Source organism: Pseudomonas sp. 67(2021), assembly GCF_017491835.1.
Taxonomy (GTDB): domain Bacteria; phylum Pseudomonadota; class Gammaproteobacteria; order Pseudomonadales; family Pseudomonadaceae; genus Aquipseudomonas; species Aquipseudomonas atacamensis.
The window spans coordinates 1-56,421 of the sequence record NZ_JAFGYL010000025.1 but is presented as its reverse complement, the minus strand read 5'-3'; the positions used below and the strand labels follow the sequence as shown (position 1 = coordinate 56,421).

Below are 56,421 nucleotides of genomic sequence, written 5' to 3'. Positions count from 1 at the left end.
CTTGTTTGACGATGGTTGCCATGATCCAACTGAATGCCGATACTTCAAAACCAATAACCATCGATTAAGGCGATAGTTCATGGCTTCGCAGGAAGTGCTGCTGGCGTTTGTCCAGGCAGCGACGCAAGGCTCGTTCTCGGCGGCAGCGCGCAAGTTGGGCCGCAGTCAGTCGACCATCAGCGCCGCGGTCGCCAGTCTCGAGATTGATCTGGATTTGCAGCTATTCGACCGCAGCAGCCGCAAGCCCAAGCTCACCCCCGCCGGCCACGTCATGCTGCAGAAAGCCGAGGCGATTCTGGCCGCCACCAGTCGTCTGGAAATGAGCGCACGGCAGTTGGCCCAAGGTGTGGAACCGAAGCTGACCGTGGCGATTTCCGACACTTATCAGTCCTATCGTTTCGAAGCGGCGCTGGTGGATTTCGAGCAGCGTTATCCGGAGCTTGAGCTGGAATGCCTGATTGCCGAATGCGAAGACCTGATCGAACTGGTCCAGCGCGGCCGGGCGCATCTGGCGTTCGCGGAAATGCAGGATAACTACCCGCCGGATCTTGTGACCTCCACTGTGGCCGAGCGCACGGAGATAGCCTTGTTCGTCAGCCGCGAGCATGCGTTGGCCAAGCTTGAGCATGTCGATCAGCAGATTCTCGAGCAACATCGCGAGCTGCGACTGGCGACCATCGTCAATCCGTACGACAGTCGCGGCAAAGGCCGGGTGTGGTCGGCGCCGAGTTACCTGATGCTGCTGGAAATGGCGGAAAAAGGCTTTGGCTGGGCACCGTTGCCGAGGTGGCTGGTGCAGCGTTATGCCAATGATTTGCTGATAGAGCTCGACGTGCGCGGCTGGCCGAAACCGGTGTTTGTCGACGCCTTGTGGTCGCGCTTGTATCCGCCGGGGCCGGCGGGGAGCTGGTTGCTCAGCAAGATGCTCGAATAAGCGGTGCTGCCATTCGCGAGCAGGCTCGCTCCCACACTTGAAACGCGCTCACCTATGGGATCGAGCCTCCCAAAAGTGAAATGCAATCACCTGTGGGAGCGAGCCTGCTCGCGAAAGGGCCAGCCGCACCGACGCAGCTTCCAGATCAACCCAGGTCCCTCAGTCGCCCCTCGATAAACCGCCGCTCCGGCTCCTGCCGCGTCAGCTCCAGCGCCCGCTGATACGCCGCCCGCGCCTGCTCCACCCGGCCCAACTGCCGGCAAAACTCCGCCCGCGCCGAATGCGCCAAGTGGTAATCCTGCAACTCCCCACGCGCCAAAATCCCTTCTACCAACAACAACCCGGCCAACGCTCCATCCCGTTTGGCTACCGCCACCGCGCGGTTCAGCTCGATCACTGGCGACGGCACCGCTCGCAGCAGCACGTCATACAGACCGACAATCTGCTCCCAGTCAGTTTGCGCCGCCGACGGCGCTTCCGCATGCACCGCTGCAATCGCCGCTTGCAGGCAGTATGGCCCAAAGCGTCGCGTACTCAGCGCGCGCTCGACCAGCGTGCAACCCTCAGCCATCAACCGGGCATCCCACAACGAGCGATCCTGATCGTCGAGCAACACCAGTTCACCGCTCGGCGAGGTGCGCGCCGGTCGGCGTGATTCATGCAGCAGCATCAGCGCCAGCAGACCCATGACTTCCGGCTCAGGCAGCAACTCCATCAACAAGCGCCCCAGCCGAATCGCTTCGCGCGTCAGATCCTCGCGGGTCAGCTCGGCACCGACCGAGGCCGAATAGCCTTCGTTGAACACCAGATAAATCACACGCAATACGCTGTCGAGGCGCTCGGGCAATTCGTTCAGCGTGGGCACTTGATAAGGGATTTTCGCGTCGCGGATCTTGGCCTTGGCGCGCACGATGCGCTGGGCGATCGCCGCCGGCGCCGAGAGAAAAGCGCGGGCGATTTCTTCGGTGGTGAGGTCGCAGACTTCGCGCAAGGTCAGCGGCACCTGCGCATCCGCCGCCAGTGCCGGGTGGCAGCAGGTGAAGATCAGCCGCAAGCGATCGTCTTCCACGTCTTCGCCACTCCAGTCAGCCTGTTCCAGCTCATCGAGTTGCGCCATCAGCAACGGTTGCGACGCCTTGAACCGCGCGCGCCGGCGCAGCACATCGATGGCTTTGAAACGTCCGGTGGAGACCAGCCAGGTCCGCGGGTTGTCCGGCACGCCGTCGCGTTGCCAGCGCTCGACCGCGACGAAGAACGCCTCGTGCAAGGCTTCTTCGGCGAGGTCGAAATCACCGAGCAGGCGGATCAGCGTCGCCAGAATCCGCCGCGAATCCTCGCGGTAGACCTGCTCGACCCGCGCCCGGACGTCAGACATTCAACTGCCGCACCGGACGTACCTCAACGCTGCCAACCCGCGCTGCCGGAATGTTGCCGGCCACCTGAATCGCTTCGTTGAGATCCTTGGCATCGATCAGGTAAAAACCGGCCAGTTGCTCCTTGGTTTCAGCGAAAGGCCCGTCGGTGATCGACACCTTGCCGTTGCGCATGCGTACCGTGGTGGCGGTTTCTACCGATTCCAGCGCTTCGGCGGCGATCATCCGCCCGCTGCCCTGAATCGACTCGGCGTAGGCCCAGCATTCGGCGTCTTCCGGGCTGTCCGGCGAGGTGTGCAGCAGGCGTTCATCGCTGTAGACCAGGCATAGGTATTTCATGGCGATCTCCTGATTCGAACGGATCAACTATGGCTGAAGATCAGGGGGTTACATCGAACAGCGTCGCGCCGCTCATCGGATCGAACGGTGCCGACCAGTGTTCGTGGGCAATCTTCCACGCCCCGCCGACTTGCCGATAACAGGCGGTCACACGCATCCAGCAACTCTGGGTTTCGCCCTTGTCGTTGGTGCCGCCGCAATTGGCCACCCAATGGGCGAAGGCAATGTTGTCGGCGCTTTCGATGGCGATTTCGTGGAACTCGAAGATGTGCGGACCGGGGCACATTTCCATGCACTCGACCCAATGCGCGCGGTAAGCCGCTTTGCCTTTGAATTGCAGCGCCTTGATCGCATCGAACGAGACGATGTCGTCGGCGTACAGGGCCATGACTTTCTCGACGTCCTTGGCCATTACCGCTTCGCGATAGGTATTGATCAGAGTCTGGATTTCGCTTTGTGCGCTCATGGTGTTCTCCGTGGTTTTTGTTGTGAAGACGCCCTTAGTCGTTTGCCCTTTGCGTAGATCGACAGGGCAAACAAAAAAATTTCGCCGACAACAATGTCGCTAGAATCCGAGCTTCAATCCTTGTAGGAAAAAGGAAATTCCCGTGTCAGCCCAACTCGTGCCTTACGACAGCCTCAGCCCTTTGCAGCGTGAGCAAGTCGAGGCGATTGAAATTCACCCCGAGCAGATCAAATTCTCCGGCGACATCCACGGTGCCCTGCACACCCTGCTGTCGAAACCCGGCCCCGGCGTAAAGGGTTTTGCCCTGCTGGCGGACGACGTACCGGTGGCGTTTCTGCTGCTCAAGCGCCCGCCGGTGTTGCCCGACTGGGCCGACGATCACAGCGCCACATTGCATGCTCTGCAGGTCGATCGGCGCGCGCAGGGCAAGGGTTACGGCAAGGCTTGCCTGCAAGCGCTGCCCGCTGTCGCCCGCGAGGCGTGGCCGGAGATCAAGGGGCTGGAATTGTCGGTGGACGCTGATAACGAGGCGGCGATTGCGCTGTATGCCAGGCATGGCTATGTCGACAGCGGCGAAGCGTACAAGGGCCGGATCGGTTACGAGCGGCGGATGGGCCTGTTCTTCTGAGTATCCCCTGATCGTTCCCACGCTCCGCGTGGGAACGCCTCTTTGTGACGCTCTGCGTCACGGTTTTGGGACGCGGAGTGTCCCCGGCTGCATTACCACGCGGAGCGTGGGAACGATCAGGCAGTTTCGATAGTTGTTGGCTTCAGAGGGTCAGGATCATCTCGTGCCACGCCATGCCGCCGTGGTCGGACTCGGACGGTTTGATGTAGGCAAAGCCAAAGCCGGCATACAGCGCAATGTGCTGCTCTTTGCACATCAGGTGAATTGTCGCTTTGTCCATGGCGCGCATGCGCTCGATGAATTCGCCGAGCAGGCGCTTGGCCAGGCCCTGCCCTTGGTAATCCGGGTGCACCACCACCGACATGATCACCACGTTCGGGCCTTTCGGGTCGTGGCCGATCAGTTCCTTGAACGCCTCGTCGGACATCTGCACGTCGAACGCCGCGCCGGAATTGATGAAACCAGCGACCACGCCGTCCACCTCGGCGACGATGAAGCCGTCCGGCCAGGTGGCGATGCGCGTGGCGATCTTTTCGCGGGTGGCGGCTTCGTCGCCTTCGTAGGCGACGGTTTCGATGGCGTAGCAGCGGTCGAGGTCGGCGGCGCTGACGTTGCGGATCACGGTGTTCATGGCAGCTCAAAAATCTGTGGAAACAAGGCCCGCCAGCATAATGCAGAACCAACGGGGCGGACATGCTCCACCTCGATTGTTACGCCGCTCAGGCCTTGATCGGCAGCCAGATTTCCAGGGTGCCGGTATTGAGTTTCGGGTTGTAATCCTCGCTGTAGCGCTCGAATTCCGGGGCGTCCGCCGCTTCGTGGCCGGACTGCGGCAGCCAAGTGTTCCAGATGTACTGGAAGGTGTCAGGGAGCTGCGTCAGTGACCCTTTGTGCTCAAACACCGCATATTGCTGCGGATGGATTTCAACCCAGCGGTATTTTTCCGGCAGGTCGTCAAGCTTGTCGATCTGCACCCCGGCGATGTATTCGAAACCGCCCTCACCGTCCGCATTGCAGCAAACGCCGTAGGTTACTTCGTTGAGTTGCGCGGGGATTTTTCCCAAGTGCGGGATCAGTTTTTCCCATAACGCGGGAATGTCTTCGGTGGTCTCCTGAGTGAATCGCCCGCCGAAACCGGCAATCAGCAGAAATTGCCCGTGTTCGAAACGAGGCTCGGCTATCTCGACGCGTTGTTGTTCATCCATGACGCGACTCCTCAGAACGGAAAAGTGGATTCGGCTGGGAGTATAGAAAGCCCGACCCGTTTCGCACGTTTACAGCGAATGCAACTGCTCGACGGCGCCCGACCCGACAAACTCGTTGTAGCCAGAAACAATCACGTACACCGCGAAATAGCAGAAGATCGCCGCCGATGCCAGATAGGAGTAGCGCAGAAGCTTGTCGCCCAGCAGCTTGCCGCCGTGGCTTGCAGCGAAGCACAGACCGGCCGACCAGAGCAGCCCGGCGCAGAGAAAACCACCGAGAAACAGCGCCGAACTCAACGGACCACCGCCACCGGATCGGGCGATCAACGTGCCGCCGACCGCAGCAAACCAGAGAATCGCACTCGGCGACGACATGGCGAGAAAGATGCCGCGAAAGAATTCCTTGCGATGGGAGTTCTGCCCCACTTCCGCCGTTTCCGCCAGCAGCGCTTCGTGGTGAATCGCCGAGTAAACCATCTTCGCCGCGAAGTAGATCAGCAGCGCTGAACCGCCAATCCACAGCACCCAGCGCACGGTTTCGTATTGCAGCAAAACGGTCATGCCGGCCAAGGCCAGCACCGCATAGATCAGGTCACCGACGCAGGTGCCCAGGCCCAGGGCGAAGCCCTGAAAGTAGCCGCGCTGCATGGCCAGGGTGATCATTGCGATGTTGGCTACGCCGATGTCCAGGCACAGCGAAAGGCTCAGCAAGAAGCCGCTGGTGAATTCCATTGACCGATTTTCCTTGAAAAAAATGTTTACAACCGCGCTGGACAGTATGCCATCACTGCCCTTATCTTCCGCCACAGGTCACCGCAGTGACCAGCGTCGCTCGGACGGTTCCGGGCGCTTACGTTATCCGAGGCAACAATGGCCGAACAAGGTTCGCCGCGCCGCTTTGCGCGCATAGATCGACTCCCCCCTTACGTGTTCAACATCACCGCCGAGCTGAAGATGGCCGCTCGCCGCCGTGGTGAAGACATCATCGACCTGAGCATGGGCAATCCCGACGGCGCCACGCCGCCGCACATTGTCGAAAAACTGGTGCAGGTCGCCCAGCGTGAAGACACCCACGGTTACTCGACGTCCAAAGGCATTCCGCGCCTGCGCAGGGCGATTTCCAACTGGTACAAGCAGCGCTACGAAGTCGATATCGACCCGGAAAGCGAAGCCATTGTCACCATCGGTTCCAAGGAAGGCCTGGCACATTTGATGCTGGCGACCCTGGACCAGGGCGACACCGTGCTGGTGCCGAACCCAAGTTATCCGATTCACATCTACGGTGCGGTGATTGCCGGCGCCCAGGTGCGTTCGGTGCCGCTGGTGCCGGGGGTGGATTTCTTCGATGAGCTGGAGCGCGCCATTCGCGGCTCGATCCCCAAGCCGAAAATGATGATCCTTGGCTTCCCGTCGAACCCGACCGCGCAGTGCGTGGAACTGGATTTCTTCGAGCGGGTGATTGCCCTGGCCAAGCAGTACGACGTGTTGGTCATCCACGACCTGGCTTATGCCGATATCGTCTACGACGGCTGGAAAGCCCCGTCGATCATGCAAGTGCCGGGCGCCAAGGACATTGCGGTGGAGTTTTTCACCCTGTCCAAGAGCTACAACATGGCCGGCTGGCGTATCGGTTTCATGGTCGGCAACCCGGAACTGGTCAGCGCCCTGGCGCGGATCAAGAGCTACCACGACTACGGCACCTTCACCCCGCTGCAAGTGGCGGCGATTGCCGCGCTGGAAGGCGATCAGCAATGCGTGCGCGACATCGCCGAGCAGTATCGCCAGCGGCGGAACGTGCTGGTCAAGGGCCTGCATGAATTGGGCTGGATGGTCGAGAATCCAAAGGCGTCGATGTACGTCTGGGCGAAGATTCCCGAGGCGTATGCGCATCTGGGTTCGCTGGAGTTCGCCAAGAAACTGCTGGCCGAGGCCAAGGTCTGCGTCTCGCCGGGCGTGGGTTTTGGCGAGTACGGCGATGATCACGTGCGCTTCGCGTTGATCGAAAACCAGGACCGCATCCGCCAGGCAGTGCGCGGGATTCGCGGGATGTTCCGCGCGGATGGCTTGGTTACCAAATAACTGACACGCCTCTGATCGTTCCCACGCTCTGCGTGGGAATGCCTCAATGGACGCTCTGCGTCCGCTTTGGGACGCGGAGCGTCCCGGGCTACATTCCCACGCGGAGCGTGGGAACGATCAAGGTGTAAGACCCTGAAATTTCACCCGCAAAAAAACCGCATCACTGCGGTTTTTTTGTGCCTGCAAACTGCCGCTTATACGAACAGCGACAACAGCAGGATAAAGCCCAGGCCGACCACCGAGAGGATGGTTTCCATCGCGGTCCAGGTCTTGAAGGTTTCGGCCACGGTCATGTTGAAGTACTGCTTGACCAGCCAGAAACCGGCGTCGTTGACGTGGGACAGGATCAGCGAACCGGCGCCGGTTGCCAGCACCAGCAGCTCACGGTTGACGCCCGGAATCATGCCGACAACCGGCACCACAATACCGGCGCCAGTGATGGTTGCCACAGTGGCCGAACCGGTCGCGATACGGATTACCGCCGCCACCAGCCAGGCCAGCAGGATCGGCGAGATCTGCGCGCTGACCGCCATGTGGCCGATCACGTCACCCACGCCGCTGGTCACCAGCATCTGCTTGAAGCCACCGCCGGCACCGATGATCAGAATGATCGCAGCGGTAGGCGCCAGGCTTGCGTCGAGCCATTTGAGCATCTGGTTGGAACCGATGCCCTGCTTGTAGCCGAAGGTGTACAGCGACAACAGCAACGCCAGCAGCAGTGCGGAGATCGGGTGGCCGATCATGTCCATCCAGATGCGGAAGAAGTTGCCGTCCGGCAGCGCCACGTCAGCGAAGGTTTTCAGCAGCATCAGGAACACCGGCAGCAGCACGGTGACCAGAGTAATGCTGAAGCTTGGCAGGTTGGCCGAATCGTTTTCCCGGGCCAGTTGATCGACCAGTTCCTGATTCGGGTGACCCGGAATGTGCTTGGCGATGAAGGTACCGAAGATCGGACCGGCAATGATGGCGGTCGGCAGTGCAACAATCAGACCGTACAGAATGGTCTTGCCGATGTCAGCGCCGAATACGCCGATGGCCAGCAGCGGACCCGGGTGCGGCGGTACCAGACCGTGCACCGCAGAGAGGCCGGCGAGCAGCGGGATACCGATCTTGATGATCGACACACCGGTACGACGGGCAACGATGAACACCAGCGGAATCAGCAGCACGAAGCCGATTTCGAAGAACAGCGGAATGCCCACCAAGAACGCGGCGAACATCATTGCCCACTGGACTTTGTCCTTGCCGAAGGCGCGGATCAGGGTCTGGGCGATCTGATCGGCGCCGCCGGATTCGGCCATCATTTTGCCGAGCATGGTGCCCAGGGCAAGGATGATGCCGACAAAACCGAGCACGCCACCGAAGCCGTCCTGGAACGCCTTGATGATGGTGTTGATCGGCATGCCCGAGGTCAGGCCAAGGAAGGCGGCGGCGATGGTCAGGGCAATGAATGGGTGAATCTTGAATTTGGTGATCAGGATAATCAGGCCGATTACCGTGACCACCGCATCGAGCAGCAGGAACGTCTCGTGGGACATGCCAAACATGGGGGGTGTCTCCTGGATTGTTGTTGTTATTAAAGCGGGTTGAACAGAAGTCGGGAGGACAGCGCTGTCTTTTTCAACATACTCATACCGCCTGTTTCAGACCGTTGGCCTGCCACCAGACGTGAGCCTGCAGGGCCAGCTCTTCGACGCTGTGAATCGAGGCATTGAGCGGCAGAGTCAGCGGCTCGCCCTTGGGCGATTCGAGGGTGGCGAACTGGCTTTCGATCAACGTCGCCGGCATGAAGTGGCCCGGGCGGTGCGATACACGCTCGGCGGCGACTTCCGGGGTCAATTCAAGAAACACGAAACCGAGGCCCGGCAAGGCACTGCGCAGACGTTCGCGGTAACTGTGTTTAAGGGCGGAGCAGGTCAACACCGGGCGCTGGCCTTGGGCATCGACGCGACGCAGTTCATCGCACAGGCTGTCGAGCCAGCCAGCGCGGTCTTCGTCGTTCAGGGGGATCCCCGCGCTCATCTTTTCGATGTTCGCGGCCGGATGAAAAGTATCGCCTTCAATGGCAGTGGCGCCGCTCAATTGGCACAGGGCCTGGCTGACGCACGTCTTGCCGCAACCGGCAACGCCCATGATGACCAGGGCGGTGATGGGATGACTCATATAACACCTCAGCGCGCAGACAGCGCTACCTTTGCTAGCTATGACTCTAGTGCACAGGCAGAAGTTGCCGACGCCTTCTTGTCGTTTTTTTGGGTTGCAGCAGGTTTGTTCCTGACGCCAAAGAGCACTGATCAGGCAGGACCGCGCTCACGCATTTGCAGCTGCATCAGGACAGCGCTACCTTAGTGCCTTGATTTTTGTTTGGCAAGCCGCCCGATGACCTCCCCCAAGAACGATAAAAATACCCGCACCACCGGCCGTCCGACCCTCAACGAAGTAGCCCGCCTGGCCGGCGTCAGCCCGATCACTGCCTCGCGCGCCTTGCGCGGGGTGAGCACGGTAGCCACCGAACTGGTGGAAAAAGTGCAGAAAGCCGCGCTCGAACTCAACTACGTGGTCAACCCCGCCGCCCGCGCACTGGCCTCGGCGCAGAGCCATTCGGTAGTGGTACTCGTGCCGTCGCTGTCCAACCTGCTGTTCATCGACACCCTGGAAGCCATTCATCGGGTGCTGACGCCCAAGGGCTTCGAAGTGCTGATCGGCAACTTCCACTACTCGCGCGATGAAGAAGAAAATCTGCTGCGCAACTACATGGCTTATCAGCCGCGCGGCTTTTTGCTGACCGGGTTTGATCGCACGGAAAGTTCGCGGCGGATGATCGAGGCCAGCAACATTCCTTGCGTGTACATGATGGAGCTGGACAGTGCTGCCGGGGTCAATTGCGTGGGTTTTTCACAATTGAGCGCGGGTGAAACTGCCGCCGAACACCTTCTATCTCGTGGGCGTAAACGTCTGGCATACATTGGTGCGCAGCTGGATCAGCGCACATTGCTGCGCGGTGAGGGTTTCCGCAAGGCGTTGCAGAAGGCAGGCCGTTACGACCCGGATCTGGAAGTGCTGACACCGCGTGCTTCGTCGGTGGGCTTGGGTGGCGAGTTGTTCCTGCAATTGCTGGCGGCGCATCCAGACGTCGATGCGATTTTCTTCGGCAACGATGACCTGGCCCAAGGCGCGCTGCTGGAAGCGTTGCGTAACGGCATCAAGATTCCCGAGCAGGTGGCGATCCTCGGTTTCAACGATTTGCCGATGTCCGAACACATGGTGCCGCGCCTGAGCAGCATCAACACCCCGCGCGAGGCGATCGGCCGGCGCGCGGCAGAGCAGATGCTGACGTTGATGGCGGGCAACAAAGTGGCGCGGCCGGTGGAGGATATGGGGTTTGAGCTGAAGGTGCGCGAGAGTACCTGACCCTTCACAAATGCTGAGTTGCAACACAACCCTTGTGGGAGCGAGCCTGCTCGCGAAAGCGGTGGGTCAGTCAGCATTGATGCAGCTGACACGACGCCTTCGCGAGCAGGCTCGCTCCCACAGGGGATCTCTATCAAATTCAATGGCTGAGCAGGTCAACCAGGGCCTGCGCACCCTTCTGCAAGGGCTGGCTCTTGAGCCACACCGCGTGCACAGGCAGCACCAGGCCATTTTCGATGTTGCGAAAATCCAGCCGCTTCAAGCGTCCCGCCTCCAGCCACGGCTGCACCACCGACAGCGGAAAATTACCCCAGCCCAACCCCGCTTCGACCATTTCCATTGCCGTCTCAAGATTGTCCGTACGCCAGTAAGACTCAGCCACCAATGGCCGCGTTTCGCTGATCGGCAAGTCACGGCTGGCGACGATGATCTGCCGCACCTGCACCAGATCTTCAAGAAACACATCCCGCCCCTGCAACAACGGGCTGTCCGCCGCCAGCGTGGCGATCATGCGTTCGCTGCCGACAAACTGAAACCGCTCCAGCGCATTCACGCTCAAACCGGCGAACGCCAGACACACGCTGACCCGGCCACTGTGCAGCATCGCCAGCACATCATCCTGTGGCGCAGTCAGCACTTCGATGTCGAGCAACGGATGCCGCTCGGCAATCACCTTGATCGCTGCCAGCAAGCGCCGCCGATCAACGTCCGCAACCACGCCGATCGACAACCTGCTTTCCAGTCCCAACGACAGCTCCACCGCGTGCACTTGCAGTTGCTTGAGCTGCTCGGCGATCAGCCGCGCGTGCGGCACCAACGACTGCGCCATCGCCGTGGGTTGCGGCTCGCGATGAATGCGGTCGAACAGCGGGTAACCGAGTTCCGCTTCAAGATTGGCAATGCCCATGCTCACCGCGGAGGGCACCTTGCCCAACTGCCGCGCGGCAGCGGAGAACGAGCCGCGTTCGATCACCGCGAGAAATAATTCGATGCTGTCGCTGCTGAAATTCAAATGCCTAACCTATCAATAAAACTGAAAGCTACCGACTTTTTCTGTCAGGTCTATTGAAGCTATCTTTGCTCGCCTTCGCCAGCCCCGCTGGCCAATATTCGGCAAGAAAGAGGCAAATCTGCATGCAAGGCGTGAAACGCAAACTGGTCTACGTGTCGCTCTACGAAGTGATCGGCATGACCTTCTCGGCACTTGGTCTGGCACTGTTATCGGGCACATCGCCGGGCAGCACCGGGCCGCTGGCGGTGATCATCACCAGCATCGCCGTGACCTGGAATTTCATTTACACCTCGTTGTTCGAGCGCTGGGAAAGTCGCCAGGTCTCGCGCACCCGTACGGTCAAACGGCGTATCGCCCACGCCGTCGGCTTTCAACTGACGCTGATCGTGTTTCTGATCCCGTTGATCGCGTGGTGGATGAACATCAGTCTGGTGCAGGCGTTCCTGCTGGATCTGGCACTGATCATTTTCATCCCGTGCTATACCTTCGTGTTCAACTGGCTGTTCGACCGGATCTTCGGCCTGCCGAACTCGGCGCTGCCGGATTCTACCGCTGCGACATAAATCGCTAATTCGTAAGCAGGTATTGCGAGAAATCAGCGGTTCAACCTGTGAAACCGCCGACATTCACAATCCGCAAACACCGATAGCAGGCTAAGCTTTTCCATCAATAAAAAATGGATCAGCTTATGACTGCTCACGCTTCCGCCGCCGCGCTCAGTGATGGCATTGACCCGGTACGCGCCGCCGAGATTTCCGCCCGCATTGATCGGCTGCCTGCCGTTGCTACCATCTGGCGTCTGGTGGCGCTGCTGTCGATCGGCGGTTTTTTCGAACTCTACGATCTGTTCCAGACCGCCTACATCAGTCCTGGGCTGATTCGCGACGGCTTGTTCGCCACGGGCAAGCAAGGCGTGTTCGGTTTCTCCGATCAGGCGGCGTTCGCCTCGGCGACGTTCCTCGGCCTGTTCCTCGGCGCCAGCCTGCTCAGTCCGCTGGCGGATCGTTTCGGCCGCCGGGCGATCTTCACCTTCGCGCTGATCTGGTACACGGTGGCGACAGTGCTGATGGGCATTCAGACCTCGGCGCTGGGCATCATCGGCATGCGTTTTCTGGTCGGCATCGGCCTCGGTATCGAGCTGGTGACCATCGACGCTTACCTCTCGGAACTGGTGCCCAAGCGCATGCGCAGCTCGGCGTTCGCCTTTGCGTTTTTCGTGCAGTTCCTCTCGGTGCCGGCGGTGGCTTTGATGTCGTGGTGGCTGGTACCGCAAGCGCCGTTCGGCATTTCCGGCTGGCGTTGGGTGGTGCTGGCCAGCGCGGTGTTTGCGCTGTTTATCTGGTGGCTGCGCAAGCGTCTGCCGGAATCGCCGCGCTGGCTGGCGCAGCATGGTCGCTTTGATGAGGCCAACCGGATCCTCGACCATCTCGAAGCGCGCTGCGCCAAGGATTACGGCAAAGCGCTGGATGCGCCGGAACCGGTGCCCGTCGATGTCGAAGGCAAGGGCCGCTTCGCCGATATCTGGCAACCGCCCTACCGGCGTCGCGCACTGATGCTGATTGTCTTCCACATCTTTCAGGCAATCGGTTTCTTCGGTTTCGGCAACTGGTTGCCGGCGCTGCTTTCGGGGCAAGGCGTGAGCGTCACCCACAGTTTGATGTACGCCTTCATCATCACCCTCGCCTACCCGCTCGGGCCGTTGCTGTTCGTGAAGTTCGCCAACCGCTTCGAGAACAAATGGCAGATCGCCGGCTCTGCCCTCGGCGCGATGACCTTCGGCACCCTGTTCGCCCTGCAGACCAGCGCGTTCGGGCTGATTTTCTGCGGGGTAATGATCACCTTCTGCAACGCCTGGCTGAGCTTCAGTTATCACTCCTACCAGAGCGAACTGTTCCCCACCAACATCCGCGCCCGCGCGGTCGGTTTCTGCTATTCGTTCAGTCGCTTGTCGACGGTGTTCAGCAGTCTGCTGATCGGCATGTTCCTGGATAATTTCGGCACGCCGGGGGTACTGGCGTTTATCGTCAGCAGCATGCTGATCGTGATGCTGACCATCGGCTGGTTCGGCCCGCGCACGCGTAATCTGGCGTTGGAAAATATTGCCCATCGTTGACGGCCAACACAGGACTCACCTGTGGGAGCGAGCCTGCTCGCGAAGGCGCCGTGTCAGTGACTATAGGCTTGACTGACACAACGCTTTCGCGAGCAGGCTCGCTCCCACATTGGCTATTGGTGACGTTGAACAGCTCAGTTCAATTGCAGGGTTTCATTGAACTGGCTGATCGCATCCACCACATGCCGCGAGCCCTGCTGAATCTCGAGGATCACCTCGCCCGCCTCGTTCGCCAGCTCCACGCCCAACCCGGTTCGGCTCAGGCTCGACTGCATGCTCGACACCGCGCTCAGCGACAGGTCGTGGTTCTTGCGCACCACATCGACGATTTCCAGAGTGGCCTGACTGGTCCGCGCGGCGAGGCTGCGCACCTCATCGGCGACGACGGCAAAACCGCGTCCATGCTCACCGGCGCGCGCCGCTTCGATCGCTGCATTGAGTGCCAGCAGGTTGGTCTGATCGGCAATGCCGCGAATGGTCTGGACGATGGTGCCGATGATGTCCGACTGTTTGCTTACCGCATCGATGCTCACCGCCGCTTCGTTCAGATCGCGGGAAATGTCCTGAATGATCTGCACGGTCTGCTGCACGACTTGTGAGCCTTTTTGCGCGCAGGCGTCGTTTTGTACCGAGGTGCTGTGGGCCGATTCCGCAGCGTTTTGCAGGGTGGTCATCTGCCGGGTGATGTCGCTGGCGAACTTGACCACTTTGTACAAGCGGCCCTTGGCGTCGAACAGCGGGTTGTACGAGGCTTCCAGGTAAACCATCTGCCCGGACTTGTTCTTGCGCTCGAAACGGTGCGAGTGATATTCGCCGCGATTGAGCGAAGCCCAGAACGCCTTGTACTGCGCGGATTCGGCTTCGGCGCGGTGACAGAACAGGCTGTGGTGCTGGCCGACAATTTCAGGGTGCGCGTACTGCATGGTCTGCAGAAAGTTGTCGTTGGCGCGGATGACATGGCCTTCGGGGGTGAACTCGATCACCGCCATGGAACGGCCGATCGCCGCCAGCATGGCTTCTTCTTCATGTTCTTTGTTGATGCGTGCGGTGATGTCCGCCGCGACCTTGATCACACTTCTGACCTGTTTGTCGGGCCCGAACACCGGCATGTAACTGGCTTCGAGCCAGATCTCGCGGCCGCTCTTGTTCAGGCGCAGAAAAGTGCCGCTGAGCGGTTCACCACGGGCCAGGTCGCGCCACAACTTCGCGTAGTCCTCGCTGCGGTAGAAGCTTTCTTCACAGAAGATCCGATGGTGTTTGCCGCGCACTTCTTCGGCGCTGTAGCCCATGGTCTTGCAGAAGTTCTCGTTGGCGTCGAGAACGATGCCGTCCGGAGTGAACTCGATCATCGCCATCGAGCGGCTGATCGCTTCGATTTTCGCGTTGGCCTCGGTCAGCGCACAGCTGAAACGCTCGATTTCCCGCAGGTCAGCCTTGTGATGTAGGTTGAACATGGTTGTATCACCTTCCGCGCGTTCTTTTGATTTGATGAAAGTTCAGGTCTTGCAAGATCCATCACTACGTTCCACAGAACAGGCACACGCCTTCCTCCACGGGAGGAAGTTGTCAGGTGATAAATGATGATCAATCGGAGGGTCCCTGCAGCGACGCTCTGATCAAGACATCCTTTTCTTGATAGCCCGCAAGCGGGCCAGCCCTAACGCGTAGAAGAACTTCCATTTAGATGACGCTCCTTGTTGGTTCAGTGTCGGTGCCTTGGATTGCGCACTCTGGCAGCATGAATCACGGACCAACCTGGTACCGCCGCCCTGTTGGCATGACGGTCGACATGGTTAGTTACCTGCAAAGCATAGCCATCCCGACGCCGGGCGCAAGGCCACTAGTCGGCCAGTATCTGGCATTTTTTGCACAAGAAACGGTTCAGCGCGGGAAACAGTGTGGTGAAAACGGGCGTTTTCGCCAGCGAAGCGGAAGCCCGCGAAACGGGCTCCCGTAGGGATTGCTTAATGGCCGAAGATGTCGACCTTCTTGGCTTTCTTCTCTGCGCGTTTTTCGATGGCGGTCTTGGCCGGCTTCTTCTTCGCGGCTTTCTTTGAATCCATACCTTTGGACATGATCGGTACTCCACTCACAGGGGTGTGAGTTCAGGTATACACCTATCCCGAAGCGCGCGTTCTTTTATAATCGGCGCTTTTCGCAGCGACAGCCCGAACCATGTCCGATATCCACTACAGCCAGCTCGACGAATCGTTGTGGCCGCTGATGAACAAGTTCTACCGCAGCCACCAGTCGTCGATGAAAGCCGTGCGCGAGGCACAGTTGTGGGTAGCGCGGCGCGGCGAGATCGTTGCGGCGCTGTGCCTGCGTCCAGTAGCGGGCGGACACTGGCTGACGGGGTTGTTTGTTGATCCGGGGTGTCGCGAGCAGGGAATTGCTGCGCAACTGATCGCGGCGGCGGTTGCTAAGGTGGACGAGCCGGTGTGGCTGTTCTGCCATCCGGATCTGCGCGGGTTTTATGAGCGGCGTGGCTTCAGTTTCGATCCGCCGCTGCCGCAGGCGATGGCCGAGCGGTTGAGTCGGTATGCGCGGAGTAAGCCGATGATTGCGATGGGGCTAGTTTGAAGATCAAAAGATCGCAGCCTTCGGGAGCTCCTACACCGATCCCTGTAGGAGCTGCCGAAGGCTGCGATCTTTTGATTCTGGTTAATCGTCAACGTTGGGATCAAGGTCCGGAAACAGCACTTCGGTAAAGCCGAACTTGCTGAAATCGGTAATCCGCGACGGATACAGCCGGCCGATCAGGTGATCGCATTCATGCTGCACCACTCGCGCATGAAACCCCGAGGCCACGCGCACGATCGGCTCGCCCTTGGGATCAAAGCCTTCGTAGCGAATCTGCTGAAAGCGATCCACCGCACCGCGCAAGCCCGGCACTGACAAACAACCTTCAAAGCCCTCTTCCATCAACGGATTCAACGGCGTGATCAGCGGATTGATCAGGATCGTCTGCGGCACTGCTTCAGCGTCCGGGTAACGCTCGCTGTGTTCGAAGCCGAAGATCACCAGTTGCAGGTCGACGCCGATCTGCGGCGCCGCGAGGCCAACGCCGCCGACGCTTTCCATGGTCTGGAACATGTCATCGATCAATTGCCAGAGCTCGGCGCTGTTGAACATTTCCGGTGGTACCGGCGCGGCGATGCGCAGCAGGCGCTCATCACCCATTTTCAGAATTTCACGAATCATGGTCGCGCTTCGTCAGTGTCCGACTTGAGCGAATGATCGCGGCCCAGGCCCGAGACGTGTTGTTTGGGGGATTCGTCAGGCTCGCCAGGGGCTTTTTCGCCCTTTTCCTTGCCTTCGGCGGACATGTGCTCGATCACCGCGTTCATCTCCGCGCCGAGCAACAGCACCGCCGCGGAAATATAGAAATACAGCAAGAGCACGATGATCGCCCCGATGCTGCCATACATCGCGTTGTAGTTGGCGAAGGTTTTCACGTAGAAGGCAAACCCCAACGAGGCAAGGATCCACACCACCACGGCCAACACCGAGCCTGGGGTGATGAAACGGAATTCCTGTTTGACGTCGGGCATCACGTAATAGATCAGCGCCACTGCGACCATCATCAGAATCACGATCACTGGCCAGCGGGCGATCGTCCACACCGTGACGATGAAGTATTCCAGCCCCACTTGTGCGGCAATCCAGCCCATCACCTGTGGCCCGAGCACCATCAGCGCAGCGGCGATCAGCAGCATCCCGGCGATGCCGACGGTATAGACGATCGACAACGGGAAACGCTTCCAGATCGGCCGGCCTTCGACCACGTCATAGGCGGCGTTCATCGCGCTCATCATCAGGCGCACGCCGGCGGACGCGGTGTACAGGGCAATCACGATACCGATCGACAGCAGGCCACCCTTGGATTGCTGCAACTGGTCGATCACCGGGTTGACCTGCTCCAGCGCCTGCGGCGGCAGCACCAGTTCGGATTGCAGACGCAGCCAGGAGAAGAAATCCGGCAGGTGCAGGAAACCGATCAGGGCGATCAGGAAAAGAATGAACGGGAAGAGCGAGAACAGCATCTGGTAGGCCAATGCCGAGGCGTAGGTCGACATTTCGTCATCGACGAACTCAGTGACCGTGCGCACCATCACCCGGTGCAGGGGCAGACCTTTCATGTCCGGGAATATCATTCGCGTCTCCTTGCGCCGCAAAAGGTTGAAGTCGTGGCGACTCAGGGGCCGTTTTTTACCTCAAGGTAGCCTACTTGGCGATCCTTCGGCGGATAACCGCAGGGTTCTGATACAAAAACGGCCATCCTTGGATGGCCGCTCGTGTGATTCGTTCAAGGCTCGCTTACGCCTTGTCGACGCCTTTTTTCACAGCGTCCTTGGCGTTGCCGACCGCTTGCTGGGCTTCACCTTTTTTCTCTTGAACCTTGCCTTCGGCGCGCATCTTGTCGTTATCAGTAGCTTTGCCGACGCCTTGCTTGATATTGCCGACGGCTTCGTTGGCCATGCCTTTTACTTTATCGCCTGTGCTACTCATGGTGTTTCTCCGTGAAGCATAAAGGGAAGAAAAGTCATTACGTAACGATTGACCGGTGCGCTTTGCGCCGAGTTTCATTTATTTTGCTGGCATTTCGTCGTGGCATGCAGGTTGCGCTTTATGTTTGCCGGCGTTGCCCCGAGAATGCTCAGCCTACGGGCGCTGAGCCCGGCACACCGATTCGCAGGAATGTCATGAAGCTCAATAAAACCCAGGCCATCGCCCGTCGCAACCAGGAACTGGGCGGCGCCGTGCTCGGCACCAACAACTGCCACTTCGCCGAACTGAACCGTAACCGCAATATCTGGTGGTTCGACCTGCCGGTGTCGCGTCTGGCCATCGGTCAGTACGAGTGGATTCACTTGCTGCTGCACACCCCGGCCACCGATGAGTTGCTGCACCTGAAAGTGCCGACGGTGTTCCTGCGCGAAAAGCTCGAAGGCCTGGTGATTCGCAACGAAGGCAAACGCAAGGCGGCGCTGAGCCTGGAATTGAGTGCGGACAAGGATTCGTATCTGCAGGACATGCGACCGGCCGGAACCAATGTGAATTTTGCACCGTTTCGTCAGTAGGATTTGCACTTGATCGTTCCCATGCTGTGCGTGGGAATGCTTCTCGGGACGCTCTGCGTCCCTGCAGTGCTGGACGCGGAGCGTCCAGGGCGGCATTCCCACGCGGAGCGTGGGAATGATCAGTTCACCAACAAAAAGCCCCGCATCTGCGGGGCTTTTTATTTACGCGGCAGACTTGGCCTTGATCTTCTTCAGCTCTTCATCCCGCAATTCGCGGCGCAGGATCTTGCCGACGTTGGTGGTCGGCAGGGCATCGCGGAATTCCACCGAACGCGGCACTTTGTAGCCGGTAACGTTGGCGCGCATGTGGTCCATGACCTGTTCTTTGGTCAGGGTCACGCCCGGTTTGGCGACGATGAAAATCTTGATCGCCTCACCCGACTTCTCGTCCGGCACACCGATCGCCGCGCACTGCAACACGCCCGGCAAAGTCGCCAGCACGTCTTCCAGTTCGTTCGGATAGACGTTGAAGCCAGACACCAGAATCATGTCTTTCTTGCGATCGACAATGCGCATGTAGCCGTCCGGCTGGATCAGCGCGATGTCACCGGTTTTCAGCCAGCCGTCGCTGTCGAGCATTTCATCGGTGGCTTCCTGACGCTGCCAGTAACCCTTCATCACTTGCGGGCCCTTGACGCACAGTTCGCCGATCTCGCCCAGCGGCTGCTCGACACCGGCATCGTCGATGACTTTGCACAGGGTCGACGGCACCGGAATGCCGATGGTGCCGATCTGGATGTGCTGGATCGGGTTGACCGTGGCCACCGGGCTGGTTTCGGTCATGCCGTAGCCTTCGCAGATGGCGCAACCGGTCACGGCTTTCCAGCGCTCGGCCGCCGCCAGTTGCAGGGCCATGCCGCCGGACAGGGTGACTTTCAGCGCGGAGAAATCCAGCTTGCGGAAACCTTCGTTGTTGCACAGCGCCACGAACAGCGTGTTCAGACCGACAAAACCGCTGAACTTCCACTTCGACAGTTCCTTGACCATCGCCGGCAGGTCGCGCGGGTTGCTGATCAGAATGTTGTGGTTGCCGATCAGCATCATCGCCATGCAATGAAAGGTGAACGCATAGATGTGATACAGCGGCAGCGGCGTGATCAGGATCTCGCAGCCTTCGTTGAGGTTGGAGCCCATCAGCGCCTTGCATTGCAGCATGTTGGCGACCAGGTTGCGGTGCGTGAGCATTGCGCCCTTGGCCACGCCGGTGGTGCCGCCGGTGTATTGCAGAACCGCGACATCGCCGCTGTCCGGGTTCGCCTCGGCCACTGGCTGGCCGTGGCCCTTGCTCAGGACGTCGTTGAATTTGATGGCTTTGGGCAAGTGATAGGCCGGGACCATTTTCTTCACGTACTTGATGACGCTGTTGATCAGCAGGCGCTTGATCGGCGGCAGCAGGTCGGCAACTTCGGTGACGATGACGTGCTTGACGCCGGTTTTCGGCACCACGGCTTCGGCCAGATGCGCCATGTTCGCCAGGCACACCAGCGCTTTGGCGCCTGAGTCATTGAATTGGTGTTCCATTTCCCGCGCGGTGTACAGCGGGTTGGTGTTGACCACGATCAGCCCTGCGCGAATGGCACCGAAGACCGCGACCGGGTACTGGAGGACGTTGGGCAGTTGCACGGCGATTCGATCACCGGGCTGCAAGTCGGTATGCTGTTGCAGATACGCGGCAAAGGCCCCGGACAGCTCGTACAGCTCACCGTAGGTGATTGTCTTGCCGAGGTTGCTGAAAGCCGGTTTGTTGGCGAAGCGTTGGCAGGATTGCTTCAACACTGCCTGAATGTTCGGATACTCGTCTGGATTGATCTCGGCTGCGATTCCAGCCGGGTACTTATCCTTCCAAAAGTCTTCGATCATGGAAGCCCACTCCTCAGCAACGCGAATTCTTCACCGCATTTGATGCGATTATTATTGGTGTGTGTTTTGTATTGGTGAATCCGGCGTTTTACAGGCCGAGAAGTCACAAAGCGCGCCGAGAGTAGCAGCTTTGCCGAGGGTCGACCAGAGCCAAAAGAGGGCCCTACAGTCATATTGATGACTCAAGACTTGCCAGCGGTCATTTTAGAGCAATAATCCTATTAAACCGTGAAAGCCCCGTAGTCATGGGGTGTAAAAGCAAAAGATCGCAGCCTTCGGCAGCTCCTACATTTTGGAATGCGTGTCCTGTAGGAGCTGCCGAAGGCTGCGATCTTTTCGCTTGTAACCTTTATGCGATATCCCGCAACTCGCGCCGCAGAATTTTCCCTACAGGCGTCATCGGCAACGACTCACGCAACACGATGTGTTTCGGCACCTTGTAGGCCGTGAAATTCTCTTTGCAGTACGCCTTCAGCTCTTCCAGGCTGACCCCGCTCTCCCGCGCTACCACAAACAGCTTCACCGCCTCTCCCGAACGCTCGTCCGGCACGCCGATGACCGCGCAGTTGGCGACTTTCGGGTGGGCCATGACCACGTCTTCGATTTCGTTGGGGTACACGTTGAAGCCGGAGACGATGATCATGTCCTTCTTGCGATCGACGATGCGCACAAAACCGTCCGGGTCGATCACGGCGATATCGCCAGACTTGAACCAGCCCTCGGCATCGAGCACTTCGGCGGTGGCCTCGGGTTTGTTCCAGTAGCCCTTCATGATCTGCGGGCCTTTGATGCACAGCTCGCCGCGCTCGCCCAGCGGCTGCTCGACGCCGTCATCGTTGATGATTTTCACCAGCGTACCCGGCACCGGCAGGCCCACAGTGCCCAGGCGCGACTGATCGCCGTAAGGGTTGGTGCAGGCCACTGGCGAGGTTTCGGTCAGGCCGTAGCCTTCGGTGATACGGCAACCGGTCATCTGCTCCCAGCGCTCGGCGGTGGCCTTGACCAGCGCTGTACCGCCGGAGTTGGTGAGCTTGAGGCTGGAGAAATCCAGGGTCTTGAAATCAGGGTGATCCATCAGCGCAACAAACAAGGTGTTCAAACCCAGCAGCGCCGAGAAGCGCCAGTTCTTCAGTTCCTTGATGAAGCCGGCGATGTCGCGCGGATTGGAGATCAACACGTTGTGGTTGCCCGACACCATCATGCACATGCAATTCGCAGTGAAGGCATAGATGTGGTACAGCGGCAGCGGCGCAATCATCACCTCTTGGCCTTCGCGCAACAGCGGCTGACCATCCGGGCCGAGCTGAGCCAGACAGGCGCGCACCTGCTGCATGTTCGCCACCAGATTGCCGTGGGTGAGCATCGCGCCCTTGGCCAGGCCGGTGGTGCCGCCGGTGTATTGCAGCACGGCGATGTCATCGAGGCCGACGTTCAGCGGTTTGATGCCCAGGCCGCGGCCCATACGCAGCGCGCTTTTGAACGAGGTCGCTTGCGGCAGCGAATACTCGGGAACCAGTTTCTTCACTTTGCTGACCACGGTGTTGACCAGCCAGCCTTTGGCGGTGGGCATCAGGTCGCCCATCTTCGCTTCGATCAAATATTGGATGTCGGTGTCGGGCAGCACTTCCTGGACTTTCTGTCCGAACAGATTCAGGTAGACCAACGCGCGTGCACCGGAATCCTTGAACTGGTGGCGCATTTCCCGTGGCGTGTACAACGGGTTGGTGTTGACCACGATCAGCCCGGCGCGCAGGGCGCCGAACACGGCAATCGGATAATGCAGAACGTTGGGCATCTGCACCGCGATGCGATCCCCCGGCACCAGATCGGTATGGGCCTGCAGGTATCCGGCAAACGCCGCGCTCTGGCGCTCGAGTTCGGCGTAGGTCAGGGTGATGCCCATGCTGCTGAACGCCGGGCGGTCAGCGAACTTCTTGCAGGAACGCTCAAACACTTCGATGACCGACTTGAACTCGCCCATGTCGATGTCCAGCGGTACGCCGGCCGGGCGTTTGTCATTCCAGAAATCAGGTTGCATTGTTCTTGTCCTCTTTACCTGAGCCGATCCGGGAGCCGCTTTCTGTCGTTTCTGCTTCGTCCATGGAAGGCGAAAAGCACAAAGCGGAGCTTCACGGACACTAGCAGCTATGGCCATTGAGGCAAATATGACGCAAGCCCTCATTGATCCCGTGAATCTTCCTGCCGTGGCGTGAGCTGATCAGACGCGCTATACACTGTGGCGATGCTGAGCAAAGGAATCGCCATGACCCACGACACCTTCTGGCTGGACGCGAGTGACCGCAGCCGCCTGTACGTCAACCGCTGGCTGCCGGCCACGCCATTGAAAGCGGTGATTCTGCTGGCCCATGGCATGGCCGAACACAGCGCTCGCTACGCGCGGCTCGCTGACACGTTTTGCGACAAAGACTATGGCGTCTACGCCCCGGATCTGCGCGGCCATGGCCGCACCGCCGACAACGGCACCCTCGGCCATTTCGCCGATGACGACGGTTGGTGCAAGGTCGTCGGCGATCTGGCCAGCCTCAATCAGCACATCGGCCAGCAACATCCCGGCGTGCCGATCATCCTGCTCGGCCACAGCATGGGCAGCTACATCGCCCAAGGCTATTTGTTGCACCACAGCGCCAGTCTGCACGGGGCGATTCTCAGCGGCTCGAATTTCCAGCCGGTGGCCCTCTATCGCGTCGCGCGGCAGATCGCCCGGCTGGAAAAACTGCGCCAGGGCGGCAAGGGCCGCAGTGCATTGATCGAGTGGCTGTCGTTCGGCTCGTTCAACAATAAATTCAAACCGGTGCGCACGCGTTTCGACTGGCTGAGCCGCGACCCGGCGGAGGTCGACAAGTACGCCGCCGACCCGTTGTGCGGCTTTCGCTGCACCAATCAGCTGTGGATCGACCTGCTCGGTGGGTTGCAGCAAATCAGCAAAGCGTCCAATCTCGCGCAGATCGATCCGGGCCTGCCGCTGCTGGTAATTGGCGGCGAATGTGATCCGGTGAGCGAGGGCAAGCGTCTGACAGATCTGGCCAATGCCTTGCGCAGGGCCGGCAGCCAGCACCTGCAACTGAAGATCTACCCGCAGGCCCGGCACGAATTGTTCAATGAAAGCAATCGCGACGAAGTGACCACCGATGTGCTCGCCTGGATCGACCAGGCCCTGAGCCACCGGCGCCCACAGCGCAGCGAATAATTTTTGTGGATTGACTGAAATCCGTCACAGGAATCGAAACCGATGACCCAGGTTACCAACATCCCTTACGAAGCCCTTGAAGTCGGCCAGACCGCCAGCTACAGCAAGACCGTCGAAGAGCGCGACATTCAGCTGTTCGCCGCGATGTCGGGCGACCACAACCCGGTGCACCTGGACGCCGAGTTTGCCGCCGCCAGCATGTTCAAGGAACGCATCGCCCACGGCATGTTCAGCGGTGCGCTGATCAGCGCCGCCGTTGCCTGCGAATTGCCTGGGCCGGGCACTATCTATATCGGTCAGCAGATGAGCTTTCAGAAGCCGGTGAAGATCGGCGACACGCTGACGGTGCGCCTGGAGATTCTGGAGAAACTGCCGAAATTCCGCGTGCGCATTGCCACTCGCGTATTCAATCAGCGTGATGAATTGGTAGTGGATGGCGAGGCGGAGATTCTCGCGCCGCGCAAGCAGCAGACGGTGACGTTGCCGACATTGCCGGCGATCAGTATCGGTTGATCGAAAAGATCGCAGCCTGCGGCAGCTCCTACTTTGGAATTCATTCCCCTGTAGGAGCTGCCGCAGGCTGCGATCTTTGCTTTCCAGACGCGCACAAAAAACGCCAGACAAGCTGGCGTTTTTTTTCAGCCGACTAACTCTTACGAGTTCGCACGAGCCTGGTTACGCAGGGCTTTCACCTGGTCGTGGTTGCGCTGTACGCCGTGGTACTGACGCTCAACCAGATCCTTGATGCCAACCAGATTGTGCTTGTTGATCTTCTCGATCGCTTCACGATAAGCCTTCAGCGCATGGTCTTCACCACGCTCGGCTTCGTTCAGCACAGCCTCTTCGTCTTTACCGGTGAACATGGATTTGACGTCGACCCAGCGACGGTGCAGATCACCGGCAACACTGGTCGAAGTTTCCGGATCACCGCCCAGCGAACGTACCTGAGCCTGCAGCTCGGCTGCTGCGGTGGCGCAATCGGCGGAGCGCTGCACGAACAGGGTTTTCAGTTCTGGGTGCTTGATGTCTTCGGCGCAAGTCTTGAACCCTTCCTGACCGTCCTTGCAGGTTTCAATCAGGTCGTTGAGTACAGAAATGGCTTCTTTATTCATGTCGGTCATTTTTCAATTCCTTGCGATGGGTTGAAGATGCAAGGGATATTGCAGTGTGCGTGCCAGCTTCGCTTCAGGTAAAAATATCTTTGTTTTCAATGACTTAAGAAAGATTGAACCATCTGTATGCTGGTTTTTTGCATGATCTGTCATTTGGCCTGCATGCAGAATGCCTGTATTTTCCAGGCTGTCATGTGAATCGATGAAGCGTGCTGATGAATCCGGAAAAACTCGAACTGCTGATCACCCGCGAGATGCCCTTCGGCAAATACAAAGGGCGGATCATTGCCGACTTGCCTGGCCCCTATCTGAACTGGTTCGCCCGTGAAGGCTTTCCCCACGGTGAACTCGGTGGCCTGTTGGCGTTGATGCAGGAGATCGACCACAACGGCCTGTCCGACCTGCTCGAACCGCTGCGCGCCAAACACGGCAAACCCGCCCCGCGCCACTGACGCGCCCTTCCCTCTTGAGCCTTGCCGACCATGCCTGACAACACCCGCCGCGCCTGTGACGAAGCCTTCTGGCAAACGTTTGCCGACCGATACGATGTGCAGCCCGGCCCGGTCAATCTGGAAAACGGTTACTTCGGGCGCATGTCGCGCACGGTGATCGAGGAGTACCAGCGCAATATCGAGCTGATCAACACCAGCAACTCGATTTATGTGCGCCAGCGCTTTGAACAGCACGACAACCTTGAGATCCGCGCGCAACTGGCCGAACTGATCGGCGTCCGCGCGCAAAGCGTGGCGCTGACGCGCAATGCCACCGAAGGCCTGCAATCGCTGATCCGCAATTACAACCGTCTGCAACTGGGCGATCAGGTGCTGATCTGTGACCTCGAGTACGACACGGTCAAAGGCGCCATGCGCTGGCTGGCGCAACAGCGTGGCGTTGAGGTCATCGAGATTACCCACCAGCATCCCGCCAGTTTCGACAGCCTGCTGGAAAGCTACCGCGAAGCTTTCACCCGCCACCCGAAACTCAAACTGATGGCGCTGACCCATGTCACCCATCGCACCGGTCTGGTCATGCCGGTGCAGGCCATCGCCGCATTGGCCAAAGAGCACGGCGTCGACATCATCCTCGACGGTGCCCACGCCCTCGGCCAGATTGAATTTGACCTGCAAGCGTTGGGCATCGCTTTCGCCGGTTACAACCTGCACAAATGGATCGGCGCACCGCTGACCCTTGGCTTCATCTATATCGCCCCGCAGCGTCTGGCTGATATCGATCCGGACATGGGCGAGATGCATTACCCAGTAAGCGATATTCGCGCGCGCACCTCGTACAGCACGCCGAACATCCCGGCGCTGATGACCTTGCCGCTGGTGTTCGAAGAGCACGACGCCCTCGGTGGCGCCGCAGCCAAAAGCCCACGCCTGAATTACCTGCGCAACTTGTGGGTCAGCCGGGTCCGGCACCTGCCGGGCATCGAGGTGCTGACGCCGGACGACCCGCAACTGTATTGCGGGATCACCGCGCTGCGCTTCACCCGGCATGCCGATCAGCAGGCAATGGCCGAGCGTCTGCTCAGCGAATTCAACCTGTTCACCGTGGTGCGCACCGGCGCCGCATGCGGGCCGTGCATTCGCATCACCCCGGGGCTGACCACCACGGCTGGCGAGATGGAGCAGTTGGTCCACGCATTGAACCAGCTGCGCTAGAACGGCACACCGGAGTTTTTTTCGTAGCCTTCAAGACCCAACTGCGCCGACACGGCGAAGGTGTCGATGCCGAGGGTCTGGCAGGCGAAGGCGCCGTCTTCAAGATCGGCGCCGGCGATCGGCTGCAATACCAACTGCAAGGCGTCCTCGGCGGCAGCTTCACAGCCGCAGCGGCCTGGGAGGTGCAAGGTGCCGGCCCAGGCCTCGTGGTGAGCTTGCGCTCCTGCTTCGTCGCCGGGAATGAATACGTTCAGCTTCAGGCAAGCAGCGCCGTGCGCAGGTCGATCCGGATAGACACTGGTGAAACGGACGATGCCATGGCTATCAGTCGATTGACTGCCGCCAAGGCTGGTGTCGCCATCGACACGCTGTTGAATGCGCACCAGCGCGCCGATGACTGGCTCGCTGGTCATCGCATCGACCAGCGACAGACGCAGGATCAGCGGCAGGCCTTGGACACCCTGGCTGATATTGCGCCCTTGGGAATCGGCTGCGGGGCGGCCGAGGGGAAGTTGCTGCGGTTGATAACGGGATTGTGGTGTAAGGGTCAGAGACTGACGGTCGTCCATGAGGCGTTCTCTCTTCCATAAGATGGACGCAGATTAACCCCGTGAAAAAGCCAGCGTGCAGTAACTATGTATCGCGGCATGTACCGGCAGTTTTTTCAGCGCAAAAAAAAGGTGCGCCGACCAAGCGCACCATAAAGCCGTAAAGCACACAACGAGGTGTAGGGGTAAAGATCAGTCCAGCAGCGCCAGGGCCTCGGCGGTGCATTCCTGAATGCGCGCCCAGTCGCCGTTCTTGATCCACTCCGGATCAAGCATCCAGCTACCGCCCACGCACATGACGTTTTTCAGCGCCATGTAGCTCTTGATATTGGCCGGGCCGACGCCGCCCGTCGGGCAGAATTTCACTTCGCCGAACGGGCCGCCGAGCGCCTTGATTGCCGCCACGCCACCGCTGACTTCCGCCGGGAACAGCTTGAAGCGGCGATAGCCCAGACCGTAGCCTTCCATGATCCCCGAGGCGTTGCTGATGCCCGGCAACAGCGGAATCGGGCTGTCGACGCTGGCTTCGAGCAGGTCACGAGTGATGCCCGGGGTGACGATGAATTGCGAGCCGGCCGCTTCCGCCGCTGCGAGCATGTTGCGGTCGAGCACGGTGCCGGCACCGGTCATCAGTTCCGGGCGCTGTTCGCGCAGGATCTGAATGGCCTTGAGGCCGAACTGCGAACGCAGGGTCACTTCCAGCGCAGTCAGGCCACCGGCAGCGAGGGCGTCGGCCAGTGGCAGCACGTCCTGTTCGCGGGCGATGGTGATCACTGGCAGGATCCGCGCCTTGGCGCAGAGACTGTCGATCAGGGCAACTTTGTCCGCCATGGAAACGGTCGGGGATGGGGTTGTCATAGCGGCTGTTCCTTGGCTCATGGGCACCAGTAAATCTCTAACGTAGGTTGCAGAAACGCGCGCACCGGCATGGCCGCAACGTCATCGGATGCCAGCGCGGCATTCAGGGTGGTCAGTTTCGATTGACCGGAAATCGACAGAATCTTGTGCCGGGCCGAGGCCAGCAGCGCGCGGCTCATGGTCAGGCGCTGACGTGGCACGCTGGGCGCCAGCATCGGCCAGCAACGGCGCGTGCCATCGGCTTGCAGGGCTTCGGCGAGGTTCGGGCTGTCGGGGAACAGCGACGCGGTGTGACCGTCATCGCCCATGCCCAATACCAGCACGTCGATCGGCGGCAGTTCGCCGAGCAGACGATCAGCCTGTTCCGCAGCCTGCTCGACGTTGGCCGCCGCGCTGTAGAGGCTGAGGAACTGTGCCTTGGCTGCCGGGCCTTTGAGCAGATACTGCTTGAGCAGGCCGGCATTGCTGTCGGCGTGTTCGACCGGCACCCAACGCTCGTCGGCCAGGGTCACAACGACCTTCGACCAGTCCAGCTCCTCCTTGGCCAGGTGCTGGAAAAACGCGACCGGGCTGCGCCCGCCGGACACCACCAGCACCGCGTTGCCGCGTGCCGCAATGGCGTCGCTCAGTTGCTTGGCAACGTTCAGCGCCAGGCCTTCGGCGAGCAGCACCGGGCTGTTGAATTCGCGGGCAGTCACGCCCGTCGGCAGTTGCACATCAGATATCGCCATACCACGACCTCCCGTCCCGCGTGATCAAAGCAATGGAGCTCATCGGCCCCCACGACCCGGCCGCATACGGCTTGGGCGCGTCACCGGATTTCTTCCACCCGGCGATCAGCTGGTCACACCACTTCCACGCGGCTTCGATTTCATCTTTACGGACAAACAGGTTCTGATTGCCGTTCATCACTTCCAGCAACAACCGCTCGTAGGCATCGGGGATCCGCGCGCTACGCCAGGTGTCGGAGAAATTCAGTTGCAGCGGCCCGCTGCGCAGTTGCATGCCCTTGTCCAGGCCCTGCTCCTTGGTCATCACGCGCAAGGAAATGCCTTCGTCCGGTTGCAGGCGGATGATCAGTTTGTTGCTGATCTGCAGACGCTGCTCCGGGGCGAAAATGTAGTGCGACGGTTCCTTGAAGTGGATGACGATCTGCGACAGCTTCTGCGGCATGCGCTTGCCGGTACGCAGGTAGAACGGCACGCCGGCCCAGCGCCAGTTGCGGATGTCGGCACGCAGGGCGACGAAGGTTTCGGTGTCGCTCTGGGTGTTGGAATTCGGTTCTTCGAGGTAACCCGGAACGGATTTGCCCTCGCTGTGGCCAGCGATGTACTGGCCGCGCACCACTTGTGTGGTCAGGCCTTCCGGGCTGATCGGCGCGAGCGCCTTGAGCACTTTCACTTTCTCGTCACGGATGCTGTCGGCGGACAGGTCGGCCGGCGGGTCCATGGCAATCAGGCAGAGCAGCTGCAACAGGTGATTCTGGATCATGTCGCGCAGTTGGCCGGCCTTGTCGAAATAGCCCCAACGGCCTTCGATGCCGACCTTCTCGGCCACGGTGATTTCCACGTGGGAGATGTAATTCTGGTTCCACTGGGTTTCGAACAGGCTGTTGGCGAAACGCAGGGCGATCAGGTTCTGAACGGTCTCTTTGCCCAGATAGTGGTCGATGCGGTAGGTGCGGTCTTCCGGGAAAAACTGCGCGACGGCGTCGTTGACCTTGCGCGACGACTCCAGGTCAGAGCCGATCGGTTTTTCCAGCACCACCCGAGTATTTTCGGCCAGACCGACTTTCTCGAGGTTCTCGCAGATCGCGCCGTATACCGCCGCCGGAGTAGCGAAGTAGGCAATCATGCGCTGGATGCTGCCGGCCAGTTCCGCCAGCGCCACGTAATCCTCAGCCTTGAGGAAGTCGACGTGCAGATAGGTCAGGCGCGCGAGAAAGCGCTCGGCCACGGTTTCGTTCAGCTCTTTACCGACGTAACGGCGCAATTCGGCGGCGATGAACGCCATGTGCTGCTGCTCGCTGCCGGGCTCACGGGCCAGCGCGATGATTCGCGTGTCCTCGTGCAGCAGGTCGGCACCGTCAAGGTGATACAGGGCAGGAAACAGCTTGCGCAGGGCCAGATCGCCAAGCGCGCCGAACAAGGCAAAGGTGCACGGTTCAACCGTAATGGAAGGCATGATGTTTGTTCTTTTATCAAGTTAAGCTACAAATACCTTTTTTCAAGGCATCACTCAAGGGAAAATGTAGTAATAACCACAACATTTTCGCAGAATACTCAATCCGAGTGGTGGTCGCCCGGACGCATCAGTAGGATAGGCCACCGTCACGGGCCATATCAAAGGCCCAATTTGCATAGCCCGACGCAACTCTGCGTCGGTGAATCAGGAATTCCATATGGACCGCGTGCGAAATTTACTGGAACAGATCCAGAGTCGCCTTGAAGAGCTGAACAAGGCCGAACGTAAGGTCGCCGAGGTGATCCTGCTCAACCCGCAGCAGGCCACCCGCTTCAGCATCGCCGCCCTCGCCCAGGCCGCCTCGGTGAGCGAACCGACGGTCAACCGCTTCTGCCGCTCGTTCGGTGTCAGCGGCTACCCCGAACTCAAGCTGCAATTGGCGCAGAGCCTGGCCAGTGGTGCGGCGTATGTCAGCCGCGCGGTCGAGGCCGACGACAATCCCGAGGCGTACACGCAGAAGATTTTCGGCAGCGCCATCGCTTCCCTGGACAGTGCTTGCCAGGCGCTCGACCCGAACCTGATCAGCCGCGCCGTCGACCTGTTGATCCAGGCCCGGCAGATCCATTTCTTCGGCCTCGGCGCCTCTGCCCCGGTGGCGCTGGATGCGCAGCACAAGTTCTTCCGCTTCAACCTTGCGGTCACCGCGCATGCCGATGTGCTGATGCAGCGAATGATTGCTTCGGTGGCGCATACCGGCGAGCTGTTCGTGATCATTTCCTACACCGGGCGTACCCGTGAGCTGGTGGAAGTGGCGCGGATTGCCCGCGAGAACGGCGCTTCGGTGTTGGGTTTGACGGCGGAGAATTCGCCGCTGGCCAAGGCCAGTACCTTGAGCCTGAACATTCCGTTGCCGGAAGACACCGACATTTATATGCCGATGACGTCGCGGATCATTCAGTTGACCGTGCTGGATGTGCTGGCGACGGGGATGACCTTGCGCCGTGGCGTGGACTTCCAGCCGCATCTGCGCAAGATCAAAGAGAGCTTGAATGCCAGCCGGTATCCGGTGGGTGACGAGTTCAACTGATCTCTGACGGCTGATCGTTCCCACGCTCTGCGTGGGAATGCTTCAAGGGGCGCTCCGCGTTCCGGCTCCGAAAGGGACGTAGAGCGTCCCGGGCTGCATTCCCACGCAGAGCGTGGGAACGATCAGGCCGCCGCCCACGCCTGCAAACTCAAATGCGCCTTCTCCCCCGGCGCCAGGTGCAGGCTGTCGGTGCCGCCCGCTGCTGCTTCTACGCAAACGAATTCCGATACCTCGTCCCAGCTCACCCCCAGCAGCGGCCGCGCGCCGGGATGCCAGACGACGGTGTCGCCACTGTCACCGGTATCGATGCACAACTCGCGCTGCCAGGCGTGATCCTTGAGCTGCAATTCGCCATCATGCTGGAACACCCGCTGACAGCCGCCATCGACGCGCAACTCACCTTCCTGCTGGCAAACCTGACGATTCAACTGGTCATAACCCTGCGCGCCTTCGAGCCCAGACAGCGCTATCTCACCAACATCGCCTATACGCCAGTAAGCGTGCAAAGCCTGGCTCAACTGGCACGGCATGTCGTCCTGATGCTCGGTGCTCAGGCGCAATTCCATGCGTTCGCCCAAGTGCGCGTGCAGGTCGACCTGCCAGTCGCACAGCTGTAATTGCCAGTGCAGGCGCACGCCGTCTTCGGCGCTGCTGCTGTCGAGCAGTTTCCAGTCGAGCAGTCGCGCCCAACCATGCGACGGCCACGCGTTTTCGCTCGGATGACGGCCATACCACGGCCAGCACACCGGCACGCCACCGCGAATCGCGCCGACATGCGGCCACTTCGCCGCGCACCACAACCACGGCTTCTGCCCGCGCGGCTGAAAGTGCAGCAACTGCGCGCCCTGACGACTGAACACCGCCTGACACAGCGGATGATCGATCACCAACACGTCGCGCATCTGATAGCGCTCCCAGGCGAACACCGGCCGCTCGCGCAGGGATTTGAAGAAGCGTTGCAGCGGATGCTCATGCATTGGCTACGGTCCTGAAAATCATGGGGGTACAATTACCTTTGTGACCCTTGAATACTGTGGCGAGGGGATTTATCCCCGCTGGGTCGCGAAGCGGCCCTGAAAACCATTCACCGAGGTGTATCAGCCAGATGGTGCTTATCGGACTTGGGGCCGCTTCGCAGCCCAGCGGGGATAAATCCCCTCACCACAATGGGTACGACATAACTCTTTCTGCGGGTCTCGCAAAAAAAAGCGGACAGCCTTGGCTGTCCGCAAATGCGCACATAGAGAGGAGCTTATCGCAGACGCGTCAGAACGTTGACTGAATTTTCAGGCCAGCGACCAAAGCGTTGTCCACTTCATCCACACCGCCCGGATGGGTGATGTATTGCAGGTTGGGACGCACGGTCAGCCAGTTGGTGACATGGATGCCGTAGTTGAGTTCGTAGTTGTACTCGGTCTCACGAATCGGCGAGAACGCGGCGTTGTCGTAGTCGGACACACCGTTGGCAGCGTTCAGCAGTTCAGCGTTGCGCTTGACGTCCTTGTTGACGTGGATACGCGCCGCGCCGATACCGATGTCATCCTTCGGACGCGCATCGAACGGGCCTTTGTAGACAAACATCACCGACTGGTAGTTGTCGATGAAGTTGGTGTCCTTGTCGTGGAAAGTCGCGTTGGCAGCGATGTTCAGACCGCGAGTTGCATCACCGTTGTGGCTGGTGAGTTGCTGTTGCGCAACGAACCAGTAACCGCTTTTGCTGTTGTGCGACTTGTAGTCATCACCGGTGGTTGCCGCGTCGAAACCGTTGACGTCTTCGCGAACGTCGTCGGCATCGGCCGTGCTCTTGTAGTAACCGACGCGGTATTCGCCCGGCAGGCTGTTGACCTTCGGCGACCAGACCAATTCAACCGGCAGCACGGTACCTTTGGTGCCGCTGCCGCTGAGCTTGAAGCCGTTGCCGTGTTCCAGTTGCGACGGGTTCTGGTTGTACGCACCGATCTGCGCGTAGAGCTCGTCGTTGATGTTGTACTTCACACGGATCGCGGCCTGGCTGACGGGCCAGTTGTACCAGATGTTGGTCGCCCAGTTACCCACTTGCGAACCGCAGAACGCCAGGTTCTGGAAGTCGCACGGGAAGGTGTTGAAATCTTCGCCTTCGCCGAAGTAACCGGCCTTGACGTCGAGCTTGTTGTCGAAGAACTGGTGCTGGATCCACAGTTGGGTCAGACGCACCATGTGGCCACGGCCGTAGACTTCCTGCGAGGAGCTGAGGGTGCCGGCACGCGGATCGCCAACGCGGTCGTTGGAGATGTTGTAACCGTTACGATTGGTCAGCTGGATCTTCGCCTGGGTGTTGTCCCAGCCCCACAGTTTCTGCAGGTCGAGGGCCACGCCCAGACCGAACTGGTCGGCGTAACGCGCAGTCTTGTCGTCGTTGTAGCCACCGTTCAGGTTGGCGCCCATCTCGCCAACGTAGTCGGCCTTGATGTCGATACCCTGCTCGATCAGCTTGGTGCGCTCGCCGCCCCAGTCGCCGGTCATCCACTTGGAGTCGGAGCTGAACGCATCCGCCGCCATTGCATTACCGGCCAGCACCAGTGCAGCTGCCGCAGAAACCTGGCAGATCAACCGGGCATTGACGTGTTTCTTTTTCATCCCTACATCCTCGTCTTTATTGTTATTAACTGTTTTTATCTAACGCGGTTTACATAAAGTGCGGTGCTCGACAGGCCGGACACCGCGTGCTCCTTATAGGAGTGAACCCTGTGGCGAGGGGATTTATCCCCGATGGGCTGCGTAGCAGACCCCGCTTTTATGGGGCCGCTGCGCGAGGCAAAGGGGCGGTGCGACGTTTCGCTAAATCCCCTCGCCACAAAAGCTCGCTCCCACATTTGTTCCTCAGCGCCCCTTGAACTGGGCGACGTTCGCAGACCGCGCATCGGTCTGCGGTTGGCCGGCAGTGCCGAGGCGCTCACCGGTATTGGCATCGAACAACAACACTTTCGATGGATCGAACTGCAGCGTCAGGCTTTCGCCTACCTGCGGTGCCACGTCCGGCGCCAGTCGGCAGCAGACCTTGGTGTCGTTCAAGTTGACGAACACCAGGGTATCCGGACCGGTCGGTTCAGTGACCTGCACTTCGGCGCGGATGCTCGGCAGACCATTGCCCTCGCCGCTCGCAAGCACAATCTGCTCCGGGCGCAGGCCGAGGATCACTTCGCGGTCTTCAAGCCCGGCATCCTGCATGCTCATCGGCAATTCACAACGCGCCTGACCGCTGTCGAGCAGCGCCAGCAGACGACCGTCCTTGCGCTGCAAACGCAGGGGGATGAAGTTCATCGGCGGCGAACCGATGAAGCTCGCCACGAACAGGTTGGCCGGGTTGTTGTAGATGTCTTTCGGCGTACCGAACTGCTGAATGATGCCGTCCTTCATCACCGCGACCTTGTCGCCCAGGGTCATCGCTTCGATCTGGTCGTGGGTCACGTAGACCGTGGTGGTTTTCAGACGCTGGTGCATCAGTTTCATTTCGGTGCGCATCTCGACGCGCAGCTTGGCGTCGAGGTTCGACAGCGGTTCGTCGAACAGATAGATCTTCGGCCGCCGCGCCAGAGCACGACCCATCGCCACGCGCTGTTGCTGACCACCGGAGAGCTGGCCCGGCTTGCGATTGAGCAGGTGTTCGATCTGCAACAGCTTGGCCACGCGGGCGACTTCTTCGTCGATCGCTGCCTGCGGCATCTTGCGGATCTTCAGGCCGAACTCGATGTTCTCGCGCACGCTCATGGTCGGGTACAGCGCGTAGGACTGAAACACCATGGCGATGTCACGATCCTTGGGGCTCATGCCGCTGACATCCTGATCACCGATCATGATCGCGCCGCCGGTGATGGTTTCCAGACCGGCGATGCAGTTCATCAAGGTCGATTTGCCGCAGCCCGACGGGCCGACGAGGATCAGGAATTCACCGTCCTTGATCGACAGTTCGATGTTCTTCAGGGTGTCCGGCAGGCCGGCCCCGTAGGTCTTGTTTACGTTGCGAAGTTCAAGCGTAGCCATGATTACCCCTTGACCGCGCCGGCCGTCAGCCCGCGCACGAAATACTTGCCTGCGACCACATAGACCAGCAGGGTCGGCAGGCCGGCGATCATCGCCGCTGCCATATCCACGTTGTATTCCTTGGCGCCGGTGCTGGTGTTGACCAGGTTGTTCAGCGCCACGGTGATCGGTTGCGAATCACCGCTGGAGAACACCACCCCGAACAGGAAGTCGTTCCAGATCTGGGTGAACTGCCAGATCAGGCAGACCATGATGATCGGCGTCGACATCGGCAGAATGATGCGGCGGAAAATCGTGAAGAAACCCGCGCCATCCAGACGCGCAGCCTTGACCAGCGCATCGGGAATGCTCACGTAGTAGTTGCGGAAGAACAGCGTGGTGAACGCCAGACCGTAGACCACGTGCACGAACACCAGGCCGGTGGTGGTGCTCGCCAGGCCCATCTTGCCGAGGGTGAACGAGGCCGGCAGCAGCACGGTCTGGAACGGCAGGAAGCAGCCGAACAGCAGCAGACCGAAGAACAACTGCGAACCACGAAAGCGCCACATCGACAGCACGTAACCGTTCAACGCACCGATGGCGGTGGAGATGATTACCGCCGGTACGGTGATCTTGATCGAGTTCCAGAAGTAGCCGTCAACCGTGGCCCAGGCCTTGACCCAGCCGATGCCGCTGACCACGGTCGGCCAGCTCAACAGGTTGCCGGTGCTGATATCTTCCGGGGTCTTGAAGCTGGTCAGCAACATGACTACCAGCGGCACCAGATAGAGGAACACTGCGAGGATCAGCACCGCGTAGATCGCGATGCGGCTCAAGCTGATAGCGGGTTTGGCAGCAAGACTAGTCATGACGCTTGGTCCTCAGCTCGGAATACAGGTAAGGCACGATGATCGCGAGGATCGCACCGAGCATCAGAATCGCACTGGCCGAGCCCATCCCCATCTGGCCGCGACTGAAGGTGAAGGAATACATGAACATCGCTGGCAGGTCGGAGGAATAACCCGGGCCGCCGGCGGTCATTGCCGCAACGAGGTCGAAGCTCTTGATCGCGATGTGCGCGAGGATCATCACCGCACTGAAGAACACCGGACGCAGGCTTGGCAGCACGACTTTCCAGTAGATGCGCGGCATGCTCGCGCCGTCGATCTGCGCAGCACGGATGATCGATTGATCGACGCCACGCAGGCCGGCGAGGAACATCGCCATGATGAAGCCCGAGGCTTGCCACACAGCGGCAATCACCAGGCAGTAGACCACGCGATCAGGGTCGATCAGCCAGTCCAGACGGAAGCCTTCCCAGCCCCAGTCACGCAACAATTTGTCCAGGCCCATGCCCGGGTTGAGCAGCCATTTCCACGCGGTACCGGTGACGATCATCGAGAGCGCCATCGGGTACAGGTAAATAGTGCGGATAAAGCCTTCGCGACGGATGCGCTGGTCGAGGAATACCGCCAGCAACACGCCGATCACCAGAGTGATGCCGATGAACATGCCGCCGAACACGGCGAGGTTCTTGCTCGCCACCCACCAGCGATCGTTGTCAAACAACCGCGCGTATTGCGCCAGACCGGCCCACTTGTAGTTGGGCAGGAAAGTCGAGGTGGTGAACGACAGAATGAACGTCCACAGGATGTAGCCATAGAAGCCCACCAGCACGATGAACATGCTCGGCGCCAGCACCAGTTTCGGTAGCCAGCGCTGCAATGCATCGAACGGCGAGGCCTTGCTGAACACAGCAACAGAACTCATGAGCAAATCCAGAAAAGAAAGAGAAGAACAGCTGCAAGCTGCAAGCTACAAGACCAGCAGCGCGCAAGCCTTTAACTTGCAGCTTGAAGCTTGAAGCTTGCAGCTCGCCGTCAAGGCGCCTATTTGGCCGACTGAACCGCCGCGCCGAGTTTCTTCGCCGCATCGGCCGGGTCGGCTTTCGGGTCGTTGATGTAGTTGGTGACTACGTCAAAGAACGCGCCCTGCACGGCCAGCGTGGTCGCCATGTTGTGCGCCATGCTTGGTTGCAGGCCGCCGGACTTGGCGTCCGCGAGGAAGTCTTTGGCAGCGGTCTGCGCGCAGGAATCGAAGCCGAGCTTGTCCATGTTGTTCAACATGTCGTTGCGCACCGGGATCGAGCCTTTGTTGATGCTGAAGACTTTCTGGAAGTTCTCACCCAGCACGACTTTGGCGATGTCCTGCTGACCGGCCGCAGTGCCTGCGTCCTTCTGCTTGAACACGGCCAGCGAGTCGATGTTGTAGGTGAATGCCTTGTCGGTGCCCGGGAACGCTACGCACTCGTAGTCCTTGCCGGCGACTTTCTTGGCGGCGGTCCATTCGGACTTGGCCCAGTCACCCATGATCTGCATGCCCGCCTTGCCGTTGATGACCTTGGCCGCTTCGAGGTTCCAGTCCTGGCCTTTGCCGTCCGCGTCCATGTAGGTCGCGACTTTCTTCAGCTCGGTGAGCGCCTTGACCATTTCCGGGCCGGTCAGCGCCTTGTTGTCGAGATCAACCAAGGCTTTCTTGTAGCCATCCACGCCCATGACCGAGAGCACCACGGCTTCGAACACGGTGCTGTCCTGCCAAGGCTGACCGCCATGGGCGAGCGGAATGAAGCCCGCCGCTTTCAGCTTGTCGCCGGCTGCGTAGAACTCTTCGAGGGTGGTTGGATTCTTGGTGATGCCGGCTTTCTTGAAGACTTCCGGGTTGATCCACAGCCAGTTCACGCGGTGAATGTTCACCGGCACGGCCACGTAATCACCGTCGTACTTCACGGTATCGGAGACTTTCTTGTCGAGCAGGCTGTCCCACTTTTCCGACTTGGCGACGTCTTTCAAAACGTCGGTGTCGAGCAGGCCGGTCGACGCCCATTCCTGGATGTCCGGGCCTTTGATCTGCGCTACGCCTGGCGGGTTACCGGCGACGGCGCGGCTTTTCAGCACGGTCATGGCAGTCGCACCGCCACCACCGGCGACAGCGCCGTCCTTCCAGGTGAAACCGTCTTTTTCAACTTGGGCCTTGAGCACATCGACAGCGGCTTTTTCGCCACCGGAAGTCCACCAGTGCACGACTTCCACCGAACCTTTGGATTCGGCAGCGGAGACACTGAGCGGCAGGATTGCGAGCGGGAACAGGGAGGCGACAGAAATGACAGTAGCGAGGCGAGAAATCGCATTCATTCGAGATGTACCTTTCTTGTTGTTATGCATTGCAAGTCTGGTGCTTGCGCTGCACGGAGTTTAAACAGAGCGTTTCGCTTCGCAGGTAACGAAGGGACGCGTAAATGTCACGACATGGTTACACAGCAACAGGCCGGGACGACTGCGCCAAAGCCGTGGCCATGCTTGGCGCCAGCGGCAATCGCGGAATCAGCACAGCCTGCCAGGCGTGATACAGATCGGGCTTGCCCGGCCAGATATCGGCACTCGGCACATTCTGCGGATTGAGTTCGTGGTGCCAACTGCCGTTGCAGCGGTCGATGAAATTGGTCTCGCAGAACTCCCAGAACAGTCTGTACCAGGCTTCGTATTGCCCGTCGCCGGTGCGTTTGAGCAAGGCGCTGGCGGCGGCGCTGGCTTCGGCATGCGTCCAGTGCAGGCGATGGCGAACGACGGCCTGGTTATCCCAGTCGAGGGTGTAGACGATGCCCGGCGCGCCATCGACATCCCAGCCGTGGCGGCAATTGTTTTCGAAGAGTTTTTGCGCATCAGTCGCCAGCCAGCCCGGCGTAAGCATGCCGGCCTGTACCCGCGCGGCTTCAAGATGCAGGAGCAAGCGCGCCCACTCGAAACCGTGGCCCGGCGTGGTGCCGTAAGGACGAAAACCGTCAGCCGGATTGTCGTGGTTGTATTCGCGCAGCGGTTGCCAATCGCGATCGAAGTGTTCGATGACCATGTAGTCGTTGGCTGCAGCGTGACCATGGATCACTCGTTCGACGATGCGCTGGGCGCGTACCAGCCAGCGCGGATCTTCGGTGACATCGGCCAGCGCGAGGAATGCTTCGGTCGCGTGCATGTTGCTGTTGGCGCCGCGATAGGCTTCTTCTTCGCTCCAGTCGCGATTGAAGAATTCGCGCATGGCGCCCTCTTCTTCGCTCCAGAAATAAGTGTCGATGATGTCGATCGCGTCATCGAGCAAAGCCTGGGCACCGGGCCGTTGTGCGACCACGGCGGAGCTGGCGGCGAGGGCGACAAAGGCATGCAGATAGGCGTTCTTGCCGGTGTTGTCGTCGCGATGTTCGGCCACCGCAAACCAACCGCCGTGCAACGCATCACGCAGTGGCCCGCGCAACGCGGCGATACCGTGGTCGACCAGCTCGGCAAACCCCAGCAGGCCCTGAATGTGGGCCATAGCGAAGCTGTGGGTCATGCGCGCGGTGTTCATGGTCTCGGCTTGCGCGTGCGCTGGCAAACGGCCGCGTTCGTCGAGGTTGCCGAAGCCTTCGGGCAGTCGTGATGCCTTGGCGAAATCCAGCAGACGCAGGCCTTCGGTAGCGAGCCATTGCTGGTGGGCAGGGGCGTTCAGCCAACTGCTGAAGTCTGGGTGAAAGGTGTCCATGGCGTGACCCTTTTTTGTTGTTAGGACTGCGGGCAGTCTAAACAACGGGCCGGGGCGGGCTTGTAACGAAGGGGACGGGGTTTGTCACTGGCTTGTGACATTAGCAAAGCAAAGTCAAAAGATCGTCCGATCGCGGCAACTGCAACGTCACCCGCAACCCACCTTCACGCAGGTTCTGCAACGTCACCTCGCCGCCGTGGCTGTGGGCAATGTTGCGCGCAATGCCCAGACCGAGTCCGTAGCCCTGCTGCTGCCCCGCCAGGCGGAAGTGCGGCTCGAACACTTGCTCCAGCCGCTGCTGCGGCACGCCCGGCCCTTCATCATCGACATGCAGAACAAAGGCGCTGTCGTCGTCATCGATGTGCAGGTGCGCGTTCTGTCCATACTTCAAGGCGTTGTCGATCAGATTGCCGATGCAGCGCTTGAGCGCCAGCGGCTTGCCTGGATACGCCGACAGCGCGCGGCCATGCTGGGTGACGCGGCCATTGCCGTTCGGCGCCAGATACGGCTCGACCAGGCAATCGAGCACATGATTGAGATCCACCGGCTCGATGTTCTCGTGGATGTCGGTGTCTTTCACGCATTGCAGCGCGCCTTTGACCAGCAGCTCCAGCTCATCCAGATCGCGGCCGAACTTGGCTTGCAGCTGTTCATCTTCGAGCAGTTCGACGCGCAAGCGCAGGCGGGTGATCGGCGTGCGCAAGTCGTGGGAAATCGCGCTGAACAACTGGCTGCGCTCGGTCAGGTAACGGCTGATGCGTTCGCGCATGGTGTTGAACGCGCGGCCGACTTCGACCACTTCACTGCCACCGCCCTCCGCCACCGGCTCGACATCGGCGCCCAGCGACAGATCCCGCGCTGCCCGCGCCAGACGCTTGAGCGGCCGGCTCTGCCAGTGCACCAGCAGGCCGATGAACAACAGCAAGAAGCCGCTGGTCAGGACGATAAACCACACCTGCTGCGCCGGCAGGCCTTGCTCTTCGAGGCTGGTGTACGGCTCCGGCAGCAACGAGGCGATGTACAGCCATTCGCCCGGGGCCATTTGAATCTGCGTGACCAGCACCGGCGGATTCACCGGCTCCAGGGTCAGCGCGTAATGCGCCCAGGAGCGCGGCAATTCATCAAGTTTCAGCCCGGCGTTGAAGATCCGCAGGTCTTCGGGGCTGACGAAGGTCACCGAAATATCCGTGTCATGGCCCAGAGACTGGCGCAGCACTTCGTCCACCGCCTGCATCACCGCAGCCTTGCGCGGCGTCACCGGCAGCACGTCCATGCCCAGCGGTTTGTCATTGAGCGTCACGACAAATCGGGTGCCGCCCATGCTGCGCAATTGATCGAGCACCAGCGGCCGATAGGCCACCGGCAAGGAACGGAAATAGCTGACGCTGGCAGTCATGGAATGCGCCAGGCTGCGGGCACTGGTGACGAGTCCTTCGAGTTGAGTGGCGCGCAACTGCGAGACCCAGATCACGCTCGACAGCGTCTGCGCGAACAGCACCGCCAGCAGAGTCAGCAGCAGCATCCGCCCGAGCAGTGAGCGCGGCACCGGTATGCGGTTGGCAAATTTGCGTAGCGACTCAGTGAGCATTGCCGGCAACCACATTGGCTGCCAACTGATAACCGCTGCCACGTACGGTGCGGATCAGCCGTGGTGGTTTTTCGGTGTCGCGCAGGCGTTGGCGCAAACGGCTGACGGCCATGTCGACGATGCGATCGAGCGGCATCAGATCGCGGCCACGGGTGGCGTTGCCGATGGTGTCGCGGTCGAGGATTTGCTGCGGATGATCGAGGAACAGTTTCAGCAGGGCGAAATCGGCGCCGGAGAGGATCACTTCCTCGCCGTCGGTGTGGAACAGCCGATGACTGACCGTGTCCAGGCGCCAGTCGTCGAAGGCCAGCACTTCGCTGCCGCTGCGTTCGTGGGCGAATTGCGCGCGACGCAGCAGGGCCTTGATCCGCGCTTGCAGTTCGCGCGGGCTGAACGGTTTGCCGAGGTAGTCATCAGCGCCAAGTTCCAGACCGATCACCCGGTCGGCTTCGTCGGAACTGGCGGTCAGCATGATGATCGGCACCTGCGCCTGACGCGGATGCTGGCGTACCCAGCGGCACAGGCTGAAACCGTCTTCGTCGGGCAGCATGACATCGAGGATCACCAGATCGCTGGGCGCCTCGTTGAGCGCCTGACGAAAACCGGCACCATCGGCGGTGGCCCTCACCTGAAACCCGGCGCGGGTCAGGTAGGTTTCCAGCAACTCGCGTATTTCCTGGTCGTCATCGACCAACAATATCGACTTGTTGACTGAGCTCACTTCGAAGGCATCCTTGTTGTTGGAGTTGGGGCGGATTATGCCTGATGAACCTGGAAAATTTGTCGCCTGTTGATCGTTCCCATGCTCTGCGTGGGAATGCAGCCCGTGACGCTCCGCGTCACTGGACGCGGAGCGTCCCTTGAGGCATTCCCACGCGGAGCGTGGGAACGATCTCTATGCAGTTGTTGCTTGATCCAGCGCTACACCGGCGCCGACCAGGCCGGAATACGGCGCGGTCACCAGCCAGACCGGGATGCCTTTGAAGTAATCGCTCATGCAGCCCTTGTCGGCGAAGCAGCGGGCGAAGCCGCTGGCGAGGAAGAAATCGGCGAAGCGTGGAATCACCCCGCCGACGATAAACACGCCGCCGCGCGCGCCGGTGGTGAGCACGTTGTTGCCGGCGACGCGACCCAGCCAGCAGCAGAATTGCTCGAGCACTTCCAAAGCAATCGGATCACCGGCCAGACCGGCGGCGGTGATCGCTTCCGGCGTCTCAAGCTTCGGCTCATGGCCATCGACCGCGCAGATCGCCCGGTACAGCCGCGGCAGGCCGCCGCCGCTCAACGCGGTTTCCGCGCTGACATGGCCGATCTCGTTGTAGATGTGTTGCCACAGTTGCGTTTCGCGCGGACTGCTCAGCGGCAGGTCGACGTGGCCGCCCTCGCCCGGCAACGCGGCGAAGCGTCCTTCGCCGAGATCGAGCAAGGTGCCGACACCCAGGCCAGTGCCCGGGCCGATCACCACTGCCGGACGCAGAGGCTCCGGCGTACCTTCGCAAACCACGCGGAATTCGCCGGGCTGCAAGCGGGTCATGCCCAGCGCCATCGCCGAGAAGTCGTTGGTCAGCAACAACTGCTCGACCTGCAAGGTCTTGCAGAACGCGCTGCGGCTGAGCCGCCAGTGATTGTTGGTGAATTTGAATTCATCACCATTCACCGGACCTGCCACCGACAGGCACACCGAGCCGATCGAACCCGGCGCCAGCCCGAGCCCGCTCAGGTACAAGGCGATTGCCTCTTCCGGGCTGGCAAAGTCGGCCGTGGCCAGCACCTGAACCGATTGCAGTTGCTGGTTTTGCCACAACGCGAACCGCGCGTTGGTGCCTCCGATGTCACCGACCAAAGCCAGTTTCAATTAAGCGTCTCCAGGGCAGAAGTGAAGGCGCTGGCGCCCTGCTCCGCCGAGCTGAAGGCCATGCGCATGAAGCCAAACAGCTCGCGGCCGCTGCCAATGTTGTTGCCCAACAGGCCCTTGGCAGGTTCGCGCGCTGCAAATTCGGCGGCGTCGACCTTCAGTTCCAAGGTGCCTTTGACGCCATCGACGCGGATGATATCGCCCTCTTGCACGCGCGCCAAAGCGCCACCGACATAAGCTTCCGGGCTGACGTGAATCGCTGCGGGGATTTTCCCCGACGCGCCGGACATGCGCCCGTCAGTCACCAACGCCACTTTGAAGCCGCGATCCTGCAGCACGCCGAGGAACGGCGTCATCTTGTGCAGCTCGGGCATGCCGTTGGAACGCGGGCCCTGGAAGCGCATCACGGCGACAAAATCCTTCTCCAGCAGACCGGCCTTGAATGCGTCCGCCAGGTCTTGTTGATCCTGGAACACCATCGCCGGTGCTTCGACGATCTGGTTCTCCAGCGCAACGGCAGAAACCTTCATCACCCCGCGACCGAGATTGCCTTCCATCACCCGCAAGCCGCCCTCTTGCGAGAACGCACGGGACACCGGACGCAGGATGTTTTCGTCGAGGCTGTCGGTCGGCCCTTCGCGCCAGACCAGCTCACCGTTATCGAGGAACGGCTCTTTGGTGTACTGGCTCAGGCCATGGCCGAGCACAGTGTTGACGTCTTCATGCAGCAGGCCGGCGCCGAGCAGTTCGCGGATCAGGAACGACATGCCGCCCGCTGCCTGGAAGTGGTTGATGTCGGCTTTGCCGTTCGGGTAGACGTGGCTCAGGGTCGGCACGACTTCGGAAAGGTCGGCCATGTCCTGCCAGGTCAGTTGAATGCCAGCGGCCATGGCGATGGCCGGCATGTGCAGGGTGTGGTTGGTCGAGCCGCCGGTGGCGTGCAAGGCAACGATGGAGTTGACCAGCGCCTTCTCGTCGACGATTTCGCCGATCGGCATGAAGTTGCCGTTCTGCTTGGTCAGGCGCGTGACCTGATGCGCGGCTTCGCGGGTGAGCGCGTCGCGCAGCGGCGTGTTCGGGTTGACGAAAGACGCGCCCGGCAAGTGCAAGCCCATGACTTCCATCAGCAACTGGTTGGTGTTGGCGGTGCCGTAGAAGGTGCAGGTGCCCGGGCTGTGGTAGGACTTCATCTCCGATTCCAGCAGCTCTTCGCGGGTCGCCTTGCCTTCGGCGTACTTCTGGCGGACGTCGGCTTTTTCCTTGTTGGAAATCCCCGAAACCATCGGCCCGCCCGGGACGAAGATCGTTGGCAGATGACCGAAACGCAGCGACCCCATCATCAGGCCCGGGACGATCTTGTCGCAGATGCCGAGCATCAGCGCGCCGTCAAACATGTTGTGCGACAACGCCACGGCGGTGGACATGGCGATCACTTCGCGGCTCGGCAGGCTCAGTTCCATGCCCGGCTCGCCTTGGGTCACGCCGTCGCACATGGCCGGAGTGCCGCCGGCGAACTGGCCGACCGAGCCGATTTCGCGCAGGGCGTTCTTGATCTGTTGTGGAAAGACTTCGTACGGCTGGTGCGCCGAAAGCATGTCGTTATACGAAGACACAATGGCGATGTTCGCCGAGTTCATCATCCGCAGGCTGTGCTTGTCTTCAGTGCCGCAACCGGCCACGCCGTGGGCGAAGTTGGCGCATTGCAGCTTGCCGCGCATCGGGCCATCGGTGGCGGCGCCGCGAATCAATGCAAGGTAAGCCTGACGCGTGGCGCGGCTGCGGGCGATAAGCCGTTCGGTGACCTCAAGAACGCGGGGATGCATGTGTAGAACTCCAGGCTAACGGATGTGGCGACCTGATTGTCTATGCTGATCAAACGCCGTTGTTGTTGGAATGACAGACGGCTTTTTTGACCATTCGGACCAGTTGATTCAGGTCACTCGTTGTAGATAAAACAAAATATTGCCACTAAAAAGGCTTGTTTTCTATTTTTATGCGAATAATCTTGTAATTCCAACAACAAAACGACGGCGGCGCTGTTCCATGACTCTTCGAATTGCAATCAATGGTTTCGGCCGCATCGGCCGTAATGTCCTGCGCGCACTGTATACCCAAGGCTATCGTCAAGACCTGCAGATCGTCGCGATCAACGATCTGGGTGACAGTTCGATCAATGCCCATCTGCTCAAATACGACACCGTCCACGGCACTTTCGACGCCGAAGTGGCGCACGATAACGAAAGCCTGACGGTCAATGGCGACCGCATCGCGGTCAGCGCCATTCGCAACCCGGCCGACCTGCCGTGGGCCGCTGAAAAAATCGACGTAGTGTTCGAATGCACCGGTCTGTTCACCGACCGTGCCAAAGCCGCCGCGCATATCAGCGCCGGCGCCCGCAAGGTGATCATTTCTGCCCCGGCCAAAGGCGCCGACGCCACCGTCGTTTATGGCGTCAACCACGACATTCTGCGTCAGTCGCACCAGATCATTTCCAACGCTTCGTGCACCACCAACTGCCTCGCGCCAGTGGCGCAGGTGCTGCATCGCGAGTTGGGCATCGAAAGCGGCCTGATGACCACCATCCACGCCTACACCAACGACCAGAACCTCACCGACGTTTATCACAGCGACCCGTACCGTGCCCGCTCGGCCACGCAAAACATGATCCCGAGCAAGACCGGCGCAGCCGAAGCGGTAGGCCTGGTGCTGCCGGAACTGGCGGGCAAACTGACCGGCATGGCTGTGCGCGTACCGGTGATCAATGTGTCGCTGGTCGACCTCACCGTGCAACTGAAGAAAGAAGCCAGTGCCGACGAAGTCAACGCCCTGCTGAAAGCGGCCAGCCAGCATTCGAAAATTCTTGGTTACAACACATTGCCGCTGGTTTCCAGCGACTTCAACCACAACCCGCTGTCGTCAATCTTCGACGCCAACCACACCAAAGTCAGTGGCAAGTTGCTGAAAGTGCTGGCCTGGTACGACAACGAATGGGGCTTCTCCAACCGCATGCTGGATAACTGCCTGGCGTTGTGTAACGCCGAATAATCTCAGCCGGCCCCCAATCCCTGTGGGCGCGAGCCTGCTCGCGAAAGCTTTCTGTCAGTCGATATGGAATTGACTGACACGACGCCTTCGCGAGCAGGCTCGCTCCCACAGGAGATCCGATTTCAATTCGAAATCAGCACTTGACCATTCGGCTGGATGATAAGCATTATCATTCGCTCGAAATGGATCAGGTCCTCCCGTGAGTCAATCGCGCTTCAACCACGTCTTCCTCGCCCAGCGCACTTCCCTGCTGCGCACGCTGGAACGGATGGTCAACAATCACAGCACCGCTGAAGACCTGTTGCAGGAGACCTACCTGCGCGTGACCCGGGCGTTGAGCGAACGGGCCATCGATCACCTTGAACCCTTTGTCTTCCAGACCGCGCGCAATCTGGCGCTGGACCATTTGCGTGCGCGCAAGATCCATGCGCGGACCATGGTCGACGATGTACCTCAGGACGTGGTGCAGAGCATCGCCGCGCCCGCCAGCAGCGCCGAAGACGCCGCCCACGCCGAACAACTGCTGGAGCGCTTGAACGTGAGCCTCAGCCAGCTCAGCCCACGCCAGCAGCAGATATTCATCCTCAGCCGCCTGCACGGGCACAGCTATCAGGAAATCGCCGATGAACTGAAGGTGTCGCTGAGCACTGTGCAGAAAGAACTGAAACTGATCATGTCGATCTGCATCGGCGTCGCACAGCGACATGAAGGCAGCGGCAAGCTTTGAGCTACAAACGGCAAGCTTCAAGCGGCAAGCTTCAAGCGGTAAGCAAAAACGAAATGCAGTAACCCATCCGGCTTGCAGCTTGCAGCTTGAAGCTAGAAACTGCTTCTAGCCAGAAGCCCTGAGGAACCACCGTGACGGACACCCACCGCCCGCCTTCGCCCGATTCAGCGCGGGACGCTGCAGCTGCAATGGACCAGGCGCTGGACTGGCTCATCGTGCTCGGCAGCCCGGATGAGGAACAGACCCGGCAATTTCATGCCTGGCTGGCGGCTGATCCGTTGAATGCCGAGGCATTCGCCAAGGCCCAGGCGATCTGGGACGGCCCGCAAGTCGCACAGTGCGCCGAAGCCCTGGCGGCAAAACCGGTAAAAGTCACTTTTCTCAAGCGCTTGCGCCCGCACTGGAAACCGCTGGCTACCGCTGCGGTGCTGATCCTCGGGCTGTTCAGTTTCAGCAACCTGCCGATGCGCATTCAAGCGGATCACCTCACCGTGGTTGGCGAGCGTCAGCGGCTGCAACTGGAGGACGGCTCGAAGGTTCTGCTCAATACCAATTCGGCGTTTTCCAGCACCATCAACGATCAACAGCGCGTGGCCCGGCTGTTTCAGGGCGAGGCGTTTTTCGAGATTGCCAGCGGGCGCAATCAGCCGCTGGAGATCGACGCAGGTCCGGTAACGGCCAGCGTCCACGACACCGCATTTGCCGTGCGCTACCTCGACGGGGTCGCACAAGTGAACGTGCAGCGTGGCGATGTCGATCTGCGCGCCACCCACAACGATGCCCGGGTGCGCCTGCGTGCCGGGGAAAGCATTCGCATCGGCCCCAACGGATTTGATCGCCCGGCCAAGCTCGACGCCAATGCCGATCTGGCCTGGGTTGAAGGCCGTCTGGTGTTCGAGAACTGCCCGCTGAATCAGGTGCTGGCCGAGCTGCGCCGCTACTATCCGGGCTGGATCATCAACAACAACGAGCAATTGGCCGACGTCGCCGTCACCGGCAATTACCGTCTCGACCAGCCGCTCGACGTGGTCCGCTCCCTCGCCCACATCACCTCGGCGCGCCTGCAGGAATTCCCTGCGCTGGTGATTCTGAACTGAATGAGAGTTATTTTTACTCGATAGCCAATGGCAGTACGTCTCGTTATAGCCAATGCAATTGATTCGCATCTAACCATGCCGATCTGCACCTATAAAGATTCGTGCGACACGGAGCGCTATCGATGTCCTCACGCCTTACCCGCCAGACTGCTTCCCCTTCCCGCGTACTGTCGCTGCTGACTGCGGCCATCCTCATGGCTGGCACCGCACCGCTGCTGGCGGCCACCGAGCAACCGACACGCAACATGGGCGATTACGCCTTCGCCATCGGCCAGCAACCACTGGTTTCGGCATTGAATGCCTTTACCGCCGTGACCGGTTGGCAGGTCGGTTTGCCGGCCGAGTTGGGGCAGAACGTCTCGTCGCCGGGCGTGCGCGGTTCGCTGCCGCCGGAAAAAGCCCTCGAGCGCCTGTTGGTGGGGACCAACCTGAGCTTCCGCAAACTGAGCAACAACAATGTCGTGCTGGAAAAACGCAACAGCAGCGGCACGCTCAATCTCGATCAGGTGACCATCAGCGCCACTCGCCAGGAACAGTCGGTCAACAGCGTGCCCTCGACGGTCAGCGTGCATGATCGCCAAGAGCTTGACCGCAACAACGTCAATACCATCAAGGATCTGGTGCGCTACGAACCGGGCGTTTCCGTTGGCGGTGCCGGTCAGCGCGGCGGCATCAGTGGCTACAACATTCGCGGTATCGACGGCGACCGCATCTTGACTCAAGTCGATGGCGTGGAGATCCCTAACGGTTTCTTCAACGGCCCGTATGCCAAGAGCCAGCGCAACTACGTCGACCCGGAAATCGTCAAACGCGTGGAGATTCTCCGTGGCCCGGCCTCGGTGCTGTACGGCAGCAACGCCATCGGCGGCGCGGTCAGTTACTACACGCTGGACGCCGACGACATCATCAAACCGGGCAAGGACGTCGGCGCGCGTCTGAAAAGCGGTTACAGCTCCGCCGATGACAGCTGGCTGAAGTCCGCCACCGTCGCCGGCCGCAGCGGTCAGTTCGACGGCTTGCTGCATTACAGCCAGCGCGACGGACACGAAACCGAGTCCTTCGGCGGCAACAACGGCACCGGCCTTGCGCGCACCGCCGCCAACCCGGAAGACGTGCGCGCAACCAACGTCCTGGCCAAGCTCGGCTGGAACTACAACGACGATTCGCGCCTGGGCCTGACTTACGAAAAGTACAAGGACGATCGCGACACCGATCAGAAAAGTGCCTACGGCGGCCCGTACTTCAACGGCGCGCCGACCATTCCGAGCAGCGTCCTGCCCGGCGGCATGTACCAGTGGCGCACCGGCAACGACACCATCACCCGCGAGCGTTTCGGTATCGAACACTCGTTCGCCCTCGACAGCCTGCTGGTCGATAACGTCAAGTGGAGCCTCAATCACCAGATCGCCAAGACCGACCAGAGCACCGAGGAGTTGTACTACCCGATCACTCGTAAAGTGCTGCGTACCCGAGACACGATCTACGAAGAAAAACAGTGGGTGTTCGACGCGCAACTGGACAAGGCTTTCGCCATCGGTGACACCGATCACCTGCTGACTTACGGCACCACGATCAAACAGCAGAAAGTCACCGGTTCACGCAGCGGCGACGGCACCTGCGTGGCCGTCGGTCGCGGCTGCACGGCGATTGGCGCGACCAGTGCGGCGGACGTGCTGGCCAAGGCCTCTGATTTCCCCGATCCGACCATCAACACCTACAGCCTGTTCGCCCAGGATCAGATCAGCTGGAACGACTGGACCTTCCTGCCGGGCCTGCGCTACGACTACACCCAGCTCAAGCCGCAGATCACCGAGGAATTCCTCAACACCGTGAATGCTGACGGCCAGGGCACGGTCAGCGACAAGAACAAGACCTGGCACAAAGTCTCGCCAAAATTCGGCCTGACCTATGCACTGACGGACAACTACACCTGGTACGGCCAGTACGCCGAAGGCTTCCGCACGCCCACGGCAAAATCGCTGTACGGGCGTTTCGAGAACAACACCACCGGCTACACCGTGGCGCCCAACTCCGACCTTGAGCCGGAAAAAAGCAAAGGTTTCGAAACCGGCCTGCGCGGGAATTTCGAGCAGGGCTCGTTCGACGTCGCGGTGTTCTATAACAAGTACCGCGACTTCATCAACGAGGATGCGGTCAAGCCGGGCGACGATCAGTTGACCTTCCAGAGCAACAACATCAAGCGCGCCACCATCAAGGGTGCGGAAGTCAAAGGTCGCTTGAACCTGGATGCGTTCGGCGCGCCGCAAGGCCTGTATACCCAAGGCTCGATCGCCTACGCCTACGGGCGCAACAACGACAGCGGCGAGCCGATCAACAGCGTCAATCCGCTCACCGGCGTGTTCGGTCTCGGTTACGACCAGGACAACTATGGCGGCCTGCTGAGCTGGACCGTGGTGAAGAAAAAGGACCGCGTCGACGACAGCAATTTCAAATCGCCGGACGGCGTCAGCAGCCAGTTCAAGACCCCGGGCTTCGGCATTCTCGATCTGGCCGGCTATTACAAGGTGACCGACGACGTCACCGTCAGCGGCGGCGTCTACAACCTGACCGACAAGAAATACTGGCTATGGGATGACGTGCGCGGTTACGACAGCGTCGGCGAAGCCTCGGTGACGCAACCGGCCAACCTCGATCGCCTGACCCAACCGGGACGCAACTTCGCGATCAACCTGATCTGGGACATCTGATCCGCCCGGCCTCACTGCGCGTGTTCGCGCCGCGCAGTGAGGTTTTTTTACTGTCCGCCGCCCGCCCGTACGTCTTGTTATCAAGCGCCTCATTTATCAAGGACACCCCATGACTGCCCCGGAAAAATCCCTGCGTTCGCAACGCTTGAACCAGATCACCCACGAGCCGCACAGCAAACTCGATGCGCTGGTCAAAGCCCACGCGCCGTTCGAAACCCGCGCCAGCTTCGCCCGTTTCGTCGTCGCGCAATACCTGTTCCAGGCGGAACTGGTCGAGCTGTACAACGATGCCGAACTGACCGCGATCGTCCCGGATCTGCCGGCCCGTTGCCGCGCTGAAGCGGCCAGGGCTGACCTCGCCGACCTCGACACCGATGTCCCGCCCCCGGTTGCCGGCACGCTGAAAAACCCGAGCAAGGCGCGGGCGCTGGGCTGGATCTTTGTTTCCGAGGGTTCCAAGCTCGGCGCGGCGTTCCTGATCAAGCGTGCCGTGGCACTGGAGCTGAGCGAAACCTTCGGTGCCCGGCATCTGGCAGAACCGCAAGGTGGCCGCGCCGAGGGCTGGAAAAGCTTTGTGCGCACCCTCGATGCGTTGCCGTTCACGGCAGAGGAAGAGGCGGAAGTTGAGCAAGGTGCACTGGATGCGTTCAACCGCTTTACCGTGCTGCTGGAACGGGCTTATGCCATAGAAGCCGAAGTGGCCTGAAGCAACTCTTATCCCTTGTGGGAGCGAGCCTGCTCGCGAAGACGGCAGCACATTCAACATCAATGTGCCTGATCAACCGCTTTCGCGAGCAGGCTCGCTCCCACAGGGCTCACCACAAATCTGTAAGATCCCCGTTCCGCTTCAGAAGCCACCGCTGAGCCATGCCCACACCCGCCCCATCAAAACTCGCCCGTCTGCTGTTCGGCCTGCTGGCCTATGTCAGCCTCGGCATTGGCCTGATCGCCATCGTCGTGCCCGGTCTGCCGACCACCGAGTTCATCCTCCTCGCCGCGTGGGCCGCGACCCGCAGTTCGCCGCGCTTGAGTGCGTGGCTGGAAAATCATCGCCTGTTCGGGCCGATCCTCAGTAACTGGCGCAACGGCAGGATCATCGCGCGCAAGGCCAAGCTCAGTGCCACCGTCAGCATGCTGCTGTGTGCGACGTTGATGCTGGTGATGCTCGATCACGGCTGGCCGATCTATCTGGCGATTGCCGGCATGACCATGGGCAACCTGTGGATCTGGTCGCGCCCGGAGACGCCCGTCGCGGTAGTGAAACATCCCTGTAATTAAAGCCTTTTCAGCACTTTCCCCTGCGCAAACGTTTAGCAGCGACCGTCCGTCGGCAAGCGCCTCATGCCGTTTCGCTTAACGCCGATGAGGATTGAATGGCGCTGAATGGATTTGGCAAACCGAGCTCCCGGCCCAGCCACCTGTTTATTCCATTCGCGAGATCGCCCCATGTTCGACTCTCTTTCCATTCGCCTGAAAATCGTCCTGCTCTCCGGCCTGTGCCTGCTCGGAGTGGTGGCACTGATTGTCAGCATGAACATCTACCAGACCAACCAGAACGACGCGCTGGTCAGTCAATCCAGCAACCAGTTGCTCACCGCCAGCGTGCAGAACCTGTTGCAGGCCAAGGCCGCCGAGCAAGCGGTGCGGGTGCAGAAAACCTTTGGTGAAAGCCTGCTGGTGGTCACCGCCCTCGCCGATCAGATCAAGGATCTGCGGACGATGGCGGCCAAGCGTTCACTCGAAGCCGGCGCCGTTCGGGAAGAGCTGAACCAAAGTCTGAAAACCGCTTTCGAGCGCAACGATAAAGTCTTGGGCATTTGGCTGGCCTTCGAACCCAATGGCCTCGACGGCAAGGACAGCGAATTCGCCAACGATGCCGCGCGGCAATCCAACGAAGCCGGGCGCTTCGCCTCGTACTGGAGCCGTGCCGCCGGCGCCGCACTGAATACGATCATGGTCGAAGATGACCTGACCAAGACCACCCTCAGCGTCAGCGGCACGCCGTACAACAGTTGGTACACCTGCCCTCGCGACAACAAGCGCACCTGCCTGCTCGACCCGTATGCCGACACCGTCGGTGGCAAGGAAATGCTCATGACCACCATTTCCGTGCCGCTGCTGGTCGACGGCAAAGCGATCGGCGTGGTCGGTGTCGACATCGCGCTCGACGCCCTGCAAGCCGCCGCCGTCGACTCGCAGCGCAGCCTGTTCAACAACGCCGGGCACATGCTGATCGTCTCCGGCAGCGGCGTGCTGGCGGCCGACAGTGCCGACGCGACGCGAGTGGGCAAAAAAATCAGCGACACCCTCGGCGCTGACGGCAAGGATGTATTGCAACTGGTCGGCAGCGGCACGGCAAAAATTCTCCAACAGGGCGAGCTGATTCGCGCGGTTTACCCGGTCGACCCGATCGGCAATTCGCGCGCCTGGGGCGTGGTCATCGACCTGCCGGAGCACGTGCTGCTGGCCGACTCGGTGAAGCTGCAAGCGGTACTGGATGATGCGCAACAAACCGGCGTGATCACTGCGCTGCTGGTAGCGGGCGTGGCCGGTCTGGTCGGCCTGCTGCTGATCTGGCTCACCGCCTCCGGCGTCACCCGTCCGATCAACAGCGTCGCCGAGATGCTGAAGAACATCGCCAGCGGCGAAGGCGATCTGACCCAGCGCCTGAACTACAGCAAGAAAGACGAACTGGGCGAACTGGTGAACTGGTTCAACCGCTTCCTCGACAAGCTTCAGCCGACCATCGCGCAGATCAAACAAAGCATCACCGAAGCTCGCGGTACGGCCGATCAATCGTCGGAAATCGCCCGCCAGACCAGCGAAGGCATGCAGGTGCAGTTCCGCGAAATCGATCAGGTCGCCACCGCGTCCAACGAAATGAGCGCCACTGCCCACGACGTCGCCAACAGTGCCTCGAACGCCGCCAACGCCGCCAAGGGCGCCGATCAGTCGGCGAAGGACGGCATGGCGATCATCGAGCGCAGCACCCGCGACATCAATCAACTGGCCGATGAAGTCAGCAAAGCGGTGACCGAAGTCGAAGCGCTGGCGGTCAACAGCGAGCAGATCGGCTCGGTGCTGGAAGTGATTCGCAGCATCGCCGAACAGACCAACCTGCTGGCTCTCAACGCCGCCATCGAAGCCGCCCGCGCCGGCGAAAGCGGTCGCGGTTTTGCCGTGGTCGCCGACGAGGTGCGCAACCTCGCCAAGCGCACGCAGGATTCGGTGGAAGAAATCCGCATCGTCATCGAGCGCATTCAGACCGGCACCCGTGGCGTGGTCGCGACCATGCACTCGAGCCAGACCCAGGCGCACAACAACGCCGGGCAGATTCGTCAGGCCGTTGATGCGCTGGGCAAGATCAGCGACGCGGTGACGGTGATCAGCGACATGAACCTGCAGATCGCCAGTGCCGCCGAAGAACAAAGCGCAGTGGCCGAAGAGGTCAACCGCAACGTCTCGGCGATCCGCACCGTGACCGAAACCCTGACCGAACAGGCCACCGAATCGGCAGCGATCAGCAGCCAGCTCAACAGCCTGGCGAGCCAGCAGATGAAATTGATGGATCAGTTTCGCGTGTAACAATCCAGCATCGATCGTTCCCACGCTCCGCGTGGGAATGCATCAAGGGACGCTCCGCGTTCCAGCTTTCGATTGGGACGCAGAGCGTCCCGGGCGGCATTCCCACGCGGAGCGTGGGAACGATCTTCAATCCAGCCCGGTTATGTTTTGCACTATCATCGCCCTCTCGTTCCGGAGGGCCTTCGATGACTGATCTGCTCACGTCCATCCAAACCGCACTCGGCCTGCCCCACACGCCGATCCCCTTCACCGGTGACGGCGCCCTGCCCTCGGCGTTCGCCGTGACCGAGCTGGCCTGCGCCAGCATCGCCGCTGCCGGGCAAGCGCTCAGCGAATTGCTTCACCAGCAAGCCGGGCACTTGCCTGCGGTTGCAGTCGACCGCCGTCTGGCCTCGTTGTGGTTCTCCACCTCGCTGCGCCCGATCGGCTGGCAGGTGCCGCCGCTGTGGGATCCCGTCGCCGGCGACTATGCGACCCGGGACGGCTGGATCCGTCTGCACACCAACGCCCCGCACCACCGCGCCGCCGCTGAACGCGTGCTCGGCGCCTGCGCCGATCGTGCCGCAATGGCGGCGAAAGTCGCACAGTGGGCGAGCGCGGAGCTTGAGCAGGCGGTGGTCGACGCCAAGGGCTGCGCCGCCGAGATGCGCAGTTGGGCGCAGTGGCAGCAGCATCCGCAAGGGCTGGCGGTGAATGCCGAAGCGCTGGTGCAATTCATCGAGCAGACGGACGAGAACCGCAGCCCATGGCAAGGTTCGATCGTACGACCGCTGGCCGGGATCAAGGTGCTCGACCTGACCCGCGTCCTCGCCGGTCCCACCGCCAGCCGCTTCCTCGCTGGACTGGGCGCCAACGTGCTGCGCATCGATCCACCGAGCTGGAACGAACCCGGTGTGGTCCCGGAAATGACCGTGGGCAAACGCTGTGCGCGGCTGGATCTGCAGGCTCCTGCGGATCGCGCAGTGTTCGAAGGTTTATTGCAAGACGCCGACATTCTCCTGCACGGCTACCGCGCCGATGCGCTGGAACATCTCGGGTTTGGTATTGAACGTCGAAGGCAACTGGCACCGGGGCTGATCGACGTCTGCCTCAACGCCTACGGCTGGAGCGGCCCCTGGCAGAACCGCCGGGGCTTCGACAGCCTGGTGCAGATGAGCAGCGGCATCGCCGAGGCCGGACAGCATTGGAAGCACAGCGATAAACCGACGCCGCTGCCGGTGCAGGCGCTGGATCATGCGACCGGGTATCTGATGGCGGCGAGTGCGCTCAGGTTGCTGACTGAACGACTGGCCAACGGTCGCGGGGGCTCGGCGCGGTTGTCGCTGGCACGGACGGCGAAGCTGTTGCTCGAGCATGGGCCGGGGACGCATGACCCGCTGCGGGCCGAAGAAGCGCTGGATCAGGATCCGGCGATTGAACACACCGCGTGGGGGCCGGCGCGGAGATTGCGCGTACCGGTGCAGGTCAGCGGGACGGTGGTGCGGTGGGATTGGCCGGCCGTCGAATTGGGGTCACATCGGGCGCAGTGGTGATTTTGAGGCCGCCTTCGCGAGCAGGCTCGCTCCCACATGGATTCGGTACTTCTGTGTGCGAGCCTGCTCGCGAAGGGGCCTGACCTGCCAAAGCAAATCCGCCTACAAACTCAACACTCCGCTATACAACCCATAAGCCGCCAGCCCCGCCCCGATCACCACGCAGGCAAAAATCCCTTTCTCCACCGTGGTGAAAACCGGCTGGCCCTGTTCACGCTTGGCCTTGGCAAACAGAATCACCCCCGGCGCATACAGCAGCGCCGACAGCAGCAGATATTTCACCCCACCGGCGTACAACAGCCACACCGCGTAAACCAGGGCGATGCCGCCAATCAGCAGATCCTTGGTGCGCTCGGCCGACGCGTGTTCGTAGGTTTCGCCGCGCCCGCTGAGCAGTACCGCGTAGGCCGCTGACCACAGGTACGGCACCAGAATCATCGACGAGGCCAGGTAAATCAGACTGGTGTAAGTGCCCGCCGAAAAAAGCGTGATCAGCAGGAAAATCTGGATCATCACATTGGTCAGCCACAGCGCATTGACCGGCACGTGGT

The 56,421-nt window shown here is 60.5% G+C and carries 53 protein-coding genes; 21 read left to right on the top strand and 32 right to left on the bottom strand.

Annotation, left to right across the window (positions count from 1 at the left end):
- Positions 1-79 precede the first annotated feature (79 nt).
- Positions 80-934 carry a LysR family transcriptional regulator gene (locus J5M66_RS23665; protein ID WP_206421687.1) on the top strand — a complete coding sequence of 285 codons (855 nt, stop codon included), beginning with the start codon at positions 80-82 and terminating at the stop codon, positions 932-934.
- Between the two features lie 145 nt (positions 935-1,079).
- Here the strand turns inward: J5M66_RS23665 and J5M66_RS23660 are convergent, their stop codons facing one another.
- From J5M66_RS23660 to J5M66_RS23650, 3 genes are read right to left on the bottom strand one after another with little or no spacing between them, the layout of a single operon-like run.
- Positions 1,080-2,309 carry an RNA polymerase sigma factor gene (locus J5M66_RS23660; RefSeq protein ID WP_207807926.1) on the bottom strand — a complete coding sequence of 410 codons (1,230 nt, stop codon included), beginning with the start codon at positions 2,307-2,309 and terminating at the stop codon, positions 1,080-1,082.
- Positions 2,302-2,646 carry a YciI family protein gene (locus J5M66_RS23655; protein WP_039758054.1) on the bottom strand — a complete coding sequence of 115 codons (345 nt, stop codon included), beginning with the start codon at positions 2,644-2,646 and terminating at the stop codon, positions 2,302-2,304. Before J5M66_RS23655 ends, J5M66_RS23660 begins: the two co-directional genes overlap by 8 nt.
- Before the next feature lie 40 nt (positions 2,647-2,686).
- Complete coding sequence (locus J5M66_RS23650) at positions 2,687-3,112, bottom strand: nuclear transport factor 2 family protein (protein ID WP_024014040.1); 426 nt, start codon at positions 3,110-3,112, stop codon at positions 2,687-2,689.
- A gap of 142 nt (positions 3,113-3,254) precedes the next feature.
- Between J5M66_RS23650 and J5M66_RS23645 the strand changes: the two genes are divergently transcribed.
- Positions 3,255-3,740, top strand: a complete 486-nt coding sequence (locus J5M66_RS23645; protein WP_207807925.1) for a GNAT family N-acetyltransferase — start codon at positions 3,255-3,257, stop codon at positions 3,738-3,740.
- A gap of 142 nt (positions 3,741-3,882) precedes the next feature.
- Here the strand turns inward: J5M66_RS23645 and J5M66_RS23640 are convergent, their stop codons facing one another.
- The 3 genes from J5M66_RS23640 to J5M66_RS23630 all read right to left on the bottom strand — a co-directional run bounded on the left by J5M66_RS23640 (position 3,883) and on the right by J5M66_RS23630 (position 5,677).
- On the bottom strand, positions 3,883-4,371 hold the full coding sequence (locus tag J5M66_RS23640; protein WP_016773555.1) for an N-acetyltransferase: 489 nt from the start codon (positions 4,369-4,371) through the stop codon (positions 3,883-3,885).
- A gap of 88 nt (positions 4,372-4,459) precedes the next feature.
- Complete coding sequence (locus tag J5M66_RS23635) at positions 4,460-4,945, bottom strand: GyrI-like domain-containing protein (RefSeq protein WP_207807924.1); 486 nt, start codon at positions 4,943-4,945, stop codon at positions 4,460-4,462.
- 69 nt (positions 4,946-5,014) lie between these two features.
- The gene (locus J5M66_RS23630) at positions 5,015-5,677 is read right to left on the bottom strand and encodes a LysE family translocator (protein WP_024014044.1); all 663 of its coding nucleotides are present in this window, start codon (positions 5,675-5,677) and stop codon (positions 5,015-5,017) included.
- Between the two features lie 138 nt (positions 5,678-5,815).
- Between J5M66_RS23630 and alaC the strand changes: the two genes are divergently transcribed.
- Entirely contained in the window at positions 5,816-7,024 is a 1,209-nt protein-coding gene (alaC, locus tag J5M66_RS23625) for an alanine transaminase (RefSeq protein ID WP_024014045.1), read from the top strand.
- Between the two features lie 194 nt (positions 7,025-7,218).
- Here the strand turns inward: alaC and J5M66_RS23620 are convergent, their stop codons facing one another.
- On the bottom strand, positions 7,219-8,571 hold the full coding sequence (locus tag J5M66_RS23620; RefSeq protein ID WP_016773551.1) for a GntP family permease: 1,353 nt from the start codon (positions 8,569-8,571) through the stop codon (positions 7,219-7,221).
- A gap of 82 nt (positions 8,572-8,653) precedes the next feature.
- On the bottom strand, positions 8,654-9,187 hold the full coding sequence (locus J5M66_RS23615) for a gluconokinase (RefSeq protein ID WP_016773550.1): 534 nt from the start codon (positions 9,185-9,187) through the stop codon (positions 8,654-8,656).
- A gap of 216 nt (positions 9,188-9,403) precedes the next feature.
- On the opposite strand from J5M66_RS23615, the gene J5M66_RS23610 reads away from it, so the two are divergent.
- Positions 9,404-10,435 carry a LacI family DNA-binding transcriptional regulator gene (locus J5M66_RS23610; RefSeq protein ID WP_024014046.1) on the top strand — a complete coding sequence of 344 codons (1,032 nt, stop codon included), beginning with the start codon at positions 9,404-9,406 and terminating at the stop codon, positions 10,433-10,435.
- Positions 10,436-10,574: 139 nt separating this feature from the next.
- On the opposite strand, the gene J5M66_RS23605 is transcribed toward J5M66_RS23610, so the two are convergent.
- The gene (locus J5M66_RS23605; protein ID WP_207807923.1) at positions 10,575-11,447 is read right to left on the bottom strand and encodes a LysR family transcriptional regulator; all 873 of its coding nucleotides are present in this window, start codon (positions 11,445-11,447) and stop codon (positions 10,575-10,577) included.
- 122 nt (positions 11,448-11,569) lie between these two features.
- Between J5M66_RS23605 and J5M66_RS23600 the strand changes: the two genes are divergently transcribed.
- Positions 11,570-12,010 carry a PACE efflux transporter gene (locus J5M66_RS23600; protein ID WP_207807922.1) on the top strand — a complete coding sequence of 147 codons (441 nt, stop codon included), beginning with the start codon at positions 11,570-11,572 and terminating at the stop codon, positions 12,008-12,010.
- 125 nt (positions 12,011-12,135) lie between these two features.
- A complete protein-coding gene (locus tag J5M66_RS23595) occupies positions 12,136-13,560 on the top strand; it encodes an MFS transporter (protein ID WP_207807921.1) in 1,425 nt (474 codons plus the stop codon).
- Positions 13,561-13,694: 134 nt separating this feature from the next.
- Here J5M66_RS23595 and J5M66_RS27190 read toward each other — a convergent pair whose 3' ends face one another.
- The gene (locus tag J5M66_RS27190; protein ID WP_122880468.1) at positions 13,695-15,014 is read right to left on the bottom strand and encodes a PAS domain-containing methyl-accepting chemotaxis protein; all 1,320 of its coding nucleotides are present in this window, start codon (positions 15,012-15,014) and stop codon (positions 13,695-13,697) included.
- A 721-nt stretch (positions 15,015-15,735) separates the two neighbouring features.
- Between J5M66_RS27190 and J5M66_RS23585 the strand changes: the two genes are divergently transcribed.
- The gene (locus tag J5M66_RS23585; protein ID WP_207807920.1) at positions 15,736-16,143 is read left to right on the top strand and encodes a GNAT family N-acetyltransferase; all 408 of its coding nucleotides are present in this window, start codon (positions 15,736-15,738) and stop codon (positions 16,141-16,143) included.
- 81 nt (positions 16,144-16,224) lie between these two features.
- On the opposite strand, the gene def is transcribed toward J5M66_RS23585, so the two are convergent.
- The 3 genes from def to J5M66_RS23570 all read right to left on the bottom strand — a co-directional run bounded on the left by def (position 16,225) and on the right by J5M66_RS23570 (position 18,072).
- Positions 16,225-16,764, bottom strand: a complete 540-nt coding sequence (def, locus tag J5M66_RS23580; protein ID WP_122704263.1) for a peptide deformylase — start codon at positions 16,762-16,764, stop codon at positions 16,225-16,227.
- A complete protein-coding gene (locus J5M66_RS23575; RefSeq protein ID WP_207807919.1) occupies positions 16,761-17,717 on the bottom strand; it encodes a YihY/virulence factor BrkB family protein in 957 nt (318 codons plus the stop codon). Before J5M66_RS23575 ends, def begins: the two co-directional genes overlap by 4 nt.
- Positions 17,718-17,880: 163 nt before the next feature.
- The gene (locus tag J5M66_RS23570; RefSeq protein WP_016775518.1) at positions 17,881-18,072 is read right to left on the bottom strand and encodes a CsbD family protein; all 192 of its coding nucleotides are present in this window, start codon (positions 18,070-18,072) and stop codon (positions 17,881-17,883) included.
- 194 nt (positions 18,073-18,266) lie between these two features.
- On the opposite strand from J5M66_RS23570, the gene J5M66_RS23565 reads away from it, so the two are divergent.
- Complete coding sequence (locus J5M66_RS23565) at positions 18,267-18,644, top strand: hypothetical protein (RefSeq protein WP_016775519.1); 378 nt, start codon at positions 18,267-18,269, stop codon at positions 18,642-18,644.
- A 162-nt stretch (positions 18,645-18,806) separates the two neighbouring features.
- On the opposite strand, the gene fadD1 is transcribed toward J5M66_RS23565, so the two are convergent.
- Positions 18,807-20,504: a long-chain-fatty-acid--CoA ligase FadD1 gene (gene fadD1, locus J5M66_RS23560; RefSeq protein WP_024014053.1), complete on the bottom strand. Its 1,698-nt coding sequence runs from the start codon at positions 20,502-20,504 to the stop codon at positions 18,807-18,809.
- 349 nt (positions 20,505-20,853) lie between these two features.
- Complete coding sequence (fadD2, locus tag J5M66_RS23555; protein ID WP_024014054.1) at positions 20,854-22,542, bottom strand: long-chain-fatty-acid--CoA ligase FadD2; 1,689 nt, start codon at positions 22,540-22,542, stop codon at positions 20,854-20,856.
- Between the two features lie 225 nt (positions 22,543-22,767).
- Between fadD2 and J5M66_RS23550 the strand changes: the two genes are divergently transcribed.
- Complete coding sequence (locus J5M66_RS23550; protein ID WP_206421681.1) at positions 22,768-23,712, top strand: alpha/beta hydrolase; 945 nt, start codon at positions 22,768-22,770, stop codon at positions 23,710-23,712.
- Between the two features lie 42 nt (positions 23,713-23,754).
- Entirely contained in the window at positions 23,755-24,225 is a 471-nt protein-coding gene (locus J5M66_RS23545; RefSeq protein ID WP_003227420.1) for a MaoC family dehydratase, read from the top strand.
- Between the two features lie 140 nt (positions 24,226-24,365).
- Here J5M66_RS23545 and J5M66_RS23540 read toward each other — a convergent pair whose 3' ends face one another.
- A complete protein-coding gene (locus J5M66_RS23540) occupies positions 24,366-24,833 on the bottom strand; it encodes a PA2169 family four-helix-bundle protein (RefSeq protein WP_016773542.1) in 468 nt (155 codons plus the stop codon).
- A gap of 206 nt (positions 24,834-25,039) precedes the next feature.
- On the opposite strand from J5M66_RS23540, the gene J5M66_RS23535 reads away from it, so the two are divergent.
- Positions 25,040-25,276: a DUF3820 family protein gene (locus J5M66_RS23535; RefSeq protein ID WP_003227425.1), complete on the top strand. Its 237-nt coding sequence runs from the start codon at positions 25,040-25,042 to the stop codon at positions 25,274-25,276.
- Positions 25,277-25,306: 30 nt separating this feature from the next.
- Positions 25,307-26,488 (top strand): aminotransferase class V-fold PLP-dependent enzyme, encoded by a 1,182-nt coding sequence (locus J5M66_RS23530; RefSeq protein ID WP_207807918.1) that lies wholly within the window; start codon positions 25,307-25,309, stop codon positions 26,486-26,488.
- Here the strand turns inward: J5M66_RS23530 and J5M66_RS23525 are convergent.
- The 4 genes from J5M66_RS23525 to zwf all read right to left on the bottom strand — a co-directional run bounded on the left by J5M66_RS23525 (position 26,485) and on the right by zwf (position 30,078).
- The gene (locus J5M66_RS23525) at positions 26,485-27,057 is read right to left on the bottom strand and encodes a hypothetical protein (RefSeq protein WP_207807917.1); all 573 of its coding nucleotides are present in this window, start codon (positions 27,055-27,057) and stop codon (positions 26,485-26,487) included. The genes J5M66_RS23530 and J5M66_RS23525 overlap by 4 nt on opposite strands.
- 171 nt (positions 27,058-27,228) lie before the next feature.
- The gene (locus J5M66_RS23520) at positions 27,229-27,894 is read right to left on the bottom strand and encodes a bifunctional 4-hydroxy-2-oxoglutarate aldolase/2-dehydro-3-deoxy-phosphogluconate aldolase (protein WP_016773539.1); all 666 of its coding nucleotides are present in this window, start codon (positions 27,892-27,894) and stop codon (positions 27,229-27,231) included.
- Positions 27,895-27,911: 17 nt separating this feature from the next.
- A complete protein-coding gene (pgl, locus tag J5M66_RS23515; RefSeq protein ID WP_207807916.1) occupies positions 27,912-28,625 on the bottom strand; it encodes a 6-phosphogluconolactonase in 714 nt (237 codons plus the stop codon).
- Entirely contained in the window at positions 28,612-30,078 is a 1,467-nt protein-coding gene (gene zwf, locus J5M66_RS23510) for a glucose-6-phosphate dehydrogenase (protein WP_130887000.1), read from the bottom strand. The genes pgl and zwf overlap by 14 nt, the downstream gene beginning before the upstream one ends.
- 226 nt (positions 30,079-30,304) lie before the next feature.
- Between zwf and J5M66_RS23505 the strand changes: the two genes are divergently transcribed.
- Positions 30,305-31,165 carry a MurR/RpiR family transcriptional regulator gene (locus J5M66_RS23505; RefSeq protein ID WP_169842436.1) on the top strand — a complete coding sequence of 287 codons (861 nt, stop codon included), beginning with the start codon at positions 30,305-30,307 and terminating at the stop codon, positions 31,163-31,165.
- 122 nt (positions 31,166-31,287) lie between these two features.
- Here J5M66_RS23505 and J5M66_RS23500 read toward each other — a convergent pair whose 3' ends face one another.
- The 11 genes from J5M66_RS23500 to edd all read right to left on the bottom strand — a co-directional run bounded on the left by J5M66_RS23500 (position 31,288) and on the right by edd (position 44,999).
- A complete protein-coding gene (locus J5M66_RS23500) occupies positions 31,288-32,142 on the bottom strand; it encodes a D-hexose-6-phosphate mutarotase (RefSeq protein WP_073472039.1) in 855 nt (284 codons plus the stop codon).
- A gap of 289 nt (positions 32,143-32,431) precedes the next feature.
- Positions 32,432-33,781, bottom strand: coding sequence for a carbohydrate porin (locus J5M66_RS23495; RefSeq protein ID WP_076563920.1), 1,350 nt, complete (start codon positions 33,779-33,781; stop codon positions 32,432-32,434).
- Between the two features lie 243 nt (positions 33,782-34,024).
- Positions 34,025-35,185 (bottom strand): sn-glycerol-3-phosphate ABC transporter ATP-binding protein UgpC, encoded by a 1,161-nt coding sequence (gene ugpC / locus J5M66_RS23490; RefSeq protein ID WP_197892547.1) that lies wholly within the window; start codon positions 35,183-35,185, stop codon positions 34,025-34,027.
- A 2-nt stretch (positions 35,186-35,187) separates the two neighbouring features.
- Complete coding sequence (locus tag J5M66_RS23485) at positions 35,188-36,033, bottom strand: carbohydrate ABC transporter permease (protein WP_039758116.1); 846 nt, start codon at positions 36,031-36,033, stop codon at positions 35,188-35,190.
- Positions 36,026-36,934: a sugar ABC transporter permease gene (locus tag J5M66_RS23480; RefSeq protein WP_016773533.1), complete on the bottom strand. Its 909-nt coding sequence runs from the start codon at positions 36,932-36,934 to the stop codon at positions 36,026-36,028. The genes J5M66_RS23485 and J5M66_RS23480 overlap by 8 nt, the downstream gene beginning before the upstream one ends.
- Positions 36,935-37,053: 119 nt before the next feature.
- On the bottom strand, positions 37,054-38,355 hold the full coding sequence (locus J5M66_RS23475) for an ABC transporter substrate-binding protein (RefSeq protein ID WP_090285552.1): 1,302 nt from the start codon (positions 38,353-38,355) through the stop codon (positions 37,054-37,056).
- Positions 38,356-38,473: 118 nt separating this feature from the next.
- A complete protein-coding gene (locus J5M66_RS23470; protein WP_207807915.1) occupies positions 38,474-39,733 on the bottom strand; it encodes an AGE family epimerase/isomerase in 1,260 nt (419 codons plus the stop codon).
- 100 nt (positions 39,734-39,833) lie between these two features.
- A complete protein-coding gene (locus J5M66_RS23465) occupies positions 39,834-41,321 on the bottom strand; it encodes an ATP-binding protein (RefSeq protein WP_207807914.1) in 1,488 nt (495 codons plus the stop codon).
- Entirely contained in the window at positions 41,311-42,042 is a 732-nt protein-coding gene (locus J5M66_RS23460) for a response regulator transcription factor (RefSeq protein ID WP_039758123.1), read from the bottom strand. The genes J5M66_RS23465 and J5M66_RS23460 overlap by 11 nt, the downstream gene beginning before the upstream one ends.
- A gap of 174 nt (positions 42,043-42,216) precedes the next feature.
- Positions 42,217-43,176, bottom strand: a complete 960-nt coding sequence (locus J5M66_RS23455) for a glucokinase (RefSeq protein WP_207807913.1) — start codon at positions 43,174-43,176, stop codon at positions 42,217-42,219.
- On the bottom strand, positions 43,173-44,999 hold the full coding sequence (gene edd, locus J5M66_RS23450; RefSeq protein WP_016773527.1) for a phosphogluconate dehydratase: 1,827 nt from the start codon (positions 44,997-44,999) through the stop codon (positions 43,173-43,175). The genes J5M66_RS23455 and edd overlap by 4 nt, the downstream gene beginning before the upstream one ends.
- Positions 45,000-45,219: 220 nt before the next feature.
- On the opposite strand from edd, the gene gap reads away from it, so the two are divergent.
- From gap to J5M66_RS23410, 8 genes are all read left to right on the top strand, one after another.
- Positions 45,220-46,221, top strand: a complete 1,002-nt coding sequence (gene gap, locus J5M66_RS23445; protein WP_016773526.1) for a type I glyceraldehyde-3-phosphate dehydrogenase — start codon at positions 45,220-45,222, stop codon at positions 46,219-46,221.
- 199 nt (positions 46,222-46,420) lie between these two features.
- Entirely contained in the window at positions 46,421-46,948 is a 528-nt protein-coding gene (locus J5M66_RS23440; protein ID WP_116658598.1) for a sigma-70 family RNA polymerase sigma factor, read from the top strand.
- 131 nt (positions 46,949-47,079) lie between these two features.
- A complete protein-coding gene (locus tag J5M66_RS23435; RefSeq protein ID WP_207807912.1) occupies positions 47,080-48,045 on the top strand; it encodes a FecR domain-containing protein in 966 nt (321 codons plus the stop codon).
- A 122-nt stretch (positions 48,046-48,167) separates the two neighbouring features.
- The gene (locus tag J5M66_RS23430) at positions 48,168-50,753 is read left to right on the top strand and encodes a TonB-dependent receptor (protein ID WP_207807911.1); all 2,586 of its coding nucleotides are present in this window, start codon (positions 48,168-48,170) and stop codon (positions 50,751-50,753) included.
- A 109-nt stretch (positions 50,754-50,862) separates the two neighbouring features.
- Positions 50,863-51,459 carry a biliverdin-producing heme oxygenase gene (locus J5M66_RS23425; RefSeq protein ID WP_207807910.1) on the top strand — a complete coding sequence of 199 codons (597 nt, stop codon included), beginning with the start codon at positions 50,863-50,865 and terminating at the stop codon, positions 51,457-51,459.
- Positions 51,460-51,620: 161 nt separating this feature from the next.
- Positions 51,621-52,031 carry a YbaN family protein gene (locus tag J5M66_RS23420; RefSeq protein ID WP_207807909.1) on the top strand — a complete coding sequence of 137 codons (411 nt, stop codon included), beginning with the start codon at positions 51,621-51,623 and terminating at the stop codon, positions 52,029-52,031.
- A 168-nt stretch (positions 52,032-52,199) separates the two neighbouring features.
- Positions 52,200-54,338: a methyl-accepting chemotaxis protein gene (locus J5M66_RS23415; protein ID WP_207807908.1), complete on the top strand. Its 2,139-nt coding sequence runs from the start codon at positions 52,200-52,202 to the stop codon at positions 54,336-54,338.
- Between the two features lie 185 nt (positions 54,339-54,523).
- Positions 54,524-55,870, top strand: coding sequence for a CoA transferase (locus J5M66_RS23410; RefSeq protein ID WP_207807907.1), 1,347 nt, complete (start codon positions 54,524-54,526; stop codon positions 55,868-55,870).
- A 102-nt stretch (positions 55,871-55,972) separates the two neighbouring features.
- Here J5M66_RS23410 and J5M66_RS23405 read toward each other — a convergent pair.
- A partial coding sequence (locus J5M66_RS23405) for an amino acid permease (protein WP_347709593.1) occupies positions 55,973-56,421 on the bottom strand: 449 nt, incomplete at its 5' end.

Excerpts from the sequence above, each read along its gene's own strand:
- J5M66_RS23665 (WP_206421687.1), top strand. The coding sequence starts at position 80 with ATGGCTTCGCAGGAAGTGCTGCTGGCGTTTGTCCAGGCAGCGACGCAA.
- J5M66_RS23660 (WP_207807926.1), bottom strand. The coding sequence starts at position 2,309 with ATGTCTGACGTCCGGGCGCGGGTCGAGCAGGTCTACCGCGAGGATTCG.
- J5M66_RS23655 (WP_039758054.1), bottom strand. The coding sequence starts at position 2,646 with ATGAAATACCTATGCCTGGTCTACAGCGATGAACGCCTGCTGCACACC.
- J5M66_RS23650 (WP_024014040.1), bottom strand. The coding sequence starts at position 3,112 with ATGAGCGCACAAAGCGAAATCCAGACTCTGATCAATACCTATCGCGAA.
- J5M66_RS23640 (WP_016773555.1), bottom strand. The coding sequence starts at position 4,371 with ATGAACACCGTGATCCGCAACGTCAGCGCCGCCGACCTCGACCGCTGC.
- J5M66_RS23635 (WP_207807924.1), bottom strand. The coding sequence starts at position 4,945 with ATGGATGAACAACAACGCGTCGAGATAGCCGAGCCTCGTTTCGAACAC.
- J5M66_RS23630 (WP_024014044.1), bottom strand. The coding sequence starts at position 5,677 with ATGGAATTCACCAGCGGCTTCTTGCTGAGCCTTTCGCTGTGCCTGGAC.
- alaC (WP_024014045.1), top strand. The coding sequence starts at position 5,816 with ATGGCCGAACAAGGTTCGCCGCGCCGCTTTGCGCGCATAGATCGACTC.
- J5M66_RS23620 (WP_016773551.1), bottom strand. The coding sequence starts at position 8,571 with ATGTTTGGCATGTCCCACGAGACGTTCCTGCTGCTCGATGCGGTGGTC.
- J5M66_RS23615 (WP_016773550.1), bottom strand. The coding sequence starts at position 9,187 with ATGAGTCATCCCATCACCGCCCTGGTCATCATGGGCGTTGCCGGTTGC.
- J5M66_RS23610 (WP_024014046.1), top strand. The coding sequence starts at position 9,404 with ATGACCTCCCCCAAGAACGATAAAAATACCCGCACCACCGGCCGTCCG.
- J5M66_RS23600 (WP_207807922.1), top strand. The coding sequence starts at position 11,570 with ATGCAAGGCGTGAAACGCAAACTGGTCTACGTGTCGCTCTACGAAGTG.
- J5M66_RS23595 (WP_207807921.1), top strand. The coding sequence starts at position 12,136 with ATGACTGCTCACGCTTCCGCCGCCGCGCTCAGTGATGGCATTGACCCG.
- J5M66_RS27190 (WP_122880468.1), bottom strand. The coding sequence starts at position 15,014 with ATGTTCAACCTACATCACAAGGCTGACCTGCGGGAAATCGAGCGTTTC.
- J5M66_RS23585 (WP_207807920.1), top strand. The coding sequence starts at position 15,736 with ATGTCCGATATCCACTACAGCCAGCTCGACGAATCGTTGTGGCCGCTG.
- def (WP_122704263.1), bottom strand. The coding sequence starts at position 16,764 with ATGATTCGTGAAATTCTGAAAATGGGTGATGAGCGCCTGCTGCGCATC.
- J5M66_RS23575 (WP_207807919.1), bottom strand. The coding sequence starts at position 17,717 with ATGATATTCCCGGACATGAAAGGTCTGCCCCTGCACCGGGTGATGGTG.
- J5M66_RS23570 (WP_016775518.1), bottom strand. The coding sequence starts at position 18,072 with ATGAGTAGCACAGGCGATAAAGTAAAAGGCATGGCCAACGAAGCCGTC.
- J5M66_RS23565 (WP_016775519.1), top strand. The coding sequence starts at position 18,267 with ATGAAGCTCAATAAAACCCAGGCCATCGCCCGTCGCAACCAGGAACTG.
- fadD1 (WP_024014053.1), bottom strand. The coding sequence starts at position 20,504 with ATGATCGAAGACTTTTGGAAGGATAAGTACCCGGCTGGAATCGCAGCC.
- fadD2 (WP_024014054.1), bottom strand. The coding sequence starts at position 22,542 with ATGCAACCTGATTTCTGGAATGACAAACGCCCGGCCGGCGTACCGCTG.
- J5M66_RS23550 (WP_206421681.1), top strand. The coding sequence starts at position 22,768 with ATGACCCACGACACCTTCTGGCTGGACGCGAGTGACCGCAGCCGCCTG.
- J5M66_RS23545 (WP_003227420.1), top strand. The coding sequence starts at position 23,755 with ATGACCCAGGTTACCAACATCCCTTACGAAGCCCTTGAAGTCGGCCAG.
- J5M66_RS23540 (WP_016773542.1), bottom strand. The coding sequence starts at position 24,833 with ATGACCGACATGAATAAAGAAGCCATTTCTGTACTCAACGACCTGATT.
- J5M66_RS23535 (WP_003227425.1), top strand. The coding sequence starts at position 25,040 with ATGAATCCGGAAAAACTCGAACTGCTGATCACCCGCGAGATGCCCTTC.
- J5M66_RS23530 (WP_207807918.1), top strand. The coding sequence starts at position 25,307 with ATGCCTGACAACACCCGCCGCGCCTGTGACGAAGCCTTCTGGCAAACG.
- J5M66_RS23525 (WP_207807917.1), bottom strand. The coding sequence starts at position 27,057 with ATGGACGACCGTCAGTCTCTGACCCTTACACCACAATCCCGTTATCAA.
- J5M66_RS23520 (WP_016773539.1), bottom strand. The coding sequence starts at position 27,894 with ATGACAACCCCATCCCCGACCGTTTCCATGGCGGACAAAGTTGCCCTG.
- pgl (WP_207807916.1), bottom strand. The coding sequence starts at position 28,625 with ATGGCGATATCTGATGTGCAACTGCCGACGGGCGTGACTGCCCGCGAA.
- zwf (WP_130887000.1), bottom strand. The coding sequence starts at position 30,078 with ATGCCTTCCATTACGGTTGAACCGTGCACCTTTGCCTTGTTCGGCGCG.
- J5M66_RS23500 (WP_073472039.1), bottom strand. The coding sequence starts at position 32,142 with ATGCATGAGCATCCGCTGCAACGCTTCTTCAAATCCCTGCGCGAGCGG.
- J5M66_RS23495 (WP_076563920.1), bottom strand. The coding sequence starts at position 33,781 with ATGAAAAAGAAACACGTCAATGCCCGGTTGATCTGCCAGGTTTCTGCG.
- ugpC (WP_197892547.1), bottom strand. The coding sequence starts at position 35,185 with ATGGCTACGCTTGAACTTCGCAACGTAAACAAGACCTACGGGGCCGGC.
- J5M66_RS23485 (WP_039758116.1), bottom strand. The coding sequence starts at position 36,033 with ATGACTAGTCTTGCTGCCAAACCCGCTATCAGCTTGAGCCGCATCGCG.
- J5M66_RS23480 (WP_016773533.1), bottom strand. The coding sequence starts at position 36,934 with ATGAGTTCTGTTGCTGTGTTCAGCAAGGCCTCGCCGTTCGATGCATTG.
- J5M66_RS23475 (WP_090285552.1), bottom strand. The coding sequence starts at position 38,355 with ATGAATGCGATTTCTCGCCTCGCTACTGTCATTTCTGTCGCCTCCCTG.
- J5M66_RS23470 (WP_207807915.1), bottom strand. The coding sequence starts at position 39,733 with ATGGACACCTTTCACCCAGACTTCAGCAGTTGGCTGAACGCCCCTGCC.
- J5M66_RS23465 (WP_207807914.1), bottom strand. The coding sequence starts at position 41,321 with ATGCTCACTGAGTCGCTACGCAAATTTGCCAACCGCATACCGGTGCCG.
- edd (WP_016773527.1), bottom strand. The coding sequence starts at position 44,999 with ATGCATCCCCGCGTTCTTGAGGTCACCGAACGGCTTATCGCCCGCAGC.
- gap (WP_016773526.1), top strand. The coding sequence starts at position 45,220 with ATGACTCTTCGAATTGCAATCAATGGTTTCGGCCGCATCGGCCGTAAT.
- J5M66_RS23430 (WP_207807911.1), top strand. The coding sequence starts at position 48,168 with ATGTCCTCACGCCTTACCCGCCAGACTGCTTCCCCTTCCCGCGTACTG.
- J5M66_RS23425 (WP_207807910.1), top strand. The coding sequence starts at position 50,863 with ATGACTGCCCCGGAAAAATCCCTGCGTTCGCAACGCTTGAACCAGATC.
- J5M66_RS23420 (WP_207807909.1), top strand. The coding sequence starts at position 51,621 with ATGCCCACACCCGCCCCATCAAAACTCGCCCGTCTGCTGTTCGGCCTG.
- J5M66_RS23415 (WP_207807908.1), top strand. The coding sequence starts at position 52,200 with ATGTTCGACTCTCTTTCCATTCGCCTGAAAATCGTCCTGCTCTCCGGC.
- J5M66_RS23410 (WP_207807907.1), top strand. The coding sequence starts at position 54,524 with ATGACTGATCTGCTCACGTCCATCCAAACCGCACTCGGCCTGCCCCAC.